Source organism: Streptomyces sp. NPDC034037 (genome assembly GCF_055575715.1).
In genome coordinates this window covers 909,711-964,901 of sequence record NZ_JBVISC010000003.1, presented here as the reverse complement: position 1 = coordinate 964,901, position 55,191 = coordinate 909,711, and the positions used below count along the sequence as shown (strand labels likewise).

Below are 55,191 nucleotides of genomic sequence, written 5' to 3'. Positions count from 1 at the left end.
GCGCCCACTCCGTCACCAACTGCTCGTACTCTCTGCGCTGCTCGGCGGAGAGACGTCCGGAGGCGCGCAGCCACAGGCCGCGGATCCGCTCGTTCAGTTCGACAGAGGAGCGCACGGAACCATGAGGGGATGGGGTTAAGGGCATGGCGCCCAGCCTAGGGGATCGCTCTGACATTCGGAACTGTCAGCTACCACACACCTGCGCCCCGTGATCATCCCGGCCGCCGGACCCCTGTTCAGTGCGCGGCACCGTCCGCTGCCTCTTGGGTGATGTCGGCGTAGAGGCGGAAGAGGACCGGGCGGGCTTCGTCGTGTTCTTGGTGGTGCAGGGCGGCCCAGCACCGGGTGACGAGTTCCCGGGCCTGGGTGCCGGGCCATGGCTGGGGCAGGAGTGGGGGCGGCAGGAGCGGGTCGGGCTCCATGGCGCGCGTGAGTTCGGCGGCCAGTTCGACCGCGATGGTGAGGAGTGCGGAGGGGGAGAGCCGGTCGGGGCCGGTGAGCGCGGCGAGGCGGGGCCGGGCGAGGCGGCTGAGGCGGTGGTAGCGCTCGGCGATCTCCTGCAGGGGCCACAGTTGGCGGGCGAGCTCGGCGGGTTCCTGGGTGGCGCCCCTGCGCAGGTCCGTCGTGGTGAGGAGGGTGAGCGCGTCATGGGCGCCCAGGTGGTGGGCCGCTTCTTCGACGTACGGTTCCCAGGGGTTGGCGCAGACGTACAGTCCGCCCTGCAGTGGGGCGCCGCCGAGGTGGACGAGGGTCTCGCGCAGGGAGTCGCGGGCCGTGCGCGCCGATTCGGGCACCGCGAAGGCGGCGAGGTGCCAGACGCCGTCCCAGGGCGCGAGCCCGGCGTCCTGCTGGAAGGCGTGCCGCAGGAAGTCCGCGTTGGGGGCGAGGGCACGCACGGTGTCCGCGGTGGCGTGCAGTTCAGCCTTGCGGCCCCGGCCCTCGTGGGTGAAGCGGCCTTCGGCCACGAGGCGTTTGACGCACAGCCGCACCTGCTGGTCGCTCATGCCCAGGGTGTTGGCCACGGTGTAGAGCTCGTCCGCGCGGACCGTGCCGTCCTCGCGGATCAGCGCATGGACGAGCATGCGGGTGGGGATCTCGATGTGTTCGGTCATGATGTGCTCAGTCTTCCCGGCCCGTCCGCCACGACAGGGCGGTGCATGGTGGTCACCGCGCCGAAACCCATGAGCCCGCGCAGCCAGGGCGTGTGCTCGGTCCGTACGGCCGTGAAGCCGCGCCGCTCGTACAGGGCCCTGGCACGCGGGTTGGTGTCGATCACGTCCAGTCGGATCTTCCGGCAGCCCTGTTCGGCGGCGACCGCGGCCACTTCTTCGATGAGCAGGCTCCCGACACCGCGGCCCCGTATGTCCGGGTCCACGGCGATGCCGTCCATGACGAGCTGCCCGGGGGCCGGGTGGCGTTCGAACAGGGCGAGGAGCACGAGTCGGCGCAGTCCGCGCAGGTGCCCGTAGGTGCGCAGTACGGCGGCCGCCGAGCCGCCGGTGAGGGCCCGCCCGCCGAGCTGGTAGCCGGCGAGGCCGACGAGCCGCCCGTCGAGGATCGCGCACACCGCGCGGTCGGCGTTCAGATGGGCGGCGAGGAAGGGCACCGCCTTGTCCGGCGGGTTCAGGGCGGGGCCGAGTTTGCGGCCGAAGGCGTCCCAGTACAGCTCGGCCGCCCGCCGCTCGGCTCCCTCTGGTATCCCCCACCGGACCGTCACCGGCCCGGTGCCGGTATCGGTCGCGTCGAATCCCATGCGATGTCCCCCTCTTGTCGCTGTAACCTTCCCTCAAAACTATCACTCGGCAAACGAACGTTCCAGCAGTGATAGTTTCGTTCTGTGTGAATCGAACAGAGGCGGTCTGATCTCATGTGCGCAAAGATCCAGCCCCGACGGCGCGGGCTCCGCATCGCCGTGTGGTCCCTCGTCGCGGTGCTGGTCGTGGCCGCTGGTCTCGTCGGCGTGGTGCTGTGGCAGAACACCTACGACCTGGAGGAGGAACGGGTGTCGATACGCCACGGCGGCCACACCCTCCACGCAGTCCTCGCCACTCCCAAAGACGGCCGCAAGCAGCACGGCCTGGTCGTGTACGTCCACGGCGACGGACCTGTCAGCGCCACCCACGACGACGGTTACCAGCCCATGTGGGAAGCGAACGCCAAGGCCGGATACGCCTCCCTGTCCTGGGACAAGCCCGGAGTCGCGGGCGCCCCCGGCAACTGGCTCGACCAGTCCATGGACGACCGGGCCGAGGAGGCCGCCGCCGCCATCGCCTGGGCGCGCGCCCGACCGGACATCGACGGCGACCGGATCGGGCTCTGGGGTGCCAGCCAGGCGGGCTGGGTCCTGCCGAAGATCGCCGCCAAGACGCCCGTGAGCTTCGTCATCGCCGTCTCGCCCGCGATCAACTGGCTCCAGCAGGGCCGCTACAACCTTCTCGCCGAGCTGCGCGCCGACGGAGCGTCGGCGGCCCGTATCAAGGAAGAGATCAGCAGGAGCGAGACGACCCGCCGGCTGCTGGAACGCGGCGCGACCTTCACGGAATACGTCAGGGCGATGGGCGGCGACGCGGACGGCATGACCGCCGACCGCTGGGGCTTCATCTCCAGGAACTACACCGCGGACGCCACACGGGATCTCCGCGCTCTGCGTGGCGTACCCGTCTTGCTCACCCTCGCAGGCCACGACACCAACGTGGACACCGCCGACACGGAGCGCGGCTACCGCGGTGCGCTGGACGCAGGCGGTGTGTTGACGGTCAAGCGATACCCGGACGCGACCCATTCACTGCTCAAACGGTCCATCGAGCAGTCGAACCTCAAGATCACACTCACCGCGCTCTTCTCCCCCCGCTCACTCTTCGCGGACGGATTCCTGGACGACCAACGGCAGTTCCTCGACCATCTCGGCCACGGCGGCAACTCCACGCCATGACGTGAAACGAACGCCGACAGCGGCTGCTCACCAGGTCACCGGGTGTGAGGGTCAGGAGAAGGGCGCGGGGGGTGCCGGGGCCGTCACGGCCCGGCACCCCCCGCGCCGGGGTGGTCAGCTCTTGCCGAGCAGCTTCTTCATCCTGGCGATCTCGGCGGTCTGCGAGGTGATGATGGCGTCGGCCATGGTCTTGGCGTCAGGGAAAGCGCCGTCGGCCTTCTCTGTCTTCGCCATCGACACAGCGCCTTCGTGGTGCTTGATCATCATTTCCATGAAGGCGGTGTCGAACGCCTTGCCCGAGGACGCCTTGAGGGCGTCCATCTCCTCGGCCGTCATCATCCCGCCGCCGGTGCCGTGCATGGAGTGGTCCATTGCGCCTTCGGCGGGAACTTGCTCGCCCCAGGAGGTCAGCCAGCCGGAGAGCGTCTTGATCTCGGGGTCCTGTGCCTTCTTGATCTCACCGGCGAGCTTCTTGACCTTGGCGGACTCCGCGCGGGTGGGCGCGAGGCCGGCCATCTCCACCGCCTGACGGTGGTGGGGGATCATCCCCTTGGCGAACGCGACATCGGCGGCGTTGTGCTGCCCCTGCGCGGCCGAAGCCGAGGCGGCCGGTGACTTCGAGGCGTGGCCGTCGTGGCCGGCCGAGTTGTCGCCGTCGGACCCGCAGGCGGCGAGGGCCAGCGCGGCGGCAGCGGCGGTCGCGACGGCGGCGCCGCGGCGGATGAGAAAACGGTGGGTGTTCATGGCGGTGTGACTCCTTGATGCGCCACCCGAGCGGGCGGGCGCCGATGCGGAATGAGGACGTGCCGGAGCACGGCATCTCCGCCGGCCGGGGCCGGGGCGAGGAGATGCCGGGCGGGCGGTCCTATATCCGCAGGAGTTGCAACTCGGCCAGATCGGGCGGCGCCCGACCACTCTCCGGGGTCCCCGCCGCGCCGCCGGGCAGTCCCGCGGACACGGGCCCCGCGTCCAGGGCCGCGCCCAGGACGGGGGGCGCGTATGAAGCGCCGACACCGGCCGCCGCGCACGTGGCGTCCGCGTGGTCCGCGTGGCCTGCTCCGCCATCGGTGTGCGAGCAGGCGCCCGTCATGTGCTGGGCGGCTTCGTGGGCCGTCACGTGCTGGGCGGCTTCCTCGTGTGCCGTCACCATGACGTGGCCACTGGCAGGCGCCGACGTGGGTGCGGGGCCCGGGCCGAGACCGTGCATCGCCAGCACACCGGCCAGCACCAGCAGCGTCAAGCCGCGCCCGGCGGGGCGGCGACTCGATGGCTGCTGCGTGCGGGGCATGCGGTCATCGTACGGCCCGGCCCTGCGGCGCAACCTCCCCCCGCTGGTCGGGATCCACCGACCACATGACGGGGCTACGGCGACGAGCTCACCGCCGCGTCCCTTCCTCCCGGGACTGGCCATTGATACCCCTAGGGGGTATGTTGCTCCCCTGGCAATACCCCCTACCGGTATAGGAGTCTGTGATGTCGACACCGGCCACGCCCGCGCATCCACGTCGCTGGACCGCGCTCGCGCTCATCGCCCTGGCCCAGTTCATGGTGATCATGGACACATCGATCATCGGTGTGGCTCTGCCCAAGATGCAGACCGACCTGGGCTTCTCCCAGGAGAATCTGTCCTGGGTCTTCAACGCCTACGTCGTCGCCTTCGGCGGCCTGCTCCTGCTCGGCGGGCGCCTGGCCGACCTGTTCGGCGCCAAGCGGATCTTCACTGCCGGCTGGACCGTCCTGGCCGCGGGGTCCCTCACCGCGGGCCTGGCGGGCCAGGTCTGGGTCGAGCTGACGGGCCGCGCCCTGCAGGGCGTAGGCGCCGCGCTGATCGCACCGTCCGCCCTCACCCTGTTGATGATGCTCTTCGGTGCCAACCCCAAGGAGCTGACCAAGGCGTTCGCCCTGTACGGCGCGGCCGCTCCGGCCGGCGGCACCGCCGGAGTGTTCCTCGGCGGCGTCATCACCCAGTACGCCTCCTGGCCCTGGGTGTTCTACGTCAACATCCCCGTCGCGGCGATCGTCCTGGCCCTGACTCCCGCCGTCATGCCCGCCGCTGCGGCCCGGCGCGGCTCCATCGACCTCGCCGGCGCGCTCACCGTCACCGCGGGCCTGGCCACCACCGTCTACGCCGTCGTCCGCGCCCCGGAGACCGGCTGGGGCTCAGCCAGGACCTGGCTGGTCCTGCTCGGCGGCCTGGCGCTGATCGCCGCGTTCATCGCCCTCCAGTCCAAGCGCGAGGTGCCCCTGATGCGCCTCGGGATCTGGCGCACCCCCAACCTGGCCGGAGCCAACATCGCTCAGTTGCTGATGGCCGCCGCCTGGATCCCTATGTGGTTCTTCCTCAATCTCTACCTCCAGCAGGTCCTCGGCCTGGGCGCGTTCGCCTCCGGAGCGGCGCTGCTGCCCATGACGGTCGCCATCATGATCATGATGATCGTCCTGGCGCCGCGTCTCATCGCCCGCTTCGGCCCCAAGCCGCTGGTCGTCACCGGGCTCCTCACCCTGGCCGCCGGCATGCTCTGGCTGTCCTTCGCCCGCCCCGACGGCAGCTTCACCGTCGACGTCCTGCCCGCCTCACTCCTGGCGGCCGCGGGCATGTCCCTGGCCTTCATCCCCTCCCTCGGCACCGCTCTGTCCAGCGCCCGCCCCGAAGAAGGCGGCCTGGCCTCGGGCATCGTCAACACCAGCTACCAGGTCGGCTCCGCCCTTGGCCTCGCCGCCATGACCGCCGTCGCCGCCGCCCACGGCGCCAACCGACTCGGACATCCGACCGCTCTCACCAACGGCTTCTCCGCCGCGTTCCTGGGCGCCGCGCTCCTGGCCGCCGTCGGCGCCGTCGCCGCACTGCTCACCCTGCGCACCCCGCCCGCCGCCGGCGCCGAAGTCGCCGGTGACACACCCGAACACCACGCCGCAGCCTGAGGGCAACTGGACCAGAAGACGGCTCTGCGCAGCGGCGGCCCTGATTTACCCCGCCGATTCGCCCGCGTGCGGGCTCAGCGTGCCCGTGGCGACCAGGGCGATCAGGACGATGCCGAGCAGGACCCGGTAGTAGACGAACGGCATGAAGCTCTTGGTGGTGATGAACTTCATGAACCAGGCGATCACCGCGTAGCCCACCACGAACGCGATGATCGTCGCGAAGATCGTGGGGCCCCACGAGACGTGGCCCTCGCCCGCGTCCTTCAGTTCGAAGACGCCGGAGGCGAGGACGGCGGGGATGGCCAGGAGGAAGGAGTAGCGGGCGGCGGCCTCGCGGGTGTAGCCCATGAGGAGGCCGCCGCTGATCGTGGCGCCGGAGCGGGAGACGCCCGGGACCAGGGCCATTGCCTGGCAGACGCCGAAGATCAGGCCGTCCTTGACGCCCAGTTCCTTGAGGCCCTTGCGCTCGCGTACGGCGCGGTGCTTGCCGCCCGTCTCGTCGCGGGCCGCCAGGCGGTCGGCGATGCCGAGGACGACGCCCATGACGATCAGCGTGGTGGCGATGAGCCGCAGATCGCGGAAGGGGCCCTCGATCTGGTCCTTGAACGTCACGCCGAGGACGCCGATCGGGATCGAGCCGACGATGACCAGCCAGCCCATCTGCGCGTCGTGGTCCGAACGCGGCACCTTCCCGAGAAGCGAACCGAACCACGCCGAGATGATCCGGGCGATGTCCTTGCGGAAGTAGATCAGGACGGCCGCCTCGGTGCCGATCTGCGTGATCGCGGTGAACGCCGCACCGGGGTCGTGCCAGCCCGCGAACGCCGCCGTCAGCCGCAGATGCGCGCTGGAGGAGATCGGGAGGAACTCGGTCAGTCCCTGGACGAGCCCGAGGATGAAGGATTCAAGCCAAGACATGAAAACTGCGCCGTCCAAGTACTGATCATCAGACCGCGCGAGCGGTCACAGTGGTCATAGCGGTCATAGCGGTCATAGCGGTTATAGGGGTTGCAGGAGTCATAGCGGTGCGTGGCTGAGGCTTACGGGATGCGTGAGCGGCGCCGCGGAGGCGGAACGCCCGGACGCGAGAGCGGATCACCCCCCTCGTCGTGGGGCAGCGTAGCGGCCTTGGGTTACGAGAACGCTGGGAGGGCCGTTCCACTGGCACTCGGCACCTGGCCGCCGCCGAAAAGCACGGGGCTGTGGTGCTCCCTACGCCGCCGAGGGCCCCGCCGCCGTCCAGCCCGGGGTCTGCGGATGTGCGGTGAGGTCCTCGTGGCGGACCGCGTCGCCACAGGCCGAGCAGGTCACCACGGGGACCAGCTCGTGGCCGCAGGAGTGCTCAAGGACCATCGGGCGGTCGGCGTCCCCGCGCAGGTGCCGGTCCCCCCAGGCCATGAGGGTCATCAGGACCGGCTCCAGTTCGAGGCCCGCAGGGGTCGGCCGGTACAGGAAGCGCTGCGGGCGCTCGCTGTAGGCCACCTTCTCCAGGACGCCGGCCTCCACCAGCCGGCGAAGGCGCGTCGCGAGGACGTCGCGGGGCGCCCCGATGTTGCGTACGAGCTGGTCGAAGCGCTCATTGCCGAGGCACACCTCGCGCAGCACGAGCAGGGAGTACTTCTCGCCCACGAGGGCGAGGGCGTCGGCGATGGAGCAGGGGCGCGGATCCTTCATGCGGGCAGTCTAGGGGCCCCGCGCCGAGAGGGTTTGTTTTTCCAACTCACGGAGTTATGGTGAGTCCAGATTTCCTACTCACTGGTAGCTCCCTCGGTAGCCGAAAGAGGCCGCATCATGCGCGACGCCGTCATCGTCGAAGCCGTACGCACCCCCGTCGGCAAGGGCAAGCCGAACGGCGCCCTAGCCGGTGTCCACCCCGTCGAACTCCTCGCCCACACCCTGCGCGCCCTTGTCGACCGCAGCGGCATCGACCCGGCCCTCGTGGACGACGTGATCGGCGGCACCGTCGACCAGGTCGCCGAGCAGGCCATGAACACCACGCGCTACGCCGTCCTGTCGGCGGGCTTCCCCGAGTCCGTGCCCGCCACCACCGTCGACCGGCAGTGCGGCTCCTCGCAGCAGGCCGTGCACTTCGCGGCGCAGGGCGTCATGTCCGGCGCGTACGACATGGCGGTGGCGTGCGGCGTGGAGTCGATGAGCCGCGTGCCGATGTGGTCGAACGTGCCCGCCGGGGCCGACCCGTTCGGGCCCGGCGTCGCCGAGCGCTACCCGGAGGGCCTGGTCCCGCAGGGCATCAGCGCCGAACTGATCGCCGCCAAGTGGTCCCTGGGCCGCGAGCGGATGGACGCCTTCGCCACCACCTCGCACCAGCGGGCCGCACACGCCTGGGACGCGGGTCTCTTCGACGCCGAGACCGCGCCGATCGCGGGCCTCACGCGCGACGAGTCGGTGCGCCCCGCCACCACCCCCGAGGTCCTCGCGGGTCTCAAGCCCGCCTACTACGACCCGCACTTCGGCGAGCGCTTCCCGCAGATCGACTGGTCCGTCACGGCGGGCAACTCCAGCCCCATCAACGACGGCGCGTCCGCGGTCCTGATCACCACGAGCGAGCACGCGGCCCGGCTCGGCCTGCGCCCGCTCGCCCGCCTGCACAGTTTCGCCGTCACCGGCTCCGACCCGCTCCTGATGCTCACCGGCATCCTGCCCGCCACCGAGAAGGTGCTGCGCAAGGCATCGCTGACGCTGGACGACATCGACCTGTTCGAGGTCAACGAGGCCTTCGCCGCCGTGGTCCTGGCCTGGCTCCAGGAGACCGGCGCCGACCACGAGAAGGTCAATGTGCACGGCGGCGCCATCGCGCTCGGCCACCCCCTGGGCGCCAGCGGCACCCGGCTGATGACCACGCTCGTCCACGCGATGCGCGCCCGGGGCGCTCGCTACGCCCTGCAGACGATGTGCGAGGCCGGCGGACTCGCCAACGCGACGATCCTCGAAGCGCTCTGAGCCGGCGGGGCCGGCGGCGGGCCGGGCGGGGCCGACGGCGGGCCGGGCGGGGCCGACGGGCGGAGATCCGCGGCCGCCCCGCCACCGGCCCTGCCCGGGCCCGGGCTCGGCGCCGGTCCCGCCGATACAGCGCCCGCACTCAGCGGCGCCCCGCGCGGGCCCGAAGCCGACCCGCCGCGCCGTCCGAACTCAGCGCGCGCCGCGCAAGTGGTGGCGCTTGAACCAGGCGACCGCCGCCCCCGCCAGCCCCGTCACCGCGATGAAGCCCATCGCGATCAGGAACGCGGGCGACGTCGGCGTCGAGGCACGGGCGCCCGCGACGACGTACGCCGCCGTGTTCGGGATCGAGCCGAGGCCCGTGGCGACGAGGAAGGGCAGCCAGCCCATGCGGGAGACGGCCGCGCAGTAGTTGGCCGCGGCGAACGGCACGCCGGGAAAGAGCCGCACGGCCAGCATCGACCGGAAGCCGTGCCGGCTGAGCTGGCCGTCCGCGGCCTTCAGCCAGCGGCCCCGCAGCAGCGGCCGCAGCGCGTCCTGGCCCAGCATCCGGCCGAGCCCGAAGGCGATCCCGGCGCCGAACACCGTGCCGGCGATCGCCGCCCCGAGCCCCGCCTGGGAGCCGAACAGCGCGCCCGCCGCCAGGTTCAGCAGCGGCCGCGGGACGAACGCGGCGGTGCACACCCCGTACGCCACCGCGAACAGGGCCACCGCCGTGGCGCCGCCCAACTGCGCGGGCCACCCGTCGGACAGGTATCTCTGCGGCTGGAACAGCAGCACGCAGGTCGCGGCCGCCGCGAGCAGCACCACGAGCAGCGACAGGCGTGACCACGGAGACAGCAGCGCCTTGGTGCAGCGCACGGCGAGGCCCTGGGGTCGGGCGGTTGCGGTCTCGAACATCCGGGAAGACTAACCGGCTGATGTGTCTGATCGCCGTATGGTGCGTCTCACGGGCGTCACAGTCCCGAGGTCGCACAAGCGCCACGCTCCCGGGAAGTGACGCGGTCCACAGCGCGCTCGACCCCTCGTCCCGGCCCGTGCGGGAAGCCCTGGAGTACCCCTGACGGGCATCCGGTGGGTAGCGGGGGCAACCACCTGCACGGCGCGCGCAGTTCGGGCGGAAAACCATTCGACGCCCGCGTCCTCTTCGATGAGGATCTGAGGCATGTCCCGGTACGCCCTCCTCGCAGCCACGCCCGCAGTCGCGGGCGCTGCGACGGCTGCCGTCCCCGCACTCGACGCCTTCGACGGCGCCCGAGGCTGACCCTCCCCGGACACACCGGCGGACCCCGCAGGGGGAGGGTCGGTCCGGCCCCCGGGGTCCCCGTCCCGACCGCGTACACACCGGTCGGGGACAACAGCTTCGAGTTCCCGAGAAGGAACCACCATGCCCAAGACGGCTTACGTCCGCACGAAGCCCCACCTCAACATCGGCACCATGGGCCACGTCGACCACGGCAAGACCACCCTGACCGCCGCCATCACCAAGGTCCTCAGCGAGCGCGGCACCGGCACGTTCGTGCCCTTCGACCGCATCGACCGCGCGCCGGAGGAGGCCCAGCGCGGCATCACCATCAACATCGCGCACGTCGAGTACGAGACCGACACCCGGCACTACGCGCACGTGGACATGCCGGGCCACGCCGACTACGTCAAGAACATGGTCACCGGCGCCGCCCAGCTCGACGGGGCGATCCTCGTCGTCTCGGCGCTCGACGGGATCATGCCGCAGACCGCCGAGCACGTGCTGCTCGCCCGTCAGGTCGGCGTCGACCACGTCGTCGTGGCCCTGAACAAGGCCGACGCCGGGGACGAGGAGCTGACCGACCTGGTCGAGCTGGAGGTCCGCGACCTGCTCTCCGCGCACGGGTACGGGGGTGACAGCGTCCCTGTCGTACGCGTCTCCGGGTTGCGGGCGCTGGAGGGCGAGCCCCGGTGGACCGCCGCCATCCAGGCGCTGCTCGACGCCGTGGACACGTATGTGCCGGTGCCCGAGCGCTATCTCGACGCACCGTTCCTGCTGCCCGTCGAGAACGTGCTCACCATCACCGGGCGGGGCACCGTGGTCACCGGCGCCGTCGAGCGCGGCACCGTCCGCCTCGGCGACCGGGTGGAGATCCTCGGCGCGGACACCGAGACGGTGGTCACCGGCCTGGAGACCTTCGGCAAGCCGATGGAGGAGGCGCAGGCCGGCGACAACGTCGCGCTGCTGCTGCGCGGCCTGCCACGCGACGCGGTCCGCCGCGGCCACGTGGTCGCGGCGCGCCCGGCAGCGTCAGCCCCCGCCGCCGCTTCACCGCGCAGGTGTACGTCCTGTCGGCGCGGGAGGGCGGCCGCGCGACGCCGATCACCACCGGCTACCGGCCGCAGTTCTACATCCGCACCGGGGACGTGGTCGGTGCCGTCGACCTCGGCGGGGCGGCGGTGGCCCGCCCCGGTGAGACGGTCACGATGGCCGTCGAACTGGGGCGCGACGTACCGCTGGAGACGGGCCTCGGTTTCGCCATCCGCGAGGGCGGCCGCACGATCGGCGCGGGCACCGTCACGGAGGTCGCCTGACGGGCGGTCAGGCCGCGTCCCAGGGGCGGGCAGTGCGCGCGAGCACTGCCCGCCCCCGAGCGCGTTGAGCGGCAACCCCTTTTTCCAGCCCTGAGGTCTCTGGTGTGCGCCGTGTGCTCCAACGCGCCGGGTGAGAGCGCCTGTTGCCCAATGTGCCGAAGTGACTACCTACGGTAACGTCGAGCCCGTACCAAGTCCGGAGCAGGCGAACTCGCGGGAGCAGACATGCGCACGTGGAAGACGGCGGCCGCCTCGGCGTCGATGGCGGTCCTGGCACTCATCGGCGGCACCTCACCCGGCGTGGCGCGAGGGGCGGGGCCCGACCCGTCCGCCCCGGCCGCCGTGCCCGCCGGGCAGAGGCCCGCGTCCGGGCACGCGGAAGCCGGCAGGTCCGGCTCGGACGCGGACGCCTCGGCGGTGATCCGCTGCGAGGGCCAGGTCCAGCGCCCGCACAACTCCACCCACGTGCCCGGCACCGTCAACGTCGTCGTGACGGTCTCGTGCACGGGACCGGTGCCGGAGATCACCACGCGGGCGGCCCTCTACAAGAACGGACGCCTCGTCAACCAGTCCGCGCTCAGGACCCAGCGGAACACCCGCGGCGGCCAGAACAACGCGGCCGTGCGGTGCAGCCCCGGCAACTACCGCGGCTGGATGTACTTCAAGGTCGTCTTCCCGCCCGGCTACCGCCCGCCCACCGGGTCCTCCAACGGCTTCGGGCAGGAAGTGGCCCTCTCCTGCTGACCCGCATCTGCGCCGCGAGCGCGGCGTCCGGCGCGCGGGCCGCCGCCGGGGAAGGAGTACCGGCGTGCCCCTCACCTCCACCGAGATCCTGCGCCGCCGCCTGACCCGGCTCGACGCGGCGGCGGACCAGGGCGCCGACACGGGCGCCCGGCTCCGCCACTTCACCTCCGTCATGACGGCCTCGACCGAGCCCGAGATGACGGCCCTGGCGGGCGGCCCGGCCGTCCTCACCCCCGCACAGGTGCGGGAGGCGGACGAACTGGCCGACACCTGCCTGTTGCTCGCCCGGCTCGCCCGCGACGAGGAGAGCCTGGTCCACGGGCCCCTCGACCGGACCCGACAGCACTGGATCGGCACCGCCCCCCACGCCCTGGCGCCGCACCGGCACCCCGCCCCCGACCCGGGCCGGTTCACCGCGCCCGGCGAACACCCCGGGCCACCCGGCACGAAACCGTTCCACTTGGGGCTCTATACCTCCACCGCACGGCACGACGGGCCCGGCATGTGGCGCACCTACCTCGACATCGGCTCCACCCTCCACCCCCGGCCCTGGCATACCTGGCACCTGCCGGTCACCGCCCCCGCCGGCGACATCCTCGACATCGGCGGCGCGTGCGACTGGGCCGCCTTCGTCGGGCGCTACCCCCTCGTCCACGGCGACGACGTCCACCCCGACTGGGCCGCCGCTGCCCGGGATCACGCCGGGATCCACATGACGCTGCGGGCGATCGTCGCGGCCCAGGGGTTCCGCGTCCGGGTGCCGGCCGGCCTCGCGGCCGCACCCTTTTGGGACATCGAGTCCACGCTGTGGCTGCGCTGGTGCTTCGCCGCCCCGCGCCTGGCCGAGGTCACGCCATGACGGACGGGACCGGGCCGGCGGGCGGGCACAATGGAGCGCGTGGACGAGCACATCCCCGTGACCCGCGACGTCGATCACGGCGTCGCCAAGCTGATGCCCGACGTCGACCGGGCACGGGCCTGGCTGCTCACCGTCGACGGTGCGCCCCAGTCGTACGTCGACCTGGACGAGCCCACCCACCTGGAGTTCGAGTACGCGCGTCGGCTCGCCCACGTCCTCGACACCGCCGCCGGACCGGGCCGGCCGCTCGACGTCCTCCACCTCGGCGGCGGCGCCCTCACCCTGCCCCGCTATGTCGCCGCCACCCGCCCCGGCTCCCGCCAGGACGTCGTCGAGGCCGACCGCGGGCTGCTCCGTCTGGTCGCCGAACGGCTGCCGTGGGAGCCGGACTCGGGGATCGCCGTGCACGGGGCGGACGCCAGGCGGTGGCTCGACGCGGCCCCCGACGACAGCGCCGACCTCCTGGTCGCCGACGTCTTCGGCGGCTCCCGGATACCCGCGCACCTCACCACGGTCGCCTACGCCCGCACCGCCGACCGCGTGCTGCGCCCGGACGGGATCTACGCGGCGAACCTCGCCGACGGCGCCCCCTTCGCCTTCCTCCGCTCCCAACTGGCCACCTTCGCCGAGGTCTTCGCGGAGCTCGCGCTGATCGCCGAACCGTCCGTGCTGCGCGGCCGCCGCTTCGGGAACACGGTCCTGGTCGCCGCGCACACCCCCATCGACGTCGCCGCCCTCGCCCGGCGCGCGGCCGCCGACGCCTTCCCCGCCCGCGTCGAGCACGGCGAACCGCTGCGGCGCCTCATCGGGGACGCGCGTGCCGTCCCCGACGAGGACGCCGTCCCCTCACCCGAGCCGCCCGGCGGCGCCTTCGGCATCGGCTGAGGTCCCGGCGATGGCGTCCGCGGAACCGCCGGCACGCGGCGCGGGCACCGGCGCCATCTCCTTCGTACGGCGCGTCAGACGGCGCACGTCGGGAACGAACAGGACGGCCGCCGTCACCAGCACCACCAGCACCGCGCACCCCCACAGCGACGCGGAGCGCCCGAACGCGGACTCCGCGGGACCGGCGAGGGCCGTCGCCAGCGGGACCATCGCGATCGAGCCGAACCAGTCGTAGGCGGCGACGCGCGACAGCTTCTCCTCCGGGATCTCCTGGTGCATCGCGGTCATCCAGGACACGCCGAACACCTCGATCGCCACGCCGCTGACGAACATCACCGCGGCGAGCCCGGCCACCGGCAGCGGCACGGCGAGCGCCGCCGAGGGCGCGGCCAGCGGGAAGACGCAGAGGGTGCCCGCGAGCAGGAGCCGGCGCGGCCGCCACCGCGTCATCAGGAACGCGCCGCCGACCGTACCCGCGCCGAACGCGCCGAGCGCCAGGCCCCACGGCCCGGCGCCGCCCAGCTCGTCCCGCGCGACCAGCGGCCCGAACACCGACTCGGCGGCGCCCACCACCGCCACCACGACCGAGAACTGCGCCACGATCGACCAGAGCCAGGGGCGCCCGGTGAACTCCCGCCAGCCCTCCCGCAGGTCAAAGAGGAGCCCACCGCCGGGCGCGCGCGCCGGGATGTGGCCGACGTCGAGGAAGGAGCGCAGCGCGCCCGCGACGGCGAACGCCACCGCGTCCACGGCGAGCACCCAGCCCGGGCCGATCGCCGCGACCAGCAGCCCGCCGAGCGCGGCACCGCCGAGGCCCGCTCCCTGCATCGCCATCCGGTACATCGCGAACGCCCGGCTGACCTGTTCGCCGCTGACCGAGGACATCAGCATGCCCTCGGCCGCGGGACCGAAGAAGGCCTGGCCCACGCCGCCGAGGCCGGTGAGCAGCATCATCTGCCACAGCTGCGGCTCGCCCGCGACGACCAGCACGGCGAACGCGGCCTGCGAGAGGCAGTTGAGGGCGTTCGCGGCGACCATCACGTGGTGGCGCGGCAGCCGGTCGGCGACCGCGCCGCCGATGAGCAGGAACAGGACGAGCGGCAGCGTCCGCGCGGCCGCCACGAGCCCGACGTCCCCGCCGTCGCCCCCGGCGTCGAGCACCGCGAACGCCGCCGCGATCAACGCCCCGTGGCTTCCGAGGTTCGTCACGATCGCGGCGGCGGTCAGCAGCGTGTAATTGCGGCCCGCCCACGAGGGGCGGCGGCGCGGCGCGGGAGCGGGAGTCGTCACCCCGGGACTATCCCCGGCGGCGGACCGACTTGCCAAACCGATTCTTCAGTGGCTCAGAGGTGAACCGGCTCGGCGTCGGCCCGCGCCCGCACGGGCCCGCAGGGCGCGTCGGCTCACGACTCCTCGGAGCCCGCCTCGCTCCACCGGACCGTGGAGAGGATCTTCTTCACCGTCGCGTCGGACAGCTCGTCCTTGACGCCCTTGGCGCCGTACAGCGTCCAGGCCACGTACTCACCGGCCTCGTTCTTGAAGGCGAACGTGGTGGCCTTGCCGTCCGAGTCGCACTTGGCGGACGTGGCGGTGCCGGACGTCGTCGAGGTGGCGACGCTGCCCTTGATGCCCGACTCGGTGGTGAAGTCCTCCACCTTGCCGATCTTGATCTTCTTCTTGTCGGCCTTGGTCTGCTCGGTGTAGCCGCCGTAGACCCACCAGGCCGAGTCGTTGCGCGCGATGTCCTTGGTGTTCTTCGCGCCGTTCTGGCCCTTGGTGCCGACCGCGGCGAGCTCGGTGTCGTCGGACGTGCCGTCCTTGTCGTCGTCGGACGTGCACCACTTCTCTTTGTAGATGGCGGGCGCCGACATGCCGATGATGGCCTTCGCGCCCTTGTCCTTGCGGTCGTCGAAGCCGATGAACGTGTCCGGGGTCCTGAGCACCCAGTCCGCCGGGACGTCGAAGGCGGTGCCCCACTTGGGGTTCACCACGACCTGCCAGCCGGGGATCGTCGGCTTGTCCTCGCCGCCCTCACCGCGCTCGTTGCCGCCGCCGGTGGGCGTCGGGCTCGGCTTCTCGGTGGCGGACTTCGACGGCTTTGCCGGGGCCGCCTTGTCGTCCTTGTCGTCCTTGTCGCCGCCGAGGACGAGGAAGCCGGTGACCCCGGCCGCCACCACCACGGCCAGCGAGGCGACGATGGCGGTGATCTTCGTCTTGTTGCCGCCGCCCCCGCCCTGGCCGCCGCCGCTGTGCTGCGGCAGTCCGGCGGCCGGTGTCGGAGCGGACCACTGGGACTGCTCGGGCTGCGAGAACGCTCCCGGATGCGGCTGCTGGTAGCCCGCAGGCGCTGCCGGCGGCTGCTGCGGATAGCCCCCCGGCGGCTGCTGCTGATACCCCGGCTGCTGATAGGGGTTCGGCTGCTGGTAACCCGGCTGCTGATACGGGTTCTGGTTCTGGTCCTGCGGGTTCTGCTCGCCCCCGGGCGGCTGCTGTTCTGGCCACATGGCCAGTAACCATAGAGGTGCCCGGGGGAAAGGTGCCACGGGCGTCCCCGCCTACGCCGATCGCACGGAGGGAACGTACGGCGAAAGCGGGGGAAAGCGTCAGGATTCCCTCCCGCTCCCTTCCGTCGGGCGGCCGGCCGAGGGCCTGGCCAATGGTGCTACTCATGGGTAACATCGCGGCCATGAGCGCAGACCAGATGTCGATCGGCGAGATGCTCGCCGCCACCGTGCCGATGGCCAGGACCCTGAACCTGGAGTTCCGCGAGACCGCGCCGGACAAGGCCGTGGTGGCCCTGCCCGACCAGAGCGAGTACCACAACCACGTCGGCGGCCCGCACGCCGGCGCCATGTTCACGCTGGGCGAGTCCGCGAGCGGGGCCATCGTCCTCGCCGCGTTCGGCGCGCAGCTCTCCCGTGCCGTGCCGCTGGCCGTCAGCGCCCAGATCGCGTACAAGAAGCTGGCCATGGGCCCCGTGACGGCGACGGCCACCCTCGGCCGCCCGGCCGACGACGTGATCGCCGAGCTCGACGCGGGCAAGCGCCCCGAGTTCCCGGTCGCCGTCGAGATCCGGCGCGAGGACGGCGCGGTGACCGGGGAGATGACGGTCCTTTGGACCCTGCGGCCCAACGACCCGAGCTGACGCGTTCCTTTCCGGCGAACCGGGGCGGGTAGGCTCGCGGCGTGCGCGGCCGAGGGGCGCGTGCGCCGGGGCAGGCACTGGGAGCTACGGGAGGAGCCGGCGTTGCACGTCCAGGAGTGGCTGGAGCAGGTACCGGCCGTCAGCATCTACGCGCTGGTGGGCATCGTCATCGGCCTGGAGAGCCTGGGCATTCCGCTGCCCGGTGAGATCGTCCTGGTCTCCGCGGCCCTCCTCTCCTCCCAGCACGGGGAACTCAACCCCGTGATCCTGGGCGCGTGCGCCACCGCGGGCGCCATCATCGGTGACTCCATCGGCTACGCCATCGGGCGCAAGGGCGGGCGGCCGCTGCTCGCCTGGCTGGAGCGCAAGTTCCCCAAGCACTTCGGCGCGGCCAACGTGGCGAGCGCCGAGCGGTCCTTCCAGAAGTGGGGCATGTGGGCGGTCTTCTTCGGCCGCTTCGTCGCCCTGCTCCGCATCTTCGCGGGCCCGCTCGCCGGCGTCCTGCGCATGCCGTACTGGAAGTTCCTCGTCGCCAACGTCCTCGGCGGCATCGTCTGGGCGGGCGGCACCACCGCGGTCATCTACTACATCGGCGTGGTGGCCGAGGACTGGCTGAAGCGCTTCTCCTACGTGGGGCTCGCCATCGCCGTGCTGATCGGCGTCGGCTCGATGCTGTTCGTCAAGCGGCGGGCGAAGAAGGCGGCGGCCGAGATCGAGGCGGAGGCGGCCGAGGCTCCCGGCGCCGAGCCGCGGCACGTCCCGGTCGCCGACTGAGTCACCTTCCGGCGTGTGCGTCGCGGTGGGCCCTGGCCAGCTCGACGTACATCGTGCCGTTGTGCGAGATGCCCTCGCGCTCCTCGTCGGTGAGCGGCCTGCGCACCTTGGCGGGCACGCCCGCGACGAGTGAGCCCGGGGGCACGCGCATGCCCTGCGGCACCAGGGCCTGCGCGGCGACCAGCGAGCCGGCGCCGATCACCGCGCCGTTCAGGACGGTGGCGCCCATCCCGATCAGGCAGTCGTCCTCGACGGTGCAGCCGTGCAGGACGGCGTTGTGCCCCACCGAGACGCGCTCGCCGATGGTGAGGGGGAAGCCCAGGTCGACGTGGAGACTGCAGTTGTCCTGGATGTTGCTGTCGGCGCCCACGACGATGGGCCCGCCGTCGGCGCGCAGCACCGCGCCGTACCAGGTGCTCGCCCCCGCGTGCAGCGTCACCTCGCCGAGCACGACCGACGTCGGCGCGGTGAACGCGTCCTGATCGATCTTCGGGCTCTTGCCGCCGATGCCGGCGATGAGTGCCTCGTGGCCCATCGGATGTCTCCCTCTTCGGTACGTCGTCGCGCCTGACGGCACGGTACGGGACGCGGGGGCGGGCGCGGCCGCGTGGGGTGAAGATCACAGGCCGGGGGCCTGCGGGGCAGGGTGGCACTGAGTAACGTGAGCGCGTGCCGACGAACAAGAACACGTTCTCATCCCTTGCCGCCGCGCCGCGCCGTCTCGCGCAGCGCGCGGTCCACTCGGGCTGGTCGTGGGTGCAGCGCACGGGCGCGGTGACCGCCGCGCACCCGGGGCGGCTGCGGTTCGGCGCGATCGGCGAGGGCACGAAGCTCGCCTTCCCCCAGGGCACCGTCTTCGGTGAGCCGTGGATACGGCTCGGCGACCACTGCATCGTGGGCGAGCACGTCACGCTCACCGCGGGGATGATGCCGGACCTCGACCTCGGCCCCGACCCCATCCTCCGTATCGGTAACGGTGTCGTGCTCGGGCGCGGCAGCCACGTCATCGCCGACACGGCGGTGACGATCGGCGACGACTGCTACTTCGGCCCCTATGTGTACGTGACGTCCACGAACCACTCCTACGACGATCCGCACACGCCCATCGGCAAGCAGTGGCCGCGGATGGACCCCGTGGAGATCGGCCCCGGGTGCTGGGTGGGGACGGGCGCGGTGATCCTGCCGGGGGCCCGCATAGGGCGCAATGTGGTGGTCGCCGCGGGGGCGGTCGTGCGGGGCGAGGTCCCCGACCACGCGGTGGTGGCGGGCGCGCCGGCCCGGGTCGTGCGGACCTGGGACGCGCAGGCGGGCTGGCAGCCGCCGCTGCGTACGCCCGCGCCGGTGCCGATTCCCGACGGGGTCACGCCGGAACAGCTCGTCGCGCTGGGGGAGTTGGCGGATCAGGGGGAGCTGGGGGAGTCGGGGGAGTCAGGCAAGGGGTGAGGCCGGCAAGGCCGGCGGCGGGTCTCGTGTCGGCCGCGCGGCCGCCGTGGCTTGCCGCGTGGGTCCCGGCGCCTCTCGTGGGCCGCTGTCAGCCCGCCTTGTATCGCGCGGTCTCCGCGCCTCTCGTGGGCCGCTGTCAGCCCGCCCGCGCACCGCGCGGTTCCCCCGCTGATCGCACCGCAGAAGTCGCCTCGCCGCGTGCTCCTCGCGGGGCGCTGTCAGCTCGCCAGCAGCACCGTTCCCACCAGTGCCAGGCCCGCTCCCGCCGCCTGGATCCCCCGCAGCCGCTCCTTCAGTACCGCCCGCGCCGCCAGTGCCGTGACCACCGGGTAGACGGAGGACAGGACCGCGGCGACGGTGACCGGGCCGTGTTGGGCCGCCACGGAGTACGTGCCGTTGGCCGCGACGTCCGCCAGGCCGACGAAGGCGAGGGCCGGGAGCGCGGCCCACAGGACGCCGGGCCCGGTGCCCTCGGGCAGCGCCGCGCCGCCGCGTCGCACGGAGACGTACAGGGCGACACCGCCCGCCGCCACGTTCGTCACCCGCTGCACGAAGAGCGCGAGGAACAGGCCGGTCAGGTTGCTCGACGCCTCGGAGATCAGCGCCATGACGCCGCCGAAGCCGAACGCCGCGAGCAGCGTGAGAAGTACCGCCCGCCGCCGCACGGGAGCCCCGCGCAGCTCGGGCCCGCCCGCGAGCACGATGCCCGCCAGCGCCACGGCGATCCCCGCGAACTGCGCGAGCCCGGGCCGCTCCCCGAGGAGGAGGCCGACGCCGACCGGCACGGCGACACCGAGCGAGCCGAGCGGCGAGACGACGCCCATCGGGCCGAGCGCGAGGGCCTTGTAGAACGCGAGCATGGCTACGGGGCCGACCAGCCCCGCGCCCACGGCGAACCACAACCGGGGCCCCCACTCCGTCCACCCGCCGGTCGCCACCACGATGGCGCCCAGCACGAGCACGGCGACCGCCTGCGAGGCGACGACCACCGTCAGGGCGGGGACGCGCCGGGTCAGCACACCGCCGCCGAAGTCGGCGAGGCCCCACAGGAGGCTGGTGGCCAGGGCGAACAGTGCGGTCATGGAGAGGGCCTCGCAGTACAGTGTCGTGAACCATCGGGAACCATCAGGTGCACCACACGGTAGTTCAATATCCTGAACTCTGTCATCCAAAATATTGGACGGAATGTGTCGGACCTCGACCAGCTGACCCAGTCGCTCGCGCGCAACCTCAAGCGCTGGCGCAACGAGAGGGGTTTCACTCTCGACGCCCTCGCGGCCCGCGCCGGCGTGAGCCGCGGCATGATCATCCAGATCGAGCAGGCCAGGACCAACCCCAGCGTCGGCATCACCGTCAAGCTCGCGGACGCGCTGGGCATCAGCATCACCACGCTCCTGGACTACGAACAGGGCCCGCACGTCCGGCTCGTGCCGCCGGAGCAGGCGGTGCGCATGTGGTCCACCGAGGCGGGCAGCAGCACCACGCTCCTGGTCGGGGCGGAGGCGCGCGGCCCCTTCGAGCTGTGGTCCTGGCACCTGGTGCCGGGCGAGGGCAGCGCCTCCGACGCGCACCCGCCGGGCACCATCGAGCTGCTGCACGTCTCGCGGGGTGAGCTGACCCTCGTCGTGGACGGCGTCGAGCACCTCGTCACCGCGGGATCGGCCGCCACCTTCGAGGCCAACGTGCCGCACGGCTACCACAACAAGGGACCTGAACCGGTCGAGATGACCATGTCGGTCTCGGTGCCGCCCGCGCACGCGGCCTCGTACTGACGGCTCAGACGTCCAGGGCGCTCACCCGCAGACCCCTTCCGCGCGCAGCCGGGCGATGTCGTCGGGGCCGTGGCCCAGTTCGGCGAGGATCGCCCCGGTGTGCTCGCCCGCGTCCGGCACCGGGTCCATGCGCGGGGCGACCCCGGAGAGGGCGGCCGGCGGCAGCAGCGCCTGCACGGGCTCGGACGTGCCGGGCACGCGGATGTCCTGCCAGCGGCCCCGTTCGGTGAGTACCGGGTGGGCGAGGAACTCGTGCACCGAATTGACCCCGGCGTTGGCGATCCCGGCCCGGTCGAGCAGCTTCATCGCCTCCTCGCTGCCGAGTTGGCAAAAGCGTACGGAGATGAGCGCGTCGAGCGCCTCGCGGTGCGCCACGCGGTCCGAGCCGGTGGCGAAGCGCGGATCGTCCGTCAGCTCGGGGCGGCCGAGGAACTGCCCGCACAGCGCGGCCCATTCGCGTTCGTTCTGCACGGACAGCAGCACGTCCTTGCCGTCGGACGCGGTGAACGGGCCGTACGGGGCGACCGTCGCGTGCCGGGCGCCGACGCGGGGCGGCTGGATGCCGCCGTACCGCGTGTAGTAGGCGGGCTGGCTCATCCACTCGGCGAGCGCGTCGAAGAGGGAGACCTCCACGGTCGGGGCGCGGCCGGTCGTCGCCCTGGTGAACAGCGCCGCCAGGATGCCGCTGTAGGCGTACATGCCACCCGCGATGTCCGCCACGGAGATGCCCACGCGCACCGCCTCGTCCTCGGTGCCGGTGAGCTGGAGCAGCCCGGTCTGGCACTGCACGAGCAGGTCGTACGCCTTGCGGTCCGCCCAGGGGCCGTCGGTGCCGTATCCGCTGACGGTGCAGGGGATGAGGCGGGGGTGGCGTTCCTGGAGCCGCTCGGCGCCGAGGCCGAGGCGGTCGGCGGCGCCCGGGGCGAGGTTCTGCACGAACACGTCGGCGCCCGCGAGCAGCTCCTCCAGGATCTGCCTGCCGCGCTCCGACTTGAGATCCAGGGTGAGCGACTCCTTGGAACGGTTGAGCCAGACGAAATAGCTGGCCTGGCCGCGCACGGTGGTGTCGTAGCGCCGCGCGAAGTCACCGCCGTCCGGCCGCTCGACCTTGATGACGCGAGCGCCCAGATCGGCGAGCTGCCGGGTGGCGAAGGGGGCGGCGACGGCCTGCTCGAGGCTGACGACGGTGATACCGGCGAGGGGAAGGGGAGGTGGCATGCGGCGTTTGTACGGCGCTGACCCCGAGCGGGTCAATGGCGGCCCCCGGTCGACGGCCGGAGTCGCGCACCGCACGAGGCGAGCGCGGCTCCGCCCGACCGGCGTCCGGCGCTACGGACGTACCGCCACCGCGTCCACCTCGAACAGCATGCCGGGCAGGGCGAGTGCGGCCACGCCGCTCAGGGTCTGGGCCGGGAGGCGGTCGCCGAAGCGGGCGTGGAGCGCCTTGCCCAGCGGGGCGAGCTTGTCCGGGCCGTGGTCCACGATGTAGGTGCCGAGCCGGACCACGTGCTCGTAGCCGAGGCCCACCGCCTCCAGCGCCGTCCGCAGCCGGTCCAGGGCCAGCTCCACCTGCGCGGCGAAGTCCCCGGGCACGGCGGCGCCCGTGGCGTCCGAGGCGTACTGGCCGGCGATGAACACGAGCTCGCCGGGGGCCGCTACGGCATGGCTGTAGCCGAACGGCTTCGGGTCGTGGAGGGAGGCCGGATTGGTGATCGTGCGCTGATCGCTGGTCATGTCGGCTGAACGTCCCGGCGGGCCCCGCTCATTCCGCGAACGCGGGCCGGGGCATACGGCGGCGTGCCGTTTCCCGACGTGCGCCGGACGTGCGGGCGACGCGCGTCCGAAGCGTGCAGTTCAGTCCGCGCCGCCACCGTGCTGAACGTCCCCAAAGCCGAACGTCTCCGAAGCCGACCGTCCCCGAACGCGCCTCGCGCCCCGCGTCCCCCTCGCACCGAACCGAGAACGGAAGTGTCATGCCCTCGACATCAGTCGTTTCGACGGCCGCCGGTTCCTACGTCACCGCCATCGCGGACACCGCCGATCAGATCAGGGCCGCCCAGCGGCTGCGCCACCGCGTGTTCGGCGAGGAGCTGGGCACGACGCTCGACACGCCCCTGCCCGGCCACGACATCGACGCCCACGACGACCTCGCCGACCACCTCATCGTCAGCGACACCGTGACCGGCGACGTCGTCGGCACCTACCGGCTGCTGCCGCCCGGCCGAACCGAACGGTCCTACTCCGACGGGGAGTTCGACCTGAGCGCCCTCGCCGGGCTGCGGTCCGCCACCGTCGAGGCGGGCCGCTCCTGCGTCCACCCCGACCACCGCTCGGGGGCCGTCATCAACCTCATGTGGTCCGCCCTCGCCCGCTACGTCCTGCTCGCGGGCCACCGGTACCTGGCGGGCTGCGCCTCCGTACCGCTCGCCGACGGCGGCCGGGCCGCCTCCAGCGCCTGGCTGCTGGGCACCACCAAGCACGCCGCGCCGCCCGAGCTGCGCGTCCGCCCCCGACGCCCCTGGACCCCCACGGCGCCCGCCCCCGAGCGCCCCGTCCCCGCCGACCTGCCGCCGCTGCTGCGCGGCTACCTCCGCCTCGGCGCCTGGATCTGCGGAGCACCCGCCCACGACCCGGAGTTCGACGTCGCGGACTTCTTCGTCCTCCTGGACACGGAGCGGCTCAGCGCGCGGCACCGCCGCTACTTCCTGGGCGAGGACGCCCCGGCCGGACCGCGGTGAACCCCGTCGGCCCCTGGGCGCTCGACCCCGGCTGCCCGGCGAGTTGCGCCACCGACCCGGTGACCCGGGTGCCGCGGGCCGAACGGGCCCGCCGCTACGCCGCGTTGGCCCGCGTACTCACCCGGGCCGCCGCGCGGGGCGAGCGGCTCGCCGAACCCCGGCTGCTGCGGGCCGAGGCGCGGGCGGTGCTCGGCGCGCTCGGGGTGCGGCTGGAGACAGAGGGCGCGAGGTGCCTGAGCGCGCCGGACGGCACGGGTGTGGGCACCCTCGTCGTGGCGAACCACATCTCCTGGCTCGACGCCGTCGCCCTGCTCGCTGTGGAACCGGTGCGGGTCCTCGCCAAGCGGGAGGTCGGCCGGTGGCCGGTGGTCGGCACGCTGGCCCGGCGCGCGGGGACGCGGTTCATCGACCGGGGCGGCAGCCCGCGCCGACTCCCCGACATGGTCGAAGAGTTGGCGGGCGACCTCCGGGGTGGCGCGTCGGTGCTCGTCTTCCCCCAGGCGACGACGTGGTGTGCCGCGGCGGGCGGCCGCTTCCGGCGGGCCGCCTTCCAGGCCGCGGCCGACGCGGGCGCGCCCGTGCGGCCGGTGACGGTCGCCTACCGGCAGGCCGGCGCGCCCACCGCGACGGCCGCCTTCCTCGGCGATGAGGACTTCACGACCTCGCTGCGCCGGGTGGCCGCCGCCCGCGGCCTGACCGTACGGATCACGGCACACGCGCCGGTCCGGGGCGCGGACCGGCGGACACTGGCCGCCACCGCCAGGCAGGCGGTCACATCAGCGTTTCCTGTCACCGGCCGGCGAGCTGGGTGAGCCGCTTGACATTGTCCCCGAACGTCCACCCCTTCGACCCGTCCCAGTTGATGGACCACGTCATCAGGCCCTTCAGGGCGCCGTTGTACGTGTTCCACGCCTGCGTCACCAGGCTGGGCGACATGTGGCCGCCGCCCGCGCCGGGCTGGGCGGGCAGGCCGGGGACCTGTTTGTCGTAGGGGACCTTGATGGTGGTGCCCTGGACCACCAGGCCCTTGTTGAGGCAGTCGGTCTGGGCGGTGAAGCCCTGGACGGTGCCCGCCGAGTAGGAGTCGCCGGAGCAGCCGTACATGCTGCCGTTGTAGTACTGCATGTTGAGCCACCACAGGCGGCCGTTGTCCGCGTACTTCTTGATGATCGGCAGGTACGCGCCCCAGATCGAGCCGTAGGTGACGCTGCCGCCGGTGACGTACGCGGTCTCGGGGGCCATCGTGAGGCCGAAGTTCGCGGGCATGCGGGCCAGTACGCCGTCGATGATGCGGACGAGGTTGGCCTGCGAGGCGGAGAGCTGGTTGATATTGCCGCTGCCCACGAGGCCGGTCTCGATGTCGATGTCGATGCCGTCGAAGTTGTACTTCTTCAGGATCGGCACGATCGTCTCGACGAAGCGGTCCGCGACCTTGGCGGAGCTGAGGTCGATGCCGGCCGCCGCGCCGCCGACGGACATCAGGATCGTGGCGCCGTCCGCCTTGGCCCGGCACATCTCGTCGGGTGTCGCGACCTTCACCGTCGAGTCCATTCCGTCCTCCCACAGGACCGTCCCGTCGGAGCGGATCACGGGGAACGCGGCGTTGATCACGTTGTAACCGTGCTGGCGTATCCGGGAGTCGGTGATGGGGGTCCAGCCGAAGGGCGGGTGCACGCCGTTGGCCGCGCCGTCCCAGTTCTCCCAGTACCCCTGGAGGACCTTGCCGGTGGGTCTCGACTTGACGGCGCAGGTGTCGGCCCGGGGCGTGGCGGAGGGGGCCGCCGCGGCCGCCGGGAGCTGTGCGACACAGGCCAGTGCCAGGGCGGTCCCCAGCAGGCGTAACGTCCGACCGATCACGCTGTGCTCCTTGGGTGCGAGGGGGGAGGAGACGTGCGTGGTGCGAAGCGTCACGGTAGGAAGGACCGGACCCGCCGTCAATAGGTCTGTACCAAATAGGTCTGTACCAAATGGGTCTGACCAAGAGGGTCCAGCCCGCCCGAAGCGGCCCTTCGGTGGGGGCGGTCAGCCGTCCACCGGCAGGCCTTCGGGGTCCTTGATCCGCTTCATGATGATCTGCGAGTTGACCTCCGTGACCCCCGCGAGCGCGGTGAGCCGTTCGATCCACAGCCGCTCGTACGCCGCGAGGTCCGCGACGGCGATGCGCAGCAGGCACCCCGGACTGCCGAACAGGCGGTACGCCTCGATCACGTCCGGGATCTCCTGGAGCGCCGCCTCGAAGGCCTCGACCGTGGCGCGGTCCCGGCGCACCTCGATGGAGACCAGCACCTCGAAGCCCCGGCCCACCGCCTCGGGGTCGACGACCGCGCGATAGCCCTGGATCACGCCGTCCAGCTCCAGCTGGCGCACCCGCCGCAGGCACGGGGACGCGCTCAGGCCGACCCGCTGGGCCAGCTCCTGATTCGTCAGCCGGCCATCGTTCTGCAGCTCGCGCAAAATATTGCGATCGATCTCGTCCATAGCGCAATTATCCTCTACGTGTGTTGCGCGAGGCGCGGATTTCGGCAAGCACATTGCGCGGTGTTCGAACTAACCTTGCGTAGAGGTCGCCCGCCGTTCGGAGGGCCGGTCAGAGGGCCGATCGGAGGGCCGAGGAGTCCTCGGGACGCATGGGAGGTACGCAGAGGTGGAAGCGCAGGCGCGACGGGTCGTCGTCATCAGCACCGGTGGGACGATCGCCAGCCGCTGGCAGGGGACCGGCTTCGCCGCCGACGCCCCCGGCCGTGAGGTGCTCGCCTCGGCGTCGATACCCCACGGCATAGCCTCCGAGGTCATCGACCTGTTTAACGTGAACAGCCCGCGACTGACCTCCGCCCAGCAGCTCACCCTGCTGCGCACCGTGCACGAGGTGCTCGCCGACCCCGGCGTCGACGGCATCGTCGTCACGCACGGCACGGACACCCTGGAGGAGTCCGCCTTCCTGCTCGACCTGCACCACCACGACCCCCGCCCGGTCGTCTTCACCGGCGCGCAGAAGCCGCTCGGCGCCGAGGACGGCGACGGCCCCGGCAACCTCTACGACGCGCTGCTCACCGCCGCCACCGTGCGCGACCTCGGTGTCCTGGTCGTCTTCGACGGCAAGGTCCACGCCGCGCGCGGCACCGTCAAGACCCAGACCCTCGCCGCCGACGCCTTCGCGGACCCCTCGGGGCCGCGCGTCGGCAAGGTCGGCTTCGGCAAGGTGTCGATCACGCACCGCCCGTGGCGCCCCGAGCCGCTCCCGCTGCCCGCGACCACCGACTCGCTGCCCCGCATCGACATGGTCATGCACCACGTCGACGCCGACCCGCTGCTCCTGGAGACGGCGGTCGCGGCGGGCGCCCAGGGCATCGTGCTGGTCGCCACCGGGGCGGGCAACGCCACCCCGGAGTTCGTCACCGCCGTCGCGGACGCCGTGGAGCGGGGCGTGCTCGTCGCCCTCACCACCCGCGTCCCGTCCGGCCCCGTCACGGAGATCTACACCCACGGCGGCGCCGTCGACCTCTCGGCCGCCGGCGCCGTCCTCACCGGCACGCTGCGCGCCGGGCAGGCGCGCAGCGCGGTCCTCGCGGCGCTGCTCGGCGCCACCGGCCCGCGGGAGCGCGCGGCCGCCCTGCGGCGCGTCGTCGGGGAGGCGGCCGCCCCGGAGGAAGCGGCGGCGGCCTGAGCGTCCCGCCGAAGGCCGCCTGAGCGTCCGCCGAAGGCCGTTTGAGCGACCGGCCGCCGCAGTTCCTCGCGCCCCCGTCGGGGCGCTCAGCCCCACCGCGTACGACCTCCGGAAGAGAACAGCACCCATGACCGCCGCTCCCACCGCCCCCCTCCGCCGCGAGCACGACCTGCTCGGCGACCGCGATGTCCCCGCCGACGCCTACTGGGGCATCCACTCCCTGCGTGCCACGGAGAACTTCCCCATCACGGGCATCCCCATCTCCGTGTACCCGCAGCTCATCGACGCGCTCGCCGCCGTCAAGGAAGCCGCGGCACGCGCCAACGAGGAACTGGGGTTGCTCCCGAAGGCCAAGGCGGACGCGATCGTCGCCGCCTGCCGGGAGATCCGCGCGGGCCGGCTGCACGACCAGTTCGTGGTCGACGTCATCCAGGGCGGCGCGGGCACCTCCACCAACATGAACGCCAACGAGGTTGTCGCGAACCGCGCCCTCGAACTCCTCGGCCACCCCAAGGGCGCCTACGAGCACCTGCACCCCAACGAGGACGTCAACCTCAGCCAGTCCACCAACGACGTCTACCCGACCGCCGTCAAGATCGCGACGATCAGCGCGGTGCACGGGCTGCTGCGCGCCATGGCACACGTGCAGGACGCGTTCGCGGCCAAGGCCCTGGAGTTCCGCGACGTCCTGAAGATGGGGCGCACCCAGCTCCAGGACGCGGTGCCGATGACGCTCGGCCAGGAGTTCTCCGCGTACGCCGTGATGCTCGACGAGGACCGCATGCGCCTCGCCGAGGCCGTCGAGCTGATCCACGAGATCAACCTCGGCGCCACGGCCATCGGCACCGGCCTCAACGCCCCCGCCGGATACGCCGAGACGGCGCGCCGCCACCTCGCCGACATCACCGGCATGCCGCTGGTGACCGCCGCCAACCTGGTCGAGGCCACCCAGGACTGCGGTGCCTTCGTGCACCTGTCCGGCGTCCTGAAGCGCATCGCCGTCAAGCTCTCCAAGAGCTGCAACGACCTGCGGCTGCTCTCCTCGGGGCCGCGCGCCGGGCTCAACGAGATCAACCTGCCGCCGGTGCAGGCCGGTTCGAGCATCATGCCGGGCAAGGTCAACCCGGTGATCCCCGAGGTCGTCAACCAGGTCGCCTTCGAGGTCATCGGCAACGACGTCACCATCACCATGGCCGCCGAGGCCGGTCAGCTCCAGCTCAACGCCTTCGAGCCGGTCATCCTGCACTCGCTCGCCAAGAGCATCACGTCGCTGCGCGCCGCCTGCACGACCCTCGCCGAGCGCTGTGTCGAGGGCATCACCGCCAACACCGAGGTGCTGCGGGCCTCGGTGGAGAACTCCATCGGCCTGGTCACCGCGCTCAATCCGCACATCGGTTACACGGCGGCCACGGAGATCGCGCGGGAGGCGCTCGCCACGGGGCGGGGCGTCGCCGAACTGGTGCTGGAGAAGGGGCTGTTGCCGCCGGAGCGGCTGGCCGAGCTGCTCACTCCCGAGCGGGTGGCCGGCGCCGCCTGAGCGGCGGGCCGCATGGGGCCGGACCCGCGGCGCCCCGCATCCCTTGGGCGCTCAGTGCGCTGCCAGTACGTCCAGCGCCGCCCGCGCCGTGAACTCGCTGTGGCCGCCGGGAAACAGCAGTTCCGCGTCCGCGAACGCCTCGTCGTCGGCATGGGCGGCGACGTAGGGGATCGCCACGCACCGCATGCCGGCCGCCCGCGCGGCCACCGCTCCCGGCGCGGCGTCCTCGAAGACCACGCAGTCCGCGGGCTCCGCGCCGAGCAGTGCGGCCGCGGCGAGGAACACGTCCGGCGCCGGCTTGCCGCGCGGCACCTCCTCCGCGGAGACGAGCACGGTCAGCCAGGCGTCCAGGCCGGTGCCCGCCAGGATCGCCTCGATGGCCGCGCGGGAGGACCCCGACGCCACGGCCATCGGCACACCCGCCTCGTGCAGCCGCTCGACGAGCTCACACATCTGCGGGTAGACGTGCGTCTTCGCGCGCGCCAGCTCCAGATAGCGGCGGTCGAGGTCGGCGATCAGCTCGGCCACCGAGGCCTCGATGCCGTACTCCCGCCGCCACGCGGCGAGCGTCTCGCGGGAACTGATGCCGACGTAGCGCTCGTTGTCGGCCCAGGTGTACTCCCGGCCCGCGAACTGGGCGAGCAGGGCACGCGACGCCTCGTAATAGTTGGGCTCGCTGTCCACGAGCGTGCCGTCCAGATCGAAGATGACCGAGGTCCTGCCGAAGCTGCTCATGCCGTCCAGCATGCCAAAGCACCAGGTCGGGGCGGTGGGGCAGGGTTCAGCGTGATCCGGCGGCCGCTCTGCCGACCGACTCGACCAGCGGGAGCAGCCGGTGCGGCACCCGCTCCCGCAGGGCCATCTCGGTGCGGGTCCGCACCACGCCGGGCAGCTTGATCAACTGCTGGATGACGTCTTCCAGGTGGCCGTTGTCCCGCGCCGCGACCCGGGTCAGCAGATCGCCGCCGCCCGTGATCGAGTGCGCCTCGATGATCTCGGGTACGGCGGCCAGCGCGTCGCCCACCTCGTCCAGATACCCCTGCGTGACCTCGATGTGCACGAAGGCGAGCACGGGGTGGCCGAGGGCGGCCGGCGACAGGAAGGGGCCCGTGCCGGTGATCACGCCGTCCCGCTCCAGGCGGTCCAGCCTCGCCTGGAGGGTGCCACGCGCGATGCCGAGCACGCGCGCGTACTCGCGCAGGCTGGTGCGGGGCTGTTCGAGGAGCAGCCGGAGGATGCGGGTGTCGAGTTCGTCGACGGCCATGGTCGGAGGTTCTCCCGGGTGAGCGAGGCGGATCGCTGGTGACTGTAGCCGTGGCGAGGGCGAGGACGAACTCCAGGCTCGACGGACCGCCCCGGGTCGCGCTGCGGGCCGCGATGGAGGCCGCACGCAAGAACGGCCACGGCCAAAAGACGATGCGGAAATTGCGGGCCGTCACGACGGCGCGGCGTGACGGACACGAGCCGATGGGCCTCGGAGCGGCGATCGGCACGCTGGTCAACAAGCGCGCGTCCGGGGGCTCGCCCGTCCATGGTCTTGGCGTAGCGGCTGATCAGGTGCGGGTCGGCGAGCTGTTCGGCCAGCAGCCTGCGCAGGCCGTGCAGGGCTTCCGCCTGCTCGACGGGGGGTGGCGAAGTCACGTCCCACTTCCTCGTCCACCACAGCCGAGCTCAGGGTACTGACCCCGGTGAACCTTCCCGGTCACGGCACTACTAGGGGAGCGGTACCCTTCCCGCCCAACCTACTGACGGGTAGGGTCAGGGCCGAGAAATGGAGCGCTCCCTATGCCCCGTACGTTCACCGTGTCCCGCAGCATCGTGGTCAAGGCATCGCCCTCGGTGGTGTACGAGCAGGTCAGTCGGCCCGCGCAGATGGGCCGCTGGAGCCCGGAGAACCTCGGCGCGACCGTGCCCGGTGCCGACGAACCGGCCGAGGCGGGCGTGGTCTTCGAGGGGCACAACAAGCGCGGTGCGTTCCGCTGGACCACGCGCTGCACGGTCACCGCGGCGGAGCCGGGCAGGCGGTTCGCCTTCCGCGTGCACGCGATCGGTCTGAAGCGTCCCCGGCTGCGCGCTCCCATCGCCACGTGGGAGTACCGCTTCAAGGAGATCGAGGAGGCGGGCGCGGTGGGGACGTCGACGCGGGTGACCGAGACCTGGAGGGACGACCGCCGCTCCTGGCCGGACTTCGTGGCGGGTGTCTTCGACCGGATCGCCACGGGCGGCCACACGTTCGCGGTGTTCCAGGCGAGGAACATCGACAGGACCCTGCGCAACCTCAAGAGGGAACTGGAGAGTGACCCCGGCCTCTGACGAGATCCTCTGCCGCATAGCGGAACGGGCCTCTTTGGTGTGCCGCCACACATCCACTCGGCGTGTGGCGGCCGTTCCGTCGGACGTGATCGACGCCTTGCTGACGCGGTTCCTACCGCGTCGGTAGCGTCACCGTCCCCCACACCGGACGGTGGTCCGAGGGGTTGTCGGTGTCGGTGCCGATGGTGCAGCCGGACCAGGTCGCAGGGGACGTGAATGCGGCGTGCCGATGCCCGCGGCCAAGGGAAGGGAGACGTCGATGGGTGCGATGAGGTGGCGAAGCAAGCGACGGGATGAGGGGACCCATACCACGACCCCGGAGGAAGTCCTGGAGGTCCTGGAACTGATGCCGATGCCGGCGTCCCTGGAGGCCATCGTGACGGCCGTCGACGCCAATCGCGGCGCGCTGCGAGGCGGCCTGCCGCTGAGCTCGGCCTCCGCTGTCCTGGCGGCGCTGGAGCAACTGGAGCATCAAGGCGTTGCCGAGGCGGGGAACGATTCGCTGCGGCCCGAGGCCGGTCCGACGTGGTGGCTCGCCCGCCGGTGGGCCGAGCGGCGGCAACAGCAGGAGGAACGTCGAGCGGCTGCCGAGCGGGCCGCGTACGACCGAGCGCAACGCGGCGCCGTGACCGGGCGCGCGGAAGATGAGATCTCGGAAGCCCTGCGCGAGGAGCGGGCCAACGGCGGCAGCCCCTTGAAACGGGCCGTCGACGCGACTCTGGCGGCCAACGAACGCAAGTACAAGGAATACCTGCGCCACAGGCTCGGCGCGGGTGGAGGGCCGTGAGTCTTCGCCGCGGCTACTTACTCGGCTCCTCCCGCTGTTGCCGGCCCCTGTCCTTGATGTGCGCGGTGGCTGCGGTCTGGAAGACGGCTGCCGCCTCGTACCAGCTGCGCCACTGCGCTTGATACTTCGCCCGACACCGGTTGCGAGGAGTCGGCCGGTCACGGATGGCGCTGGCCTCCTGTCCCTGAACGCGTACATCGTCCGGGCGGCTCGCCGCCAGGCCACTCTGGATGCCGCGCGGCAGCTCGCCTCGCTGGGTCTCGGTGAGGACCTGGCGGGCGAGGGCGACGCTCTGTGAGGCGCGGTGAGGTCTGGACTCTGGCCGATGGACACAGCGTCCTGATCGTCTCCCTGGAGGGTCTGGAGACGTCGTTCAAGGCGGTCCTCGCGATCGTGCTGCATCCGAGCGGGCGCTACCCCGACACGGCGATGAGCGTGGTGATCGGCGATCCGATGCCGTGCACCGCGGTCGCCGTGAACCTCCTGCGCGCGGTTCTCGATCTGTGAGGCGCGGTCGTCGTACGACGAACCGCTGCTGCCGATGAGCCCGCAGATCTACGCCCTGCTGGACCGCTCCGCCGGGAGAACCCGACCCGGCCGGCGCCGTTGAACGGCAGAAAGGGGTCCGCCGTGAGCTCGCCGACACCGTCTTCCCCGACATTGAGGAGGACCAGGAGGGCGAGGCGCCGACGTCAGTGGACATGCCCGGCATTGCCAGGCCAGCGCAGGCAGTACTACCAGCTCTGCAAGGCATGTCGACCGAGCAAGCCGTGCGGGCCGATGCGCGCCGCCGCATGCTATTGGCCAGGTCCGATTGCTTTGTGCCATTCGTCGGCAACCCGCCTCCGACATCACGAAGGTGCCGCTACACAAGAAGGCTGGCGGCACCATTCAGCCGTCCATGGAGTGAAGCCGGGCGGTGGGAGGACAGGGCGGTTGGTGACTATCAACGTGGCGGTGCTGCTCGCAGTCGTCGTCATCTGGCGGTTGCGGCGGCGCACGGAGGCCCGCAGCCGCTTCGACGAGAAGCTGACCGTCGTCATCGTCTTGGCACTGGGAGTTCTGCTCGCCCCCACCCCGGTCGGTCAGGGGATCTTGAACGTCCTGGGGCAGCTCACGAGCGGTGTCACTCAGGCCAGCCGATGAGCTCCCGCCCGCACGCCGTCCGGACATCAAACACCGGCCCGCGCTGCGGATCACGGCCCCAGGAGGCGGGGGAGTGATGGCAGCACGTCGGCGGCGCCGACGCTTGAAGAAGCGGACCCGCAGGCAGCTGCAGGGCTGGGGCGTGGTGGCGTCGCTGGCCGCAGCGGTGTGGGTCGCCGCGAACTGGTCGACGGTGTGGCCCGTCCTGGTGACGGTGCTCGCCACGGCCGCGCTGGGCGGGGCCGGCTGGGCGTTGTTGCGGGTGCACCGCCAGGAGGTCAGCCGGGACCACGCCTGGCGGGCACAGGAGGAGGCCCGGGCGCGCGAGTTGTCCATGGCCCAGGTCGACGCCCTGACGTGGCAGGAATTCGAGAAGTACATCGCGGAGCTGTGCCGGCGGGACGGCTGCACACAGGTCGTCGTCAGCGGCAGGAGCGGCGACCTGGGCGCGGACGTCGTCGGCTACCTGGCCGACGGCCGCAAGCTGGTCATCCAGTGCAAGAAGTACGCGGCGCATCGGAGCGTGTCCTCACAGGACATGCAGAAGTTCGTCGGCACCGCCCGTCTCGAGCACGGCGCGGACGTCGCCCTGTTCGTCACCACCTGCCGCGCGTTCACGAAGGCCGCGCTGGGCCTGGCGCTGCGCCAGGACATCGTGGCCCTGCACCGCGACCTGCTGGGCTCCTGGGTCAAAGGCGCTCACCTGGAGAGCCTGATCCCGCTGAACGGCAGCGGCGGCGGCACCCGGCGGCGCCCCTCCGCCTGACCACGACACGCTGCCGTAGGTTTCCGGTCTGCTCCGGCGGATTCGTCGGTTTGGGCGACGAAGGCCTTGGAGCAGGCTCTCATTGGGGCCCCCAACGAGGTGGTGCTCGAGGCAAACGTTCGGACGGCCAACGTCCTGGCGCCTTCCACCCGCACCTCACTGAGCCTTTTCCAACCTGACATTGAGGGAGGGGGCGTGATGGAGACGAGGTCCAGGTATTCCTCTGGTCCAACACGCAAAAACGGCGGCCGTGCGCAGGAGCCCCAGCCCCGCGCCGTACGGGCGGCCCGATGCGACGGACGCACCGATGGGCCTGGGCGACGTGCTCGGGGTGCTGGTGACCGAGCGGTCCTGGGGACTCCCGGCCCTCGGCGCGATGCTGCGGGAGACGTACTTCGACGTGGGGGGTGGATGTTCGTCGGCGAGCCCGCGGTGACCAGACTCGCCCGCCGAAGCGCGAAGCCACCCGCCTTCCCCTGTCGCTGCGAACGACGACCCGACACTGCCGGAGGTCCTGGCCGAGCTGGCGGCAGCGCGGGCGGACGAGATGGACGCCGGCACTGCAGTACCCGACTGGTGGCGGCCAAAGTTCCAGGCCACCGTATGGGCGGGAATGGGCCAGTGCCACCCAAAGCGGCAACGAACACATGTGCGTCGTACGAGCATTCCTCTGCTGCCCGTGCCAGTCGGCCGGGACCCGCAACCGAAGGCTTCTCGCCTCCAGACAGACAGGAATCGTGCATGTTCCGACTCAGACGCCTGCGAGTCCTCTCCGCGTCCGTGGCTGCCTTCGCCGCCATCGCCACGCTGGGCGCCGGCGCCGGAAGCGCCCAGGCGCAGGACGAGGCCAAGGCGGTCAAGCGCGTCCACAACGCCATGCAGATAGCCGATCCGTCCAATCCCGACGCCTTCTGCACGATCGGCGCGGTGGGCACGGACGGCTACGGGCGCAAGGTCGCCATCTCGGCGGGCCACTGCGGGGGCGGTCCGATCGCCGATCGCGAGATCCACGACAACAGCTACCCCGTCTACGACCGAAAGGACTTCGCATTCGGCCCCATCGGGTACGTACGGTACTTCAAGAGCCCCGAAGGCTCGGCGACGGGACACCCGACCAAGGACTACATGATCATTGAACTGGTCCCGGAGGCCACGCCCTCATCGCAGGGACCGTCCCTGAAACAGACCGGGCAGCTGGAGGTCCCCGGCGGACGGCCCAGCCCGAACGCCATGAGCCCCGCACGCGCCGACGAGCGTCTGCTGGGCGCCGGCCTCTTCGACAACAACGAGCTTGTGGTCTCTGGCCAGTTGGGCGTCTGGTACGGCCGCATCACGAACAACTCGGACGGCATCTACCAGTCCTTCGCGCATCACGACGCCGGAGACTCCGGCGGCCCGGCCATCTGGCACGTGCCGGGCACCGCCTACCCGTCCGAGGCCAACGGCTATCACGCGGAAGGGCCCTGGGCCGGCATCACCAAGGCGCGCGTTCTCCACTTCCCGTTCTACGTCTACACCAGCTCGGCCAACATCCTCGCCGACCTGCGAGCCCGTGACGCCGCCGACCCCGCCGACGTCTACGGCGCGGGCTTCGAGGTCACCACCAACCCCTGACCCCACCAACGCGGCAGGTCGCCGGCTCGCCGCCCCAGCCGGTGAACAATGCGCTCGAATCTCCGACACCGCGGCGAACCGGCTGGTCACTGCCACACCTGCCTCGTCCTCCTGGTCACCCGCCCCGAGGCCGGCCACGACGGACGTCCGACGCTTCGGGCGCTGCTTCGCCTGTACCGCCAGCGAACCCGCCTCCGTCCGCGGCTGACCGACCACACGGCTCATGACGCCACGCCTGGGACGGAGCTCGCCCCGGGCAGACAAGGGGACACTCCAACCCGTGGCTACTTGGGCGTGACCCAGCGCTGGCCCTTGCTCGCGTTCGGCGTGTGGAGCCGCACCTGCGTGCCGTCGGCGGTGCTGCCGTCCGCGAGATCGAGGACCTTGCCGGATGCGACGTGCGCGATCTGGCCCCCGGCCGTCACCGCCCAGCGCTGGGACGCCCCGCCGTCGCAGTCGCGCAGACTGACCCGGTCGCCGTCGGCCGCCGCCGCGCGGTGGCTGTCCAGACACTTGCCGAAGGCGCGGAACGTGCCGTCCTTCTGCAGGATCCACGACTGCGCGACGCCGCCGTCGCAGGCGTTCAGCTGGATCCCGGTGCCGTTGGCCGCCTTGCCGCCCTCGACGGCGAGGCACTTGCGGCCGATGCCGGTGACCTTGCCCTGCGGCGGCAGCACGGCACCGCCGGCGCGCGCCAGATGGCGCAGGCCCTGCACGTCGTACTGCTGGACGTAGGTGCCCGCGCGCTTGTCCCGGTAGGCGCGGCTGGGGGTGCACATCACGGGGAACTGGCCGGAGTCGGTGCCCTTGACGCAGTCCCCGCGCGCCGGGCCGCGCTGGGCGTGCGCGAGGCCCATCGTGTGCCCGAGTTCGTGGCTGATGTGATTGCGCAGATCGGTCTCGCCCATGGAGGGGGCGGGTTCGCCGTCGGCCGTGAAGAACTCGTCGTCGATGTACGCGTGCCCGCCGGTGACCGTGCCGGCCACGGAGGACGCGTAGAAGCCGCAGCTCAGGCTCTTGCCGCCGGAGCCGTCCCGGACGACCTGCCAGTCGTCGCCGCTGCCGTCGGTGGGCGGTACGCACGGACGGTGCAGCAGGCCGACGACGACCTCGCCCCTGGGCCGGACGTAGTCCCAGCCCACCGGCCGCGTGTCCACGGTGACCGGCAGGTTGGTGATGCGCCGCAGGTCGGCGGCCGACCGCCGCACGTAGGGGGCCAGCCGGTCGACGGTCTTCTGGTCGTGGAACTTGATGGTGTAGCCGGTGTTCAGGAGCTTGGCCGCGCCCCCCGACCGCCAGCCCTCACCGTGCGGGGCGGGGGCGGCGAGCCTGGACGGTTGCGCGGTGGGAGGCGTGGGGGACGTGGGGCTGGTGGCGGACGAGGGCGGCGCGTCAGGCGCCCGGAAGGTCATGACGCCGTCGCGGAACCGCGTTCCGTCGACGTCGGAGAATCCGAAGTCCTGCCGCTCCGCGCGGCTGGAGGCGGTGGGCGAGGGCGTGGTGGCCGGCCGGGCGTCCGCCGGTTCCTTGTCGTCGGTGCCGAACGCGGTGGTCGAGAGCTGGAGCCCCGCGACGACGGCGACCGCGGCGCCCACGGCGGCGGCAACCCTGCGGCGCCTGCGTGCGGCGCGCTTGCGTATCGAGCTCAAGTCCCCGTCGTCCTCTCACTGAAGAGCATGTGCCGCCCCCGGGCCCCGCCACCGGGGCGGCGACTCCGGGGAGGAACAGTCGAACCGATGATAGGCGTGAAGGCCGGGGCGGGCGGTACGAGTTGGACTCCGTGTCAACGCGGTGCCGCCGAGTACGGCACGGCGGAACGCCGGGCGGTTCGCGTCGCTCTCCTGCGGGAGGCCTATTGCGGGGCGGGAGGCTATCCCTTCCAGGACGTCTCGTCGGTCACGGGGATGCAGTGCTTCTTCCAGTCCTTGAGGGACTCGGGGCTGTTCGGCTCGGCGCAGACTCTGGCCCGGAAGTGTTTTTCGACCGGCGCCATCCGCGTGTACTGGTCCCGGCCGTAGCCGATGAGGGCGCTCTGGGCCGATCCGCCGTCCACCTGGATGCTGATCTGATCGCTGGGGCGCCCCAGCCGGATGCGCCCCCAGACGGCTCCGCAGTGCTTGCTGTAGCGCATCTCCAGGGCCACCGGGTTGTTCCGCCGCGGCTTCCAGGTCACCGCGTCCGCCACGCACGCCTCCTTGATCGGGTCCGTGCCGGCGCATCCGGCGCCGGGGCACTTCGGGGGATCGGGCGTGGGCCACCACAGGGGCTGGTCGCGGCGGCCACCGTGCCGGCCAATCCGATGAGAGCCACGACCACCGCGATGAGCAGCGGGTGCTGGGTCCTGTCGCTCAGCCACTGCCAGAGTGCGGTTCTCTTCGCGCGTACCCAGCTCCGGGCCCTTCGGTGCCAGGGGTCCCGCTCGGGCGGTGCGGGGGTGCCGTCGTCATCGGTATGTGCCATCGCGCCGTCCTCAAGTCCCCTGAATCGGCGTGGTGTTCTTACCCGGGCGCGCGCGTGGGGCATACAGCACATCCAGCCATCCGTCAGCTGGACCGAGGGCGTCCGCGGGTCAGTGCGCGCTCTCCGTGGGGCGCAGGTCCCGCGGGATCTTCGCCCAGGTCAGCGCCGCGGCGGCCAGCGGCAGTGCGGCCGCCATCAGGAACGTCGGCGTCATCCCGGAGGTGAACGCCTCGGAGGCCTTCGCCAGCAGGGCGGCGCCGGCCGGGCCGGTCAGCCCGTGCGCCACGTGCGCGGCCTCGCCGATCGAGTCGCGCACCGCCGAGGCGCTCTCGGCCCCGAGGCCCAGATCGGGGAGGTTCAGGCGATACAGCGCCGTGGCGACACTGCCGAGGATGGCCACGCCCATGGCCGCGCCCAGCTCGTAGCAGGTCTCCTCGACGGCCGCGGCGCCGCTGACGTCCCGCGCCGGCGTGGCGGCCATCAGCGTCACGGACGCGGCGGTCGTCGCGATGCCGACGCCGCAGCCGAGTACGCCCAGGGCCACGGCGATCCGGCCGTAACCGAGCGGACCCGACAGCTCGAACAGCCAGGGCAGGGCGAGGCCCGCCGTCATCAGCAGCAGCCCGCCGCCCATGACGTGCCGGATCGGCAGCCGGTGCATCAGGATCGGCGTCACCAGCGAGGTGAGGACGAGGCCCAGCGGCGCGGGCAGCAGCCGGACGCCCGCCTCCAGCGGGGTGTAGCCCTGTCCGTACTGGAACCACTGGGTGATCAGGAACAGGGCGGAGCCCAGCGCGATCATGCCGAGGAAGATCGAGGCCGCCGCGATGGCGAACGGCCGCGAGGCGAAGAGGCGCACCCGGAGCAGCGGGTGCTCGATGCGCAGCTGACGGCGCACGAAGACGGTGAGCGTCACCGCGGCGACGAGGAGCAGCGCCCAGGCCACGGGGTCGGTGGGGCCGCCCTTGCCGAGTTGCTTGATGCCGCCGGCGAGGGCGAGCATGCCGAGGACCGACTGGCCGACACCCCACCAGTCCCAGCGGCCCTGGCGGGGCTGACGGGACTCGGGCAGGATCCACAGGCCGAGCGCGATGACCACCAGCGCCACCGGGATGTTGATGAGGAACGCGGAGTGCCAGCCGTCGTGCTCCACGAGCAGGCCGCCGATCACCGGGCCGAGCGCCATGCCGCCGCCGAAGACGGCGGACCACACGGCGTAGGCGAGCGCGCGCTCGCGGGCGTCGGTGAAGACGTGCCGCAGGATCGACAGGGTGGCCGGCATGATCGCCGCGCCACCGGCGCCGAGCAGCGCGCGGGCGGCGATGACCTGCCAGGCGGCGGTCGCGAAGACGGCGAGCAGCGAGGCGAGGGCGAAGACACCGAAGCCGATGAGCAGCAGTCGCTTGCGCCCCCACCGGTCGCCGAGGGCGCCTGCGGTCACCAGGAGCCCGGACAGCACGAGGGCGTAGACGTCGATGATCCACAGCTGCTGTACGGAGCTGGGCCGCAGATCGGCGACGAGGGAGGGGAAGGCGACGTTCAGGATCGTGGTGTCCATGGCGATCAGCAGCAGGCTGCCGGAGAGGATCGCGAGGACGGCCCAGCGCCGTGAGTCACGCTGCGGGGTCATGGTGGAACACTCCAAGTTCGAATGAGACATCAATGTCTCACATGGAACGTACGTGCGTCCACTGACCGGTGATGGTCCACTGACCGGTAATGGTCCACTGACCGGTGATGGGGGAGAGGGCCGCCGAGCCGTCAGCCCACCCGAGGCGCCCTCAGAGCACCCTCCGCAACGCCTCCGGCGTGAGATCCGCGAGGCTCGGGTATCCGTCGACGGCCATCAGCAGATCCGCCTCGGCGAGCAGCGAGCGCAGGACGTGCGTGACGCCGTCGGCGCCGCCGATGCCGAGGCCATAGGCGTACGGGCGGCCGACGCCCACGGCGCGAGCGCCGAGCGCGAGCGCCTTCACGACATCCGCGCCACTGCGCACCCCGGAGTCGAACAGCACCGGCAACCCCTCGGCGGCCTCGACGACCCCGGGCAGGGCGTCCAGCGCGGGCAGCCCGCCGTTGGCCTGGCGGCCGCCGTGGTTGGAGCAGTAGACGCCGTCCACCCCGCCGTCCCTGGCGCGGCGGACGTCCTCGGGGTGGCACAGTCCTTTCACGATCAGCGGCAGCGAGGTCAAGGAGCGCAGCCAGGGCAGATCGTCCCAGGTGAGCGGGTTGCCGAAGACCCGTACCCACGTCAGGATCGCGGACTGCGGGTCCTGTTCGGGGTCGGCGGGCAGCAGGGCGCGGAAGACCGGGTCGCTGGTGTAGTTGGCCAGGCAGTGGCCGCGCAGCTGGGGGAAGTTGGCGGTGCTCAGGTCGCGCGGGCGCCAGCCGGTGATCCAGGTGTCCAGCGTGACGACGATCCCCTTGAACCCGGACTTCTCCGCGCGGGCGACCAGGCTCTCGGCGAGCGCGCGGTCGGTCGGCGTGTACAGCTGGAAGAAGCCAGGGGTGTCGCCCAGCTCGGCGGCCACCGACTCCATCGGGTCGGCGGACAGCGTCGAGGCGATCATCGGCACGCCGGTCCGGGCCGCCGCCCGCGCGGTCGCCAGATCGCCGTGCCCGTCCTGCGCGCAGATGCCGAGGACCCCGATGGGCGCCATGAACAGGGGAGAGGGCAGGGTCATGCCGAACAGGTCGACGGACAGATCCCGCTCGGTGGCGCCGACGAACATCCGGGGCACGAGGCCCCAGCGTTCGAACGCGGTGACGTTGGCGTCCTGCGTCCGCTCGTCGCCCGCCCCGCCCGCGACGTACGACATGACCGAGGGCGGCAGCGCCGCGTGCGCGCGGGACTCCAGCTCGGCGAAGGTCATGGGGAACCGGGGGACGACGCCCCGCAGCCCGTCGAGGTAGATCTCGTCCTGGTAGTCCTTGAAGGGGCGGGGCGGCTGCTGCATGGACGGCCTTTCCGGTTCGTGGACGGCCCTTCCGGGGCCGGCCGGACGTACGCGCCCGCGCCCGCGCCGGCGCGAAGGACCAGGCCAGTGTTGGTCGCACCCGATCTCGACGTCAACGCCGAGGACCGGGGCACATGACAACGTCACACACCGCTAAGGGAGTTGTCGGAGCGGCTGCGTCAGGTGCGGTACGGCGTAGGGGACGGGCGGATTGGCGATCAGTCGGCGGGGGCATCACCGTGGGGCAGGACTGGTCGCGCAAGACACACCGCGACCCCGGTGGCGACGACAGAGATCGCGGTGACCGGTTGTCCCAGGGAGGGGAAGTGAGTTGCCATGCGTGCGCACCAGCGCGCCCATCGGCCCACCGCACGGGTGGAGTACGCATTGCCGCAGGAACCCGCGTCGGCGGGCCGGGCGAGAAGGCTGGCCTGCGCGTTCCTCGTCAGAACGCACCGCCGTAGGAGCGAGGTGACCGCCGAGCGCGTGGACGACGTCGCCCTGGTCGTCTCCGAGTTGGTGTCCAACGCCGTGCAGCACGCGCACGGCGGCTGCCGGCTGCGCGTGGAGGTCTCCGGCGGCCGGGTCACCGTCGAGGTCCACGACACGAGCCCGGTCCGGCCCCGGGTACGGAAACCGAGCAGCGTGCGGGAGAGCGGCCGGGGCCTGGCGCTCGTCCGCCAACTCACCCATCGCCTGGAAGTCGTGGAGACCCGCCGCGGCGGCAAGACGGTACGGGCGGTGCTGGCCTGACAGGGCGGGTGACCCGCCGGGGCGGGTGGGCGCGATCCGCAGCCCTGACGTCCCAGGAGGAACCATCGAACTCGGTCAGGACGAGCACGAGCTTGTCCTCGGCGAAGCCGCATGCCTCGGCGTCGAACTGAACGTGCCGCGGTCAAGGCCCCGTACAACCTTCCCGCACCGTCGAAGGTCACATGATCGGCCGGTGTGAACCAGCGGGTGACTCGCAGTGAACAGCGGGGAACCACCGGTGGCTTCACACACCGCGGCCGCTCAACCGCACCTTGACCGAGGGAAGCCGTATGTCGCGTGCCCGTCGCACCACCCGTCTCACCATGCCCGTGATCGCCGCCTCCCTGCTGGTGGGCGGCGGCCTCTCCGCCCTCACCCTCGGACAGGGCAGCGCGGAGGCCGCCGCCGCCGGCGCGGGCCGCGCGGACGTGGCGGCCAAGCCCTCGGACGACTTCAACGGCGACGGGTACGGCGACCTGGTCGTCGGCGCCCCGGGCGGCACCGTCTCCGGCCAGGCCAAGGCCGGGTACGTGGTGGTGACGTACGGGTCGAAGGACGGCCTCGACCCGGCTCGCAAGAAGGTCGTCAGCCGCTCCACGAGCGGGGTGCCCGGGGCGGCCACCGCCAAGCAGGCGTTCGGCAGGTCGTTCACCAAGGGCGACCTGGACCGCGACGGCTACACCGACCTGGTCGTCGGCGTGGACAGCAGGAGCTCCGCGGCGGGCGCCGTGGTGCTGTGGGGCTCCGCGTCCGGCCTGACCGGCGGCACCAAGATCGCCACCCACGGTTTCACCCCGCAGGCCGGTGACTTCGACGGCGACGGCACCACCGACCTCGCCCTGTTCTCCGGGGCGGGCTCCTACGGAGACGACCCGATCGGCCAGCAGGCGCGCCTCTGGAAGGGCCCCGTCGCGCGGACCGGCACCCCGGCCAAGACCCTCGACTTCATGGACAAGTCGCAGTGGTGGAACTACGACAGCGAGCAGCGCCCCGACCCGACCTGCGCCGACCGGGACTGCATCGACGGGCCCACGTCCGTCCAGGGCCCGATCGTCCCCAAGGCCGTCGGCGACATCAACGGCGACGGCCGCGCCGACATCGCCATGAACGACTACTACGGTGACGGCGAGTGGGGGAACAGCGTCCTGTACGGCACCCCGACCGGCTTCAAGCGCGGCCGGGCGCCGGGCTCGGGAGGCGAGTTGGGCGTCGGTGACGTCAACGGCGACCACTACGACGACCTGGTGCTCGGTGACGACGACTACCAGCCGGGCGTCAGGGTCGCCTTCGGCTCGGCCGACGGCCTCACGGCGCAGACGCAGAAGTTCGACCAGGACCTGCCGGGCGTGCCCGGCGCCGAGGAGGACGGGGACCGGTTCGGCAGCGCGATCGCCGTCGGCGACGTGACGGGGGACGGGTACGCGGATGTCGCGGTCGGTGTCATCGGCGAGGACGTCGGCAGCGTCACCGACGCGGGCGCCGTCGTCCTGGTACGCGGTAGCGCCGGTGGCGTGACCGGGTCCGGGGCCCAGGTCTTCCACCAGAACACGGCGGGCGTACCCGGCGTCGCCGAGAAGGGCGACTCGTTCGGTGCGGCCACCGCGCTGCTCGACGTCACCGGTGACGGCCGCGCCGACCTCGCCGCCTCCTCCGTCCAGGAGAACGCCCAGGCGGGCGCGGTGTGGTCGCTGCGCGGTACGTCCACCGGCCTGACCGCCACGCACTCCGTCGCCTTCGGCCCGAAGGACGTCGCGTCCCCGAACACCACGGCGCTCTTCGGCAGCGCCCTGCGCTGAACGCCACCGCAGCGGTGACGCCCGGTCCGAGACCCCCTATGGCTCTCGGACCGGAACGCTCGCAACGGAGGCCAGGGAAACATCCCCTGGGAGCGGGGTGCCGTCAGCACCCCGCTCCCAGGCCCCGGTGGCCCGGCCACCTGCCCGGTGCAGCTGTGGGACCTGCCGGTAATGGGCCGCCGGTCAGGGCGGGAGCGACTATGGGTGGCGGCCCGGTCGCGTCCGTGGCTTCCACGCCGGACGGCCGGACGCCGGCGGTGGGCAGTAGCTGCGACGAACACAGCAAACGGAGGCGCGAACGACATGGAAGATAATTACTTCAGGAGTGACCTTCCGAAGCCCGCGTACACCGATGGCCCCGACCGGGCCTCCGGTGGGGGCCACCGATGGACATCGAGCTCGGCACACCGCTGCCTGAGGGAGGCGCCTGGTACCCCCTGAGTCCGTGCGCGCTCCTCGAACGGGTGGCGGGAGATCGGTCATGCCAGGACCGGCACTCGCACCGCAGCAAGGCCCACACGGGCAATGGCGACGTCGGCACTGGCGTATCGCCCCAGGGTGACGGCCACGGCCAGCCCATCCGGGCAGCCGGCATGTGAAGCCGTAATACGGCACCCCGGCGAACAGGCGAGGTCGGTCGTGCCGTCAGCGTCGAGGTCTCCGGCCGGCAGGGGCAGGCCGTAGGTGGCGATCTTGGTGCCGCCGGTCAGGCCTGCGCGGGAACTCCACAGGGTCACCGAGCCCGCGTAGGCGCTCCGGCCGTCGACGCCGGTGAGCAGGTCCAGTACCCGTCGCCGCTGAAGTCGTCCAGGGCTTGGTCGCCACGCCGCGCGGTCCGCGCCGGCCTCGTCGCATCCCTGCTCGTGGGCGGTGGCCTTTCGGCCCCCACTCACGGGCAGGGCAGCGCGGTGCGCGGAGCGTGTGGTTACGGCTTCCTGGGCCGATGCGTGACCTTCAGGAGCCGCCCATGGTTGTACGAGGGTGCCGCTGCGGGCGGGTGTGGTTACTGCGGCACGTTCAGGACGAAGTCGAAGTCGGCCTCCTTGGCGTTCCCGACGGTGCGGACGTTCATCAGCAGGCGGGCGTCGAAGATCGGGTCCGTGTTGTTGCGCGGCTCACCGGGGAAGTACAGCTGGGTCGTGAGCACCGGACGCCCCGGTGCCTGCACCTTGACGTGCAGATGGCGGGTGCGCCCGGGGTAGAGGCCCGGGACGACCGTGGTGAGCCGGAACGCGCCGTTCGCGTCGGTGTACTGGTGTCCGCGGAAGCGGAACCCCGTGTTGTCGTAGGTGCCGTAGGTGTCGGCCTGCCAGAAGTCCATCAGGACCTGGGGTATCGGACGGCAGGCACGCCCGAAGACGTAGCCGGTGACGGTGAGCCGCACGCCCGGCGTGCCCGCCTGGATCAGCGAGGTGCGGCGCGGGGAGTTGGGCTTGAAGTACGGGCCCTCCATCTGCGGCGGCGTCGGGTCGTCGCCGTCGTCGCAGGCCGGGGTCACCGCGGGCGCCTCGCCCCGCTCACCCGCGGTGCGGGCCAGCGCGGGGACGCCCAGGAGGGTCACCGGGACAGCCATGCCGACCGCGGCGGCGGCTCTCAGTACCGCCTTGCGGCTCGGTCCCTTGGGGTTGCCGGTCTCGTCGTCCATCGCTCCTCCTGAAAGGTGGGGTGGGTTCCGGATCGGCTACGAAGCTATGTGCGGGAGCGGGCCCGGGCGATGGACTGGAGCCGGTGGTCGTGGTGAATATCGCCGGTGCCCCGGCGGAAGTCCCCGGGGCTGGCGCCCGTCTCCCGGCGGAAGAAGCGGCAGAAATAGGCCGGATCCCCGAACCCGACCCGCCCGGCGATCTGACGCACCGACAACTCCGTGCGCAGCAGCAGACGTTTGGCCTCGTGCACCCGCGCCTGCCGGATCAGCTCGCCCGGCGTCCGACCGGTGGACGCCTTCACCGCCTCGCTCAGATAACTCACCGAGACGCCCAGGTGCTCCGCGCAGGTGCGCACCGAGGGGGGCGCTCCCTCCGGCGTGCCGAGCAGGTCCGCGAACCGGGCGGCCACCGACCCGGGGCGCGAGGGCGGCGGCGGGGACGCCGGCCGCTGCGCGGGCAGCCGCGCGGCCCGTACCACCAGGACGTGCAGCAGGGCCCGCAGCACGCCCTGGAACCCGTCGGCGCCCGTGCGGTACTCGTCGTCCAGCTCCGCGACCAGGCGCGCCACCCGGTCCGCCGCCTCGCCGGGCAGTTCGAGCCAGGAGCGCCGGCCGAGTTCCCGCAGCGTGTCCCGGTCCGCGGGGTGATCCACGAGGAAGTCGTCGGTGAAGAGGATGACCCGGCCCCGCAGGCCGCTCACACCCTCCCAGTGGTGGACCTGGCCGGGGCAGATGAAGCAGAGGTGGGGCGGGCGCAGGGCGAACCCCGCGAGGTCGACGACGTGCCGGCCGGTGCCGCCGGTGACATGGACGATCTCGTGGAAGGTGTGCCGGTGCGGGAACGACGCGCGCGACATCGGCCCGATGGTGTCGAACGTGCCGATGGCGAACGGCAGCGCGTTGGGCATCGGCACCTCGAGACGGTGCGTCGGCATGCCCTCCCCGGTCGGCTCGCCGTTGTTCCCCTCGCCGGGCAGGACCGTGGTGCCGCGCATACGTACGCTCCTCATCCCGACGTCATCCGGACCGGCCGCCTCCCCACGATGGCACGCGCGCCCGCCACCCGGGAGAGGACTATGCGTCAGGAGCATGTCAGCCCCCTTCGGCACGATCGGACGTACGCGTGGAGCGCGGTGGGCCGCAGCGCCGCGGACGAGCGGGAAGGACCGAGCCGCCGGGGGAGAGTGGGACATGAGCCGCAGACGACGCGCGGACGGCCGCGCCGGGGACACGCCGCACGGTACGACGGGCCCTCGCCCCGCGAGGCGGAGGCGGCGGGTCGGCGGCCGGGACCGGTGGACGGTCCTGGCGGGCGCCCTCGCCTGTGCCGCCGCCCTCACCGCGTCACCGGCCTCCCAGGTCACGGCCTCCGCCTCCATGGAGGTCGCCGCGAGCTGCCAGGCGCGGCCCGACGCCCGGCACACGGACTGGACCGGGATGCACTTCCTCGGGGACGCGGTCTGCTCGCACACCACCGGCTCGATCCGGGTGCAGTCCACGACCGACAGCTCCGTCAACGGCCAGATCGCGTTCTCGCCCAGCTGGTTCGTGTGCTGGAAGCGCGGCAGCCCGTACCAGGGCGCGGACATCTGGTACTACACGCAGGGCGACACCGTCTCCGGCAGCCGTACCACGAAGGGCTGGGGCTACCTCCCGGCCGCCGAACTCGCCTCCGCCACGCATCCGGTGCCGGGGCTCAAGCAGTGCACCTGGTCGTAGGCGCCCGGCACCGCACACCGTCCACGACTCCGTCGCCCTCCCGGACCCCTGGAGCACGCGCATGAGACCCACCCTCTCCGGCCGAAGCCGCCGCACGGCCCTCGCGGGCGCCGCGCTCTGCCTGGCCCTGACCGGCGTGCTCACCCCGGCCGCCCAGGCGAGCCCCTCCGGGCCGGCGCCCGGCCCGGCGGACGCGTCGGCGACCTGCTCGCTGCGGCAGAACACACCGCACAAGGACACGCTGGGCAACGTCTTCACCCTGGACCTGTACTGCGACAACCGGGCCTCCGACGCGTTCGGCCGCCCCGCCTTCAACGCCCCGGTCACCGGCCGCCTCAAGTTCTCGCCGAGCTGGTTCGTGTGCTGGACCGAGGGCGACGCGGCCCCCGACGGGAACAAGGTCTGGTACTACACCCAGGGCGACGAAGTCGTGAGCCTGCCCGGCATCAAGGGCTGGGGCATGGTCCCGGCCAAGGTCGTGGAGACGCAGAAGCACCCGTACCCGGGGCTGCCCCGCTGTCCCTGGTTCTGACCCCTAGTTCGGGAGAAGGTTCACCGTGAGCACACGACTCGACCGACGCGGCCACGCCCGTGTCCGCACGCTCGCCGCCGCACTGCTCGGCTGCGCCCTCCTGACCGGCCCCGCCGTGGCGCTCGCCTCCGCCGACCCGTCCGGTGGACAGGAGACGGGGACGGCGGCCACCGCGAACATCGGCACCAGGCAGGCCACCGACGGCGAGTGGCGCCACTGCCCCTACACCGGGGCCCACCCGGAACTGGGCAAGGGCCACGCGAACGACGCCGTGGGGCACCTGCAGTGCGTGCTCAACAAGGTGTACGGCTACAAGACCGTCACCATGGACAAGATCTTCGGCGACGGCACCCTCGCCGCCGTCAAGAACTTCCAGCAGAGCGTCGGCCTGACCGCGGACGGCTTCGTGGGCCCGAACACCTGGGCGGCGCTGCACCCCTGACGGACCGACGCCCGGGTGTGACGGGAGTAGCGGTAGGCGGATCCACGCCCAGATGGTTCAATGATTGAGATTGTTCACCGTCGAGCCGTCATCGACTCACCGTCGCGTCGTCACCGCCGTGCCAGGAAGTGGCGATCCACCGCTTCCGAGCGTCCTGGGAGTGCCATGTCCACCCGTACCCGGCTCGCACGTCGGCTGGTCCCCGTAGCGATGCTCCTCGCCTGGCTCGCGATCGGCGGCGCGCTCGGCCCCTACGCGGGCAGGCTCGGTGAGGTCGCCACCAACGACCAGGCCGCCTTCCTGCCGCGGAACGCCGAATCCACCAAGGTCATCGACGCGCGACGGGCGTTCGACGAGGACGAGACACTGCCCGCGATCGTCGTCTGGACCGGCGACGGCGACGGCGACGGCGACGCCGACGGCGGCCACGACGGGCGGCGGCTGACGGCGGACCAGCGCGAGGCTGCCGACCGGGCGCTGGCGTCCCTCGGCGGGGCCCCGGGGCTCGTCGGCACGGCGTCCCCCGCCGTGGCGTCCAAGGACGGTTCGGCCCTCCAAGGCGTCGCACGGCTGCGCCCCGACCTCGGCGACGAACTGGCGCCGACCTTGGAGCGGATCGACCGCGCGGCGGCCCGGGTGCCGGGGACCAGTGCGCGGATCGCGGGCCCGGCGGCCGCCCAGGCGGACCTGTCCGACGCCTTCGCCGGGATCGACGGCCTACTCCTCGCGGTGGCCCTCGCCACGGTCCTGGTGATCCTGCTGCTCGTCTACCGCAGCCTGCTGCTCCCCGTCGTCATCATCCTCGGCGCGGTCTTCGCACTCGGGCTGGCCTGCGCGGTCGTCTACGCCCTCGCCGACCGCGACGTCGTCCGCGTCGACGGTCAGGTGCAGGGCATCCTCTCCATCCTCGTCATCGGCGCCGCCACCGACTACGCGCTGCTGCTGACCGCTCGTTTCCGGGAGGAGCTGGCGGCCGGCGAGGACAAGGTCCGGGCGATGAGCGCCGCCCTGCGCCGGTCGTTCGGCCCCATCGCCGCCAGCGGTGCCACTGTGGCCCTCGGGCTGCTCGCCCTGCTGCTGAGCGACCTCACCAACAACCGCGCCCTCGGCCCCGTCGGCGCCATCGGCATCGCGTGCGCCGTCCTGAGCAGCCTCACCTTCCTGCCCGCCGTCCTGGTCCTCCTCGGCCGTGCCGCCTACTGGCCCGCCAAGCCGAGGACCGGGCGGGAGAAGTCCGCGGCGCACGGCGTCTGGACGAAGGTCGCCGACCTCGTGGACCGGGCGCCCCGCAAGGTCTGGGCGGTGACGCTCGCCGCCCTGCTGGCCTGTGCCGCGTTCGCCCCGACGCTCGCCTCCCACGGCGTGCCCCAGGACGAGATCTTCGTCAACGACGCACCGTCGGTCGCCGCCCAGGAGACGCTCGGCGACCACTTCCCCGGCGGCACGGGCAACCCGGTCGTCGTGATCGCGAACGCCGATCGGCTGAAGCCCGTGACGGCGGCGGTGAAGGGCACGCGGGGAGTGGCCGCCGCCGCTCCGGCGAGCACGTCGGGCAGGCCCGGCGCGGGGGAGCCCCGCGTGGTCGAGGGGCGGGTCCTGATCAACGCCACCCTTCGGGACGCCGCCGACAGCGACGCCGCCAAGAAGACCGTGGCGCGCCTGCGCACCTCGGTCCACGCCGTGAGCGGCGCCGGCGCCCTGGTGGGCGGCTACACCGCACAGCGGTACGACACCCAGCGCACCGCCGAGCGCGACCGCGCGCTCATCGTCCCCGTGGTGCTCGCGATCATCCTGGTCATCCTCGTGGGACTGCTGCGCTCCCTCGTGGCGCCGCTGCTCCTGGTGGCGACCGTCGCCCTCAACTTCCTCGCCACCCTGGGCGTCTCCGCGCTCGTCTTCCGGCACGTGTTCGGTTTCAGCGGCACGGACGCCTCCGTGCCGCTGTACGGCTTCGTCTTCCTGGTGGCGCTCGGCGTGGACTACAACATCTTCCTGATGTCCCGGGTCCGGGAGGAGTCGCTGCGCCACGGCACCCGTCAGGGAGTGCTCCGCGGCCTCACCACGACGGGCGGAGTGATCACCTCCGCGGGGGTGGTGCTGGCGGCCACCTTCGCCGCGCTCGGCGTCATCCCGCTGGCATTCCTCGTCCAGATCGCCTTCATCGTCGCGCTGGGCGTCCTCCTGGACACCCTGGTCGTCCGCTCGCTCCTGGTGCCGGCGCTGGTGCGCGACCTCGGCCACCGGGCCTGGTGGCCGTGGCAGGGATCTATAGGCTGAGCGGGTGGCCAGCACAGAGGACGCGGCGTCCGCCGCGAGCGGGTTTCCGGGCGAGGAGCGAACGCGGCGGGACCCCGAGGAGCGGATGGACCTGCAGTCGTTCGCCGTCCGGCTGCGCCGGCTGACCGGCGAGGTGAACCGCGTGGTGCACGGCTTCGCCGCCGGCCAGGGCCTGCACGCCACGGACGTCCAGGCCCTCGCGGCCATCCTGGACGCGGACGAGCCGATGACCCCCGGACGGCTGCGGGACCGCCTCGGGCTGACCTCCGGCGCCGTCACCGCCTGCCTGGACCGGCTGGAACGGGCCGGACACATCCGCCGTACGCGCGAGAGCGCGGACCGCCGGGTCGTGCACCTGCACTACGCGCCCGAGGCGCGCGCCGTGGCCCGCGCCTTCTTCCGGCCGCTCGCCGCCGCGACGGAGGCCACCCGGGCGCGGTTCAGCGACGACGAACTCGCCGTCGTGCTGCGCTTCCTCGACGGCCTGAGCGCCGAACTGACCGAGCTGCGGACACCCGGCCGCGCCCCCCGACCGTAGGGCCGCGCCCCGATGGTCCCCGGCCGCCCTCCCGCCGGACCGCCGCCCATGACCGCCATGAGGCTCACAGCCGTGTGCCGATGGAGTGACGGGCGTCCGACAGATGGTGTGAGCGGCAATACATGAGGGAGCGCATCCGTCCCAGGGCCGTCGGCAGAAGCAGTGGTGGCAGGTCATCCAGAGCGAGAAGAGGCTGTGCATGCTCGGACTTCGGCCGACCACCGCCGAACGGCCCCGACACGTCGACGCACCCCGCACGGCCGTCGACGCCACCGTGTCGGTGGACACGGTCCTGGCGCAGGTCCTGCGCGAGCGGCTGGACGGGGCGCACCGCACCGACCCCGTCTTCGCCCGCGACCTCGCCGAGCGGGTCTCCGCCTTCGTGCGCCAGGGCGGGAAGCGGCTGCGCACCGCGTTCGCCTGGTGCGGGTGGCGGGCCGCCGGCGGCTCCGGTGACGCCACGGCGGTGCTGCGCACGGGCGCCGCCCTCGAACTCGTCCAGGCCTGCGCGCTCATGCACGACGACGTGATGGACGGCTCCCGCCTGCGCCGGGGCGCGCCCGCCATGCACGTCGAGTTCGAACGCCTGCACAGCGCCACCGCGATGACCGGCCCACCGGAGGGGTTCGCCACGGCCGCCGCCGTGCTCGCCGGTGACATGGCGCTGGCCTGGGCGGACGACCTGCTCACCGAGACGGCGCTGGGCTCCCCGCACGGCACACGGCTCCACCGCCACTGGCGGGAGATGCGCACCGAGATGGTCGCCGGGCAGTACCGCGACATCCACGCCCAGGCGACCGGCGCGTCCGGCCTCGACGAGGCGGTGGCCATCGCCACGCTCAAAAGCGCCCTGTACACGGTCGAACGGCCACTGGCGCTGGGCGCCTGCCTGAGCGGCGCGGACGACCGCACCCTGCACGCGCTGCGCTCCGCCGGCCGGTGCGCGGGGCTGGCCTTCCAGCTCCGGGACGACCTCGACGGCGCCTTCGGCGACCCGGCCGTGACGGGCAAACCGGCCGACGACGACCTGCGGACGCGCAAGCTCACCTACCTGCTCGCCGTGGCCCTCACGCTCGCCGGGGCCGCCGGGGACAAGGCCGCCGCCCACACCCTCGCCCCCGGCACGGCCGCCCGCCCGCACGACGCCGTGGAGCGCATGCGCGAGGCGCTGCGGCGGACCGGGGCGCAAGCGGCCGTCGAAACCAAGATCGCCGCACTGGCGACGGCGAGTCTGCGGCACTTCGAGGCGAGCGGCGCCGAGCCCGACGTACGGCGGGAGTTCGCCGCACTGGTCGAGCGCGCCTCGGGCGCCCGCCCCGCCCGCCTCGGGGAGGCGCCGTGCGGACGGTGACCGGGCGCACCGACCACGTGGTCGTCGTCGGCGCCGGGCTCTCCGGGCTCGCCTGCGCCCTGCACCTGCTGGGCTCCGGGCGCCGGGTCACGGTCGTCGAACGGGACGCGGGCCCGGGCGGCCGGGCCGGGCGCGTACGGCTCGGCGGATACCAGCTGGACACCGGCCCCACCGTGCTGACCATGCCGCACCTGGCCGACGAGGCCTTCGCCGCCGTCGGCGACAGCCTGCACCGCCGCGTGGACCTGATCGCCCTGCACCCCGCCTACCGGGCGCACTTCGCGGACGGCACCTCGCTGGACGTCCACACCGACGGCGAGGCGATGGAAGCGGAGGTGCGCCGCTTCGCCGGACCGGCGCAGGCGGCCGGCTACCGCGGGCTGCGGCAGTGGCTCGAACGGCTCTACCGGGCGCAGATGAAGCGTTTCATCGACACGAACTTCGACTCCCCCCTGCAACTGCTCCACCCCGACCTGGCGCGCCTGGCGGCGCTCGGCGGCTTCGGACGGCTGGACAGCCGCATCGGCCGCCACCTCTCCGACCCCCGGCTGCGCCGGGTCTTCTCCTTCCAGGCCCTGTACGCGGGGGTCGCCCCGGCCCGGGCTCTCGCGGCCTACGCCGTGATCGCGTACATGGACACCGTGGCCGGGGTCTGGTTCCCCAAGGGCGGGATGCACGCGCTGCCCCGCGCGATGGCCGACGCCGCCGGCGACGCCGGGGCCGACTTCCGGTGGGGAGCCGAGGTGAGCGCGCTGGAGCGGTCGGCGGGCCGGGTGCGCGCCGTACGGCTGGCCACCGGGGAGCGCATCGCCTGCGACGCGCTCGTCCTGTCCTGCGAACTGTCCACCGCCCACCGGCTCCTGGGCCGGGCCCCGAGGCGCCCGGTGGCGCTGCGCCACTCCCCGTCGGCGGTGGTCCTGCACGCGGGCACCGACCGAACCTGGCCCGGCCTGGCCCACCACACCCTCTCCTTCGGCGGGCAGTGGGAGCGGACCTTCGACGAACTGACCCGCACCGGAAAGCTGATGAGCGACCCCTCCCTGCTGATCACCCGGCCCACGACCCACGACCCCACCCTCGCCCCGCCCGGCCGGCACCTCCACTACGTCCTCGCGCCGTGCCCCAACACCGCCGTCGGCCCCTCCGGCGCCACCTGGCGCGACCTGGGGCCGCGCTACCGCGACGACCTGGCCGCCGAACTGGAGCGCCGGGGCCTGGACGGGTTCCGGGCCAGCATCGAGGAGGAACTGCTGGTCACCCCGCTGGACTGGGCGGAACAGGGGCACGCGGCGGGCAGCCCCTTCTCCGTCTCGCACACGTTCGCCCAGACCGGCCCCTTCCGGCCCCGCAACCTCGTGCGCGGCCTGGACAACGTCGTCCTCGCCGGCTGCGGGACCACGCCGGGCGTGGGCGTGCCGACCGTCCTCATCAGCGGCAAGCTCGCCGCCGCCCGCTTCCCCGGCCGGGGCCCCCGATGACCCGCCGCGAACTGGACGCGGCGGGGATCACCGACCCCGCCCTGCGCGCCGACTACGCCCGCTGCCGCCTGCTCAACGCCCGCCACGGCCGCACCTACTTCCTCGCCACCCGCCTGCTGCCCCTGGAGCGCCGCTCCGCCGTGCACGCGCTGTACGGCTTCGCCCGCTGGGCGGACGACATCGTCGACGACCTCGACGGGCGCCTGACGCCGGTGGCCCGCGACCGCCTCCTGAAACGGCTGGAGAGCGACCTCGCGCAGGGGCTGCGCACGGGCGCCGGGGACGAGCCGGTGGTCCGCGCCGTCGCCGACACTGCGGCCCGGTACGACATCGAACCCACGCTGTTCTCCGACTTCCTGGCCTCGATGCGCGACGACCTGAGTGTCACGGACTATCCGACCTACGCCGACCTGCGCGCCTACATGCACGGCTCGGCCGCCGTGATCGGCCTGCAGATGCTGCCGGTGCTCGGGACCGTCGTGCCCCGCGAGGAGGCGGCCCCGCACGCGGCGGCCCTCGGCGTGGCGTTCCAGCTCACCAACTTCCTGCGGGACGTGGGCGAGGACCTGGACCGGGGCCGTGTCTATCTGCCGGCCGACCTGCTCGCCGCGCACGGGGTGGACCGCCCGCTGCTGGAGTGGAGCCGGCGCACCGGACGCCGCGATCCGCGCATCCGCGCGGCACTGGTCGCCGCCGAGGCCATGACGAGGGACGTCTACCGGCAGGCGGAGCCGGGCATCGCCATGCTCGATCCACGGGTCCGCCCCTGCATCCGCACCGCGTTCGTCCTCTACGGCGGCATCCTGGACGCCATCGCCCGCCGACGGTACGACGTGCTGCACGGACGGGCGGTCGTCCCACGGGGGCGCCGGGCGGCCACGGCGGTGGCAGGGCTCGTACGTGTCGCCGGCGCGCGGTGGCTCTCACGTGGCGCCGGCCAGGTGCCGAGCGGCCCGACGCGCCCCGCCGGGGAGAGGACCAGGCGGTGAGCGCGGGGCGGGGACGGGCCCGCTGGACGCCGCCGTTGCGCGGCCGCCGGGGCCCGGGCTGGGCGGAACAGGCCCCCACCTGGCAGGAGGCCCGCCCGGCCCTCATCGCGGAGGCGCTGAAGCGGGCCGGCGCCCGCCCCTCCGGGAACTGGTTCGTCGTCGGCGCGTCCCGCGACATCCGGCCCGGTGGCGGCCCGTTCGGCCGGACGGTGGGCGGCGAGGAGGTCGTGCTGTGGCGCTCGGACACCGGGGAGCTGCGGGCCGGCCCCGGCAGCTGCCCGCACCTCGGCGCCCCGCTGCGCGACAGCCGGGTGGTGTGCGGCACGCTGGTGTGCCACTGGCACGGACTGGCCCTGGACGGGACGCCGTTCGCCGGCTGGGAGCCGTACCCCGTCCACGACGACGGGGTGCTGGTGTGGGTGCGGCTGGACGTGGTCGGCGGCGAGGAGCCCTCGCCGCGGCCGCCGGTGCCGGTGCGCCCCGCCGCCGGCCGGGGGCTGGACGCCGTCTTCACGGCGGTCGGCCGGTGCGAGCCGCAGGACGTGATCGCCAACCGGCTCGACCCCTGGCACGGCTCCTGGTTCCACCCGTACTCGTTCGTCGACCTGACGGTGGCCCGCGCGCCACGGGGCGAGGACGACGACGCCTTCGTCGTCGACGTCTCCTTCCGGGTGACGGCCCGTCTGGTGGTGCCCG

General features: G+C 72.5%; 56 protein-coding genes and 2 pseudogenes (2 of these 58 running past the window's edge). 33 read left to right on the top strand and 25 right to left on the bottom strand.

Going from position 1 to position 55,191, the window contains the following annotated elements:
* From ACZ516_RS14860 to ACZ516_RS14850, 3 genes are all read right to left on the bottom strand, one after another.
* Nucleotides 1-115 carry the 5' portion of a hypothetical protein gene (locus ACZ516_RS14860; RefSeq protein WP_467465717.1) on the bottom strand. Its footprint begins 35 nt before the window's first position, so 115 of the gene's 150 nt are visible here — the first part of the coding sequence; it begins with the start codon at nt 113-115; the stop codon falls past the left edge of the window.
* Between the two features lie 121 nt (nt 116-236).
* Nucleotides 237-1,112: a PaaX family transcriptional regulator C-terminal domain-containing protein gene (locus ACZ516_RS14855; RefSeq protein WP_361087160.1), complete on the bottom strand. Its 876-nt coding sequence runs from the start codon at nt 1,110-1,112 to the stop codon at nt 237-239.
* The gene (locus ACZ516_RS14850; RefSeq protein WP_469010392.1) at nt 1,109-1,753 is read right to left on the bottom strand and encodes a GNAT family N-acetyltransferase; all 645 of its coding nucleotides are present in this window, start codon (nt 1,751-1,753) and stop codon (nt 1,109-1,111) included. The genes ACZ516_RS14855 and ACZ516_RS14850 overlap by 4 nt, the downstream gene beginning before the upstream one ends.
* A 114-nt stretch (nt 1,754-1,867) precedes the next feature.
* Here ACZ516_RS14850 and ACZ516_RS14845 point away from each other — a divergent pair, with 114 nt between their 5' ends.
* A complete protein-coding gene (locus tag ACZ516_RS14845) occupies nt 1,868-2,932 on the top strand; it encodes an alpha/beta hydrolase family protein (protein ID WP_469010391.1) in 1,065 nt (354 codons plus the stop codon).
* Nucleotides 2,933-3,046: 114 nt separating this feature from the next.
* Here ACZ516_RS14845 and ACZ516_RS14840 read toward each other — a convergent pair whose 3' ends face one another.
* Together ACZ516_RS14840 and ACZ516_RS14835 are read right to left on the bottom strand one after the other, a co-directional pair.
* On the bottom strand, nt 3,047-3,676 hold the full coding sequence (locus ACZ516_RS14840; RefSeq protein ID WP_469010390.1) for a DUF305 domain-containing protein: 630 nt from the start codon (nt 3,674-3,676) through the stop codon (nt 3,047-3,049).
* 121 nt (nt 3,677-3,797) lie between these two features.
* Nucleotides 3,798-4,220 (bottom strand): DUF6153 family protein, encoded by a 423-nt coding sequence (locus tag ACZ516_RS14835; RefSeq protein ID WP_469010389.1) that lies wholly within the window; start codon nt 4,218-4,220, stop codon nt 3,798-3,800.
* 185 nt (nt 4,221-4,405) lie between these two features.
* Between ACZ516_RS14835 and ACZ516_RS14830 the strand changes: the two genes are divergently transcribed.
* Nucleotides 4,406-5,854, top strand: a complete 1,449-nt coding sequence (locus ACZ516_RS14830; RefSeq protein ID WP_361087145.1) for an MFS transporter — start codon at nt 4,406-4,408, stop codon at nt 5,852-5,854.
* Nucleotides 5,855-5,899: 45 nt separating this feature from the next.
* Here the strand turns inward: ACZ516_RS14830 and ACZ516_RS14825 are convergent, their stop codons facing one another.
* On the bottom strand, nt 5,900-6,772 hold the full coding sequence (locus ACZ516_RS14825) for an undecaprenyl-diphosphate phosphatase (protein WP_358590541.1): 873 nt from the start codon (nt 6,770-6,772) through the stop codon (nt 5,900-5,902).
* Between the two features lie 294 nt (nt 6,773-7,066).
* Nucleotides 7,067-7,528: a winged helix-turn-helix transcriptional regulator gene (locus ACZ516_RS14820; protein ID WP_361087141.1), complete on the bottom strand. Its 462-nt coding sequence runs from the start codon at nt 7,526-7,528 to the stop codon at nt 7,067-7,069.
* A 117-nt stretch (nt 7,529-7,645) separates the two neighbouring features.
* Here ACZ516_RS14820 and ACZ516_RS14815 point away from each other — a divergent pair, with 117 nt between their 5' ends.
* Nucleotides 7,646-8,815 (top strand): thiolase family protein, encoded by a 1,170-nt coding sequence (locus tag ACZ516_RS14815; protein ID WP_358590545.1) that lies wholly within the window; start codon nt 7,646-7,648, stop codon nt 8,813-8,815.
* 189 nt (nt 8,816-9,004) lie between these two features.
* Here the strand turns inward: ACZ516_RS14815 and ACZ516_RS14810 are convergent, their stop codons facing one another.
* The gene (locus ACZ516_RS14810; RefSeq protein WP_361087135.1) at nt 9,005-9,712 is read right to left on the bottom strand and encodes a TVP38/TMEM64 family protein; all 708 of its coding nucleotides are present in this window, start codon (nt 9,710-9,712) and stop codon (nt 9,005-9,007) included.
* 487 nt (nt 9,713-10,199) lie between these two features.
* Here ACZ516_RS14810 and tuf point away from each other — a divergent pair.
* The 4 genes and pseudogenes from tuf to ACZ516_RS14790 all read left to right on the top strand — a co-directional run bounded on the left by tuf (nt 10,200) and on the right by ACZ516_RS14790 (nt 13,859).
* A pseudogene (gene tuf / locus ACZ516_RS14805) lies at nt 10,200-11,371 on the top strand (elongation factor Tu).
* Nucleotides 11,372-11,596: 225 nt separating this feature from the next.
* Nucleotides 11,597-12,115 carry a hypothetical protein gene (locus ACZ516_RS14800; protein ID WP_361087129.1) on the top strand — a complete coding sequence of 173 codons (519 nt, stop codon included), beginning with the start codon at nt 11,597-11,599 and terminating at the stop codon, nt 12,113-12,115.
* A gap of 64 nt (nt 12,116-12,179) precedes the next feature.
* Nucleotides 12,180-12,974 carry a hypothetical protein gene (locus ACZ516_RS14795; protein ID WP_469010387.1) on the top strand — a complete coding sequence of 265 codons (795 nt, stop codon included), beginning with the start codon at nt 12,180-12,182 and terminating at the stop codon, nt 12,972-12,974.
* A 39-nt stretch (nt 12,975-13,013) separates the two neighbouring features.
* A complete protein-coding gene (locus ACZ516_RS14790; protein WP_469010385.1) occupies nt 13,014-13,859 on the top strand; it encodes a spermidine synthase in 846 nt (281 codons plus the stop codon).
* Here the strand turns inward: ACZ516_RS14790 and ACZ516_RS14785 are convergent.
* On the bottom strand, nt 13,821-15,149 hold the full coding sequence (locus ACZ516_RS14785) for an MFS transporter (RefSeq protein ID WP_361087120.1): 1,329 nt from the start codon (nt 15,147-15,149) through the stop codon (nt 13,821-13,823). The genes ACZ516_RS14790 and ACZ516_RS14785 overlap by 39 nt on opposite strands.
* Nucleotides 15,150-15,262: 113 nt before the next feature.
* Entirely contained in the window at nt 15,263-16,363 is a 1,101-nt protein-coding gene (locus ACZ516_RS14780; protein ID WP_469010383.1) for a DUF8017 domain-containing protein, read from the bottom strand.
* A gap of 197 nt (nt 16,364-16,560) precedes the next feature.
* Between ACZ516_RS14780 and ACZ516_RS14775 the strand changes: the two genes are divergently transcribed.
* Nucleotides 16,561-17,004, top strand: coding sequence for a DUF4442 domain-containing protein (locus tag ACZ516_RS14775; protein WP_358585590.1), 444 nt, complete (start codon nt 16,561-16,563; stop codon nt 17,002-17,004).
* A 102-nt stretch (nt 17,005-17,106) separates the two neighbouring features.
* A complete protein-coding gene (locus tag ACZ516_RS14770; RefSeq protein ID WP_358585578.1) occupies nt 17,107-17,778 on the top strand; it encodes a DedA family protein in 672 nt (223 codons plus the stop codon).
* Nucleotide 17,779: 1 nt separating this feature from the next.
* Here ACZ516_RS14770 and ACZ516_RS14765 read toward each other — a convergent pair whose 3' ends face one another.
* The gene (locus ACZ516_RS14765; protein ID WP_358585576.1) at nt 17,780-18,313 is read right to left on the bottom strand and encodes a gamma carbonic anhydrase family protein; all 534 of its coding nucleotides are present in this window, start codon (nt 18,311-18,313) and stop codon (nt 17,780-17,782) included.
* A gap of 134 nt (nt 18,314-18,447) precedes the next feature.
* On the opposite strand from ACZ516_RS14765, the gene ACZ516_RS14760 reads away from it, so the two are divergent.
* Nucleotides 18,448-19,221, top strand: a complete 774-nt coding sequence (locus tag ACZ516_RS14760) for an acyltransferase (RefSeq protein ID WP_469010382.1) — start codon at nt 18,448-18,450, stop codon at nt 19,219-19,221.
* A 218-nt stretch (nt 19,222-19,439) separates the two neighbouring features.
* On the opposite strand, the gene ACZ516_RS14755 is transcribed toward ACZ516_RS14760, so the two are convergent.
* Nucleotides 19,440-20,303, bottom strand: a complete 864-nt coding sequence (locus ACZ516_RS14755; protein ID WP_469010380.1) for an EamA family transporter — start codon at nt 20,301-20,303, stop codon at nt 19,440-19,442.
* 105 nt (nt 20,304-20,408) lie between these two features.
* On the opposite strand from ACZ516_RS14755, the gene ACZ516_RS14750 reads away from it, so the two are divergent.
* Entirely contained in the window at nt 20,409-20,993 is a 585-nt protein-coding gene (locus ACZ516_RS14750; RefSeq protein ID WP_469010379.1) for a helix-turn-helix domain-containing protein, read from the top strand.
* 21 nt (nt 20,994-21,014) lie between these two features.
* Here the strand turns inward: ACZ516_RS14750 and ACZ516_RS14745 are convergent, their stop codons facing one another.
* Together ACZ516_RS14745 and ACZ516_RS14740 are read right to left on the bottom strand one after the other, a co-directional pair.
* A complete protein-coding gene (locus tag ACZ516_RS14745) occupies nt 21,015-22,211 on the bottom strand; it encodes a CaiB/BaiF CoA transferase family protein (RefSeq protein WP_361087107.1) in 1,197 nt (398 codons plus the stop codon).
* Nucleotides 22,212-22,322: 111 nt separating this feature from the next.
* Nucleotides 22,323-22,727, bottom strand: a complete 405-nt coding sequence (locus ACZ516_RS14740) for a RidA family protein (RefSeq protein WP_358585566.1) — start codon at nt 22,725-22,727, stop codon at nt 22,323-22,325.
* 239 nt (nt 22,728-22,966) lie between these two features.
* On the opposite strand from ACZ516_RS14740, the gene ACZ516_RS14735 reads away from it, so the two are divergent.
* Nucleotides 22,967-23,731, top strand: coding sequence for a GNAT family N-acetyltransferase (locus ACZ516_RS14735; protein ID WP_469010377.1), 765 nt, complete (start codon nt 22,967-22,969; stop codon nt 23,729-23,731).
* Nucleotides 23,728-24,543 carry a lysophospholipid acyltransferase family protein gene (locus ACZ516_RS14730; protein ID WP_469010376.1) on the top strand — a complete coding sequence of 272 codons (816 nt, stop codon included), beginning with the start codon at nt 23,728-23,730 and terminating at the stop codon, nt 24,541-24,543. The genes ACZ516_RS14735 and ACZ516_RS14730 overlap by 4 nt, the downstream gene beginning before the upstream one ends.
* Here ACZ516_RS14730 and ACZ516_RS14725 read toward each other — a convergent pair.
* Both ACZ516_RS14725 and ACZ516_RS14720 read right to left on the bottom strand, forming a co-directional pair.
* Complete coding sequence (locus ACZ516_RS14725) at nt 24,521-25,585, bottom strand: chitinase (RefSeq protein ID WP_469010495.1); 1,065 nt, start codon at nt 25,583-25,585, stop codon at nt 24,521-24,523. The two genes, ACZ516_RS14730 and ACZ516_RS14725, sit on opposite strands and share 23 nt — an antisense overlap.
* 168 nt (nt 25,586-25,753) lie before the next feature.
* Nucleotides 25,754-26,209: an Lrp/AsnC family transcriptional regulator gene (locus tag ACZ516_RS14720; protein WP_469010375.1), complete on the bottom strand. Its 456-nt coding sequence runs from the start codon at nt 26,207-26,209 to the stop codon at nt 25,754-25,756.
* 166 nt (nt 26,210-26,375) lie between these two features.
* Between ACZ516_RS14720 and ACZ516_RS14715 the strand changes: the two genes are divergently transcribed.
* Both ACZ516_RS14715 and aspA read left to right on the top strand, forming a co-directional pair.
* Entirely contained in the window at nt 26,376-27,395 is a 1,020-nt protein-coding gene (locus ACZ516_RS14715) for an asparaginase (protein ID WP_469010373.1), read from the top strand.
* Between the two features lie 127 nt (nt 27,396-27,522).
* A complete protein-coding gene (gene aspA, locus ACZ516_RS14710) occupies nt 27,523-28,932 on the top strand; it encodes an aspartate ammonia-lyase (RefSeq protein WP_358701202.1) in 1,410 nt (469 codons plus the stop codon).
* Nucleotides 28,933-28,983: 51 nt separating this feature from the next.
* On the opposite strand, the gene ACZ516_RS14705 is transcribed toward aspA, so the two are convergent.
* Together ACZ516_RS14705 and ACZ516_RS14700 are read right to left on the bottom strand one after the other, a co-directional pair.
* Nucleotides 28,984-29,667, bottom strand: a complete 684-nt coding sequence (locus tag ACZ516_RS14705) for an HAD family hydrolase (protein ID WP_469010371.1) — start codon at nt 29,665-29,667, stop codon at nt 28,984-28,986.
* Between the two features lie 46 nt (nt 29,668-29,713).
* Nucleotides 29,714-30,196: an Lrp/AsnC family transcriptional regulator gene (locus tag ACZ516_RS14700; RefSeq protein ID WP_358585557.1), complete on the bottom strand. Its 483-nt coding sequence runs from the start codon at nt 30,194-30,196 to the stop codon at nt 29,714-29,716.
* 521 nt (nt 30,197-30,717) lie between these two features.
* Here ACZ516_RS14700 and ACZ516_RS14695 point away from each other — a divergent pair.
* The 7 genes from ACZ516_RS14695 (at nt 30,718) to ACZ516_RS14665 (ending at nt 35,558) form a co-directional block, all read left to right on the top strand.
* On the top strand, nt 30,718-31,245 hold the full coding sequence (locus ACZ516_RS14695; RefSeq protein ID WP_469010369.1) for an SRPBCC family protein: 528 nt from the start codon (nt 30,718-30,720) through the stop codon (nt 31,243-31,245).
* 259 nt (nt 31,246-31,504) lie between these two features.
* Complete coding sequence (locus tag ACZ516_RS14690) at nt 31,505-32,032, top strand: hypothetical protein (protein ID WP_469010368.1); 528 nt, start codon at nt 31,505-31,507, stop codon at nt 32,030-32,032.
* Between the two features lie 294 nt (nt 32,033-32,326).
* Nucleotides 32,327-32,539, top strand: coding sequence for a hypothetical protein (locus ACZ516_RS14685; RefSeq protein WP_469010366.1), 213 nt, complete (start codon nt 32,327-32,329; stop codon nt 32,537-32,539).
* Between the two features lie 429 nt (nt 32,540-32,968).
* On the top strand, nt 32,969-33,178 hold the full coding sequence (locus ACZ516_RS14680; protein WP_358585538.1) for a hypothetical protein: 210 nt from the start codon (nt 32,969-32,971) through the stop codon (nt 33,176-33,178).
* Nucleotides 33,179-33,254: 76 nt separating this feature from the next.
* The gene (locus ACZ516_RS14675) at nt 33,255-33,944 is read left to right on the top strand and encodes a restriction endonuclease (RefSeq protein WP_469010364.1); all 690 of its coding nucleotides are present in this window, start codon (nt 33,255-33,257) and stop codon (nt 33,942-33,944) included.
* A gap of 250 nt (nt 33,945-34,194) precedes the next feature.
* Nucleotides 34,195-34,380: a hypothetical protein gene (locus tag ACZ516_RS14670; protein ID WP_361087686.1), complete on the top strand. Its 186-nt coding sequence runs from the start codon at nt 34,195-34,197 to the stop codon at nt 34,378-34,380.
* A 305-nt stretch (nt 34,381-34,685) separates the two neighbouring features.
* Nucleotides 34,686-35,558 (top strand): chymotrypsin family serine protease, encoded by an 873-nt coding sequence (locus ACZ516_RS14665; RefSeq protein WP_469010363.1) that lies wholly within the window; start codon nt 34,686-34,688, stop codon nt 35,556-35,558.
* A gap of 284 nt (nt 35,559-35,842) precedes the next feature.
* Here ACZ516_RS14665 and ACZ516_RS14660 read toward each other — a convergent pair whose 3' ends face one another.
* The 4 genes from ACZ516_RS14660 to ACZ516_RS14645 form a co-directional block, all read right to left on the bottom strand.
* Nucleotides 35,843-37,207 (bottom strand): ricin-type beta-trefoil lectin domain protein, encoded by a 1,365-nt coding sequence (locus tag ACZ516_RS14660; protein WP_469010362.1) that lies wholly within the window; start codon nt 37,205-37,207, stop codon nt 35,843-35,845.
* Nucleotides 37,208-37,428: 221 nt separating this feature from the next.
* The gene (locus ACZ516_RS14655) at nt 37,429-37,914 is read right to left on the bottom strand and encodes a DUF2690 domain-containing protein (RefSeq protein WP_469010360.1); all 486 of its coding nucleotides are present in this window, start codon (nt 37,912-37,914) and stop codon (nt 37,429-37,431) included.
* 213 nt (nt 37,915-38,127) lie between these two features.
* Nucleotides 38,128-39,648, bottom strand: coding sequence for an MFS transporter (locus ACZ516_RS14650; RefSeq protein ID WP_469010359.1), 1,521 nt, complete (start codon nt 39,646-39,648; stop codon nt 38,128-38,130).
* 151 nt (nt 39,649-39,799) lie between these two features.
* A complete protein-coding gene (locus tag ACZ516_RS14645) occupies nt 39,800-40,975 on the bottom strand; it encodes an alpha-hydroxy-acid oxidizing protein (protein WP_469010358.1) in 1,176 nt (391 codons plus the stop codon).
* 336 nt (nt 40,976-41,311) lie between these two features.
* Here ACZ516_RS14645 and ACZ516_RS14640 point away from each other — a divergent pair, with 336 nt between their 5' ends.
* Nucleotides 41,312-41,728: an ATP-binding protein gene (locus ACZ516_RS14640; protein WP_358697999.1), complete on the top strand. Its 417-nt coding sequence runs from the start codon at nt 41,312-41,314 to the stop codon at nt 41,726-41,728.
* A 290-nt stretch (nt 41,729-42,018) separates the two neighbouring features.
* Nucleotides 42,019-43,524 carry an FG-GAP-like repeat-containing protein gene (locus ACZ516_RS14635; RefSeq protein ID WP_469010356.1) on the top strand — a complete coding sequence of 502 codons (1,506 nt, stop codon included), beginning with the start codon at nt 42,019-42,021 and terminating at the stop codon, nt 43,522-43,524.
* Nucleotides 43,525-44,003: 479 nt separating this feature from the next.
* Here ACZ516_RS14635 and ACZ516_RS14630 read toward each other — a convergent pair whose 3' ends face one another.
* The 3 genes and pseudogenes from ACZ516_RS14630 to ACZ516_RS14620 all read right to left on the bottom strand — a co-directional run bounded on the left by ACZ516_RS14630 (nt 44,004) and on the right by ACZ516_RS14620 (nt 46,164).
* Nucleotides 44,004-44,261: a hypothetical protein gene (locus tag ACZ516_RS14630; protein WP_469010355.1), complete on the bottom strand. Its 258-nt coding sequence runs from the start codon at nt 44,259-44,261 to the stop codon at nt 44,004-44,006.
* Nucleotides 44,262-44,530: 269 nt separating this feature from the next.
* Nucleotides 44,531-45,169, bottom strand: a pseudogene (locus tag ACZ516_RS14625) (dioxygenase family protein); the annotation flags it as partial.
* A gap of 44 nt (nt 45,170-45,213) precedes the next feature.
* Complete coding sequence (locus ACZ516_RS14620; RefSeq protein WP_361087710.1) at nt 45,214-46,164, bottom strand: helix-turn-helix transcriptional regulator; 951 nt, start codon at nt 46,162-46,164, stop codon at nt 45,214-45,216.
* Between the two features lie 196 nt (nt 46,165-46,360).
* Here ACZ516_RS14620 and ACZ516_RS14615 point away from each other — a divergent pair, with 196 nt between their 5' ends.
* From ACZ516_RS14615 to ACZ516_RS14575, 9 genes are all read left to right on the top strand, one after another.
* Nucleotides 46,361-46,888: a hypothetical protein gene (locus tag ACZ516_RS14615; protein WP_361087713.1), complete on the top strand. Its 528-nt coding sequence runs from the start codon at nt 46,361-46,363 to the stop codon at nt 46,886-46,888.
* 61 nt (nt 46,889-46,949) lie between these two features.
* Nucleotides 46,950-47,420, top strand: a complete 471-nt coding sequence (locus tag ACZ516_RS14610) for a hypothetical protein (RefSeq protein ID WP_358586568.1) — start codon at nt 46,950-46,952, stop codon at nt 47,418-47,420.
* A 25-nt stretch (nt 47,421-47,445) separates the two neighbouring features.
* On the top strand, nt 47,446-47,862 hold the full coding sequence (locus tag ACZ516_RS14605) for a peptidoglycan-binding domain-containing protein (RefSeq protein ID WP_361087719.1): 417 nt from the start codon (nt 47,446-47,448) through the stop codon (nt 47,860-47,862).
* A 165-nt stretch (nt 47,863-48,027) separates the two neighbouring features.
* Nucleotides 48,028-50,139 (top strand): MMPL family transporter, encoded by a 2,112-nt coding sequence (locus ACZ516_RS14600; RefSeq protein ID WP_469010354.1) that lies wholly within the window; start codon nt 48,028-48,030, stop codon nt 50,137-50,139.
* A 4-nt stretch (nt 50,140-50,143) separates the two neighbouring features.
* Nucleotides 50,144-50,677 carry a MarR family winged helix-turn-helix transcriptional regulator gene (locus tag ACZ516_RS14595; RefSeq protein ID WP_469010352.1) on the top strand — a complete coding sequence of 178 codons (534 nt, stop codon included), beginning with the start codon at nt 50,144-50,146 and terminating at the stop codon, nt 50,675-50,677.
* Between the two features lie 199 nt (nt 50,678-50,876).
* The gene (locus ACZ516_RS14590) at nt 50,877-52,028 is read left to right on the top strand and encodes a polyprenyl synthetase family protein (protein ID WP_469010351.1); all 1,152 of its coding nucleotides are present in this window, start codon (nt 50,877-50,879) and stop codon (nt 52,026-52,028) included.
* The gene (gene crtI, locus ACZ516_RS14585) at nt 52,025-53,506 is read left to right on the top strand and encodes a phytoene desaturase family protein (RefSeq protein WP_469010493.1); all 1,482 of its coding nucleotides are present in this window, start codon (nt 52,025-52,027) and stop codon (nt 53,504-53,506) included. Before ACZ516_RS14590 ends, crtI begins: the two co-directional genes overlap by 4 nt.
* Complete coding sequence (locus ACZ516_RS14580) at nt 53,503-54,495, top strand: phytoene/squalene synthase family protein (RefSeq protein WP_469010349.1); 993 nt, start codon at nt 53,503-53,505, stop codon at nt 54,493-54,495. Before crtI ends, ACZ516_RS14580 begins: the two co-directional genes overlap by 4 nt.
* Nucleotides 54,492-55,191, top strand: the 5' portion of a protein-coding gene (locus ACZ516_RS14575) for a DUF5914 domain-containing protein (RefSeq protein WP_361087733.1). 308 nt of this gene lie beyond the right edge of the window; only the first 700 of its 1,008 coding nucleotides appear in the window; the start codon lies at nt 54,492-54,494; its stop codon lies off the right edge, out of view. The genes ACZ516_RS14580 and ACZ516_RS14575 overlap by 4 nt, the downstream gene beginning before the upstream one ends.

Excerpts from the sequence above, each read along its gene's own strand:
- ACZ516_RS14855 (WP_361087160.1), bottom strand. The coding sequence starts at position 1,112 with ATGACCGAACACATCGAGATCCCCACCCGCATGCTCGTCCATGCGCTG.
- ACZ516_RS14850 (WP_469010392.1), bottom strand. The coding sequence starts at position 1,753 with ATGGGATTCGACGCGACCGATACCGGCACCGGGCCGGTGACGGTCCGG.
- ACZ516_RS14845 (WP_469010391.1), top strand. The coding sequence starts at position 1,868 with ATGTGCGCAAAGATCCAGCCCCGACGGCGCGGGCTCCGCATCGCCGTG.
- ACZ516_RS14840 (WP_469010390.1), bottom strand. The coding sequence starts at position 3,676 with ATGAACACCCACCGTTTTCTCATCCGCCGCGGCGCCGCCGTCGCGACC.
- ACZ516_RS14835 (WP_469010389.1), bottom strand. The coding sequence starts at position 4,220 with ATGCCCCGCACGCAGCAGCCATCGAGTCGCCGCCCCGCCGGGCGCGGC.
- ACZ516_RS14830 (WP_361087145.1), top strand. The coding sequence starts at position 4,406 with ATGTCGACACCGGCCACGCCCGCGCATCCACGTCGCTGGACCGCGCTC.
- ACZ516_RS14825 (WP_358590541.1), bottom strand. The coding sequence starts at position 6,772 with ATGTCTTGGCTTGAATCCTTCATCCTCGGGCTCGTCCAGGGACTGACC.
- ACZ516_RS14820 (WP_361087141.1), bottom strand. The coding sequence starts at position 7,528 with ATGAAGGATCCGCGCCCCTGCTCCATCGCCGACGCCCTCGCCCTCGTG.
- ACZ516_RS14815 (WP_358590545.1), top strand. The coding sequence starts at position 7,646 with ATGCGCGACGCCGTCATCGTCGAAGCCGTACGCACCCCCGTCGGCAAG.
- ACZ516_RS14810 (WP_361087135.1), bottom strand. The coding sequence starts at position 9,712 with ATGTTCGAGACCGCAACCGCCCGACCCCAGGGCCTCGCCGTGCGCTGC.
- ACZ516_RS14800 (WP_361087129.1), top strand. The coding sequence starts at position 11,597 with ATGCGCACGTGGAAGACGGCGGCCGCCTCGGCGTCGATGGCGGTCCTG.
- ACZ516_RS14780 (WP_469010383.1), bottom strand. The coding sequence starts at position 16,363 with ATGTGGCCAGAACAGCAGCCGCCCGGGGGCGAGCAGAACCCGCAGGAC.
- ACZ516_RS14775 (WP_358585590.1), top strand. The coding sequence starts at position 16,561 with ATGTCGATCGGCGAGATGCTCGCCGCCACCGTGCCGATGGCCAGGACC.
- ACZ516_RS14765 (WP_358585576.1), bottom strand. The coding sequence starts at position 18,313 with ATGGGCCACGAGGCACTCATCGCCGGCATCGGCGGCAAGAGCCCGAAG.
- ACZ516_RS14755 (WP_469010380.1), bottom strand. The coding sequence starts at position 20,303 with ATGACCGCACTGTTCGCCCTGGCCACCAGCCTCCTGTGGGGCCTCGCC.
- ACZ516_RS14745 (WP_361087107.1), bottom strand. The coding sequence starts at position 22,211 with ATGCCACCTCCCCTTCCCCTCGCCGGTATCACCGTCGTCAGCCTCGAG.
- ACZ516_RS14740 (WP_358585566.1), bottom strand. The coding sequence starts at position 22,727 with ATGACCAGCGATCAGCGCACGATCACCAATCCGGCCTCCCTCCACGAC.
- ACZ516_RS14735 (WP_469010377.1), top strand. The coding sequence starts at position 22,967 with ATGCCCTCGACATCAGTCGTTTCGACGGCCGCCGGTTCCTACGTCACC.
- ACZ516_RS14720 (WP_469010375.1), bottom strand. The coding sequence starts at position 26,209 with ATGGACGAGATCGATCGCAATATTTTGCGCGAGCTGCAGAACGATGGC.
- aspA (WP_358701202.1), top strand. The coding sequence starts at position 27,523 with ATGACCGCCGCTCCCACCGCCCCCCTCCGCCGCGAGCACGACCTGCTC.
- ACZ516_RS14705 (WP_469010371.1), bottom strand. The coding sequence starts at position 29,667 with ATGAGCAGCTTCGGCAGGACCTCGGTCATCTTCGATCTGGACGGCACG.
- ACZ516_RS14700 (WP_358585557.1), bottom strand. The coding sequence starts at position 30,196 with ATGGCCGTCGACGAACTCGACACCCGCATCCTCCGGCTGCTCCTCGAA.
- ACZ516_RS14695 (WP_469010369.1), top strand. The coding sequence starts at position 30,718 with ATGCCCCGTACGTTCACCGTGTCCCGCAGCATCGTGGTCAAGGCATCG.
- ACZ516_RS14690 (WP_469010368.1), top strand. The coding sequence starts at position 31,505 with ATGGGTGCGATGAGGTGGCGAAGCAAGCGACGGGATGAGGGGACCCAT.
- ACZ516_RS14675 (WP_469010364.1), top strand. The coding sequence starts at position 33,255 with ATGGCAGCACGTCGGCGGCGCCGACGCTTGAAGAAGCGGACCCGCAGG.
- ACZ516_RS14665 (WP_469010363.1), top strand. The coding sequence starts at position 34,686 with ATGTTCCGACTCAGACGCCTGCGAGTCCTCTCCGCGTCCGTGGCTGCC.
- ACZ516_RS14650 (WP_469010359.1), bottom strand. The coding sequence starts at position 39,648 with ATGACCCCGCAGCGTGACTCACGGCGCTGGGCCGTCCTCGCGATCCTC.
- ACZ516_RS14645 (WP_469010358.1), bottom strand. The coding sequence starts at position 40,975 with ATGCAGCAGCCGCCCCGCCCCTTCAAGGACTACCAGGACGAGATCTAC.
- ACZ516_RS14640 (WP_358697999.1), top strand. The coding sequence starts at position 41,312 with ATGCGTGCGCACCAGCGCGCCCATCGGCCCACCGCACGGGTGGAGTAC.
- ACZ516_RS14635 (WP_469010356.1), top strand. The coding sequence starts at position 42,019 with ATGTCGCGTGCCCGTCGCACCACCCGTCTCACCATGCCCGTGATCGCC.
- ACZ516_RS14620 (WP_361087710.1), bottom strand. The coding sequence starts at position 46,164 with ATGCGCGGCACCACGGTCCTGCCCGGCGAGGGGAACAACGGCGAGCCG.
- ACZ516_RS14615 (WP_361087713.1), top strand. The coding sequence starts at position 46,361 with ATGAGCCGCAGACGACGCGCGGACGGCCGCGCCGGGGACACGCCGCAC.
- ACZ516_RS14610 (WP_358586568.1), top strand. The coding sequence starts at position 46,950 with ATGAGACCCACCCTCTCCGGCCGAAGCCGCCGCACGGCCCTCGCGGGC.
- ACZ516_RS14600 (WP_469010354.1), top strand. The coding sequence starts at position 48,028 with ATGTCCACCCGTACCCGGCTCGCACGTCGGCTGGTCCCCGTAGCGATG.
- ACZ516_RS14590 (WP_469010351.1), top strand. The coding sequence starts at position 50,877 with ATGCTCGGACTTCGGCCGACCACCGCCGAACGGCCCCGACACGTCGAC.
- ACZ516_RS14580 (WP_469010349.1), top strand. The coding sequence starts at position 53,503 with ATGACCCGCCGCGAACTGGACGCGGCGGGGATCACCGACCCCGCCCTG.